Raw genomic sequence first — 57671 nt, forward strand, 5'->3', positions numbered from 1 at the left:
AACCAACGAAACTCAGTATTGTTGGTAAACAACGACGATGCTGGATGAAAACAGCGCATCTTGAGAAGGTGTTGATGGCAGGAATATCTTCAATGGTTAAAAACTAAACACTCATGCGGTTGCCCTGCGGGCTAGAGTGTTCCAAAAATCGGCGTATGCTGGTGTATTCACGTCAGAGGGTTCACAAAAAATACGGTGGTGTTTACCCAGTATTTCACTTTTATGATAATTAACACCATTTAGAAAGTTATCATTGGCATTTAATATGACACCGTCAAGGCTAAACTCAATCACTGCTAAAGAGCGATCTAGCGCCATTAACATATCTTTATATTGACGTGACTGAGAAATAGTATTGGTTAGCTCTGCTGAATATACAGAGTAAACTGTTTGTTTTGTATTTTTATCTAGGCGAGGTTGAAAAATAGTACGGTACCAAACTTCATCATTGTTTTTGTGTTTTAAATGCAGCGCGCCATGCCAGTGTGTGCCTTGGCTTATCGCCGTTAGCATATTCTGGGTATGCTCTTTATCTGATGATTTAGGTGATAAAATATCTTTAATATTTAATGCACTAACTAGTGGCAGATGAGTAACCCAATGATTCATGTAATTTACTATTAGATTCAATGATCTGGCCATGATTATCTAACGCAAAGTAAATCATTTCTTCCTGCAGATCTTTTTCGGTATTATGGTAAATAGCAAGCTCCGCTTCTAGCGTTTCAATTTTGGCTAGGTGTTTTTTGGCCTGAAACAACATTATTTATATCCCTGTTACCGATTAATATCGTCATTAAGTTGATACAAGTTAAGCTCATTGGGTTGAAATGAGTTAAAAGTTTGTGAGCACTCTTTTCCACTGGCATTAAATGACAAAAGCACACCTTAAGCATGGCCTTTGCCAGCCAGACAAGAGTACCAGATTATGACTGTTTTCCTATATTTTTATCATTACTTTGTTTGAAAATTAGGCATCACTATCGCGCTGTACTTGTAAGTTAAGTGGTTAAGCTTGGCGAACAATGCAGTGGTTGCTGATATTAGGTAGTATTGGTTAATACCAAGCAAGATAAAACCCTGATTTTAAGGAGACAGTATGGCTAACGCACGTCAACAAGAGTATCAGCCACCCAAGGTTTGGCAGCAGCCTGCTGCAGACGGTAATACTTGGGCAAGCATTAACCGACCTGTATCTGGCGCAACCCACGAAAAAGCTTTACCTAAAGGCGAGCACCCGTTGCAACTTCACTCTTTAGGTACGCCCAATGGTCAAAAGGTGACCATTATGCTAGAAGAGTTACTGGCACTGGGAGTAACAGAGGCCGAGTACGATGCACACTTGATTAATATTGGTGAGGGTGATCAGTTTTCGAGCGGTTTTGTTGAAGTTAACCCTAACTCAAAGATCCCTGCATTACTGGATTGCTCTTATGCTGTGCCATTAAAGGTGTTTGAGTCGGGCAATATTTTGCTGTATTTGGCTGAGAAGTTTGGTCACTTTTTGCCGACTGACTTGGCTCAACGTACCGAGGTGATGAACTGGCTATTTTGGCTACAGGGATCGGCGCCTTATTTAGGCGGTGGTTTTGGCCATTTTTATCAGTATGCGCCTAAGAAAATAGAGTACGCTATTAACCGCTTTACCATGGAAGCCAAGCGCCAATTAGATGTGCTCGATAAGCAGCTGGCTAATAATCGCTATATTGCCGGTGATGAGTACAGCATTGCAGATATCGCCATTTGGCCCTGGTATGGTTGTGTGGTGCTGGGCGAGACCTATGATGCGGCAGAATTTTTAGATGCCGAGAGCTATGTACATGTACAGCGCTGGGCAAAAGAGATAGCTGCACGGCCTGCGGTACAAAGAGGGCGCATTGTTAATCGCACCGAGAGTCAGGCAGGGCCTGGGCTAGAAAATCGCCACAGCGCTGCTGACATAGATGCCGCGCTGCGCTCGTAATAACTACGAAGATAGTAAGGTGGACAGGCTGAGATAAACCCGTGAGGGGTAAGGTGGACGACACTTAAAACAACAGCAGTTCCTTAATTCCGCATTAATCAGTTTGTTTTATCTCGTCTCCTTCACCCTTCACTCTTTACAATTCTGCTCCGTGGATTCCGTTGCCAATATAGGCATTAGCCATCGAGCTGCCCTAAGACGGTCGAATGAATTCGACCCTACGAAAAGCCAGAGCCACCCTTTGGTCATTGCGAGGAGCGCAGCGACGCGGCAATCCAGGCCCTTCGGGCAGCGATCAGCTTTAAGCCGTCAGCTATCAGACAAACAAAAAACAAAACCGCAGTTTTTTAACGTAAAGCGGTCAGCGTTAGACGTATAGCCTTATTTTGATTTAACTGACAGCTGATAGCTGACGGCTTACCGCTCCCCGAAGGGTTCTCGCCCTTACAAGAAAAAGGTCTTTTTTCAGATCTTATCCCTATTTTTCCGTGGATTTCGTGGGTTCCGTTGCAAATAGGTTTTAGGTTTAGGTTTTAACTTGGCGCGGGGAGCCGGGCGCTGTCTTTAACTGACAGCTTACAGCTCCCCGAAGGGGTGGGTGCTGCGAAGCAGAAAGGTTAGGTTTATGTCTAAAACCTGAGGCTGTTAAGCGCAGCGTTAATTTTTTATGTTATATTACAGCTAGATGTCGCGATATAAATTTATTGCGGCCATCAGGACATTCTAAGACCAAAAGGGATCTGATATGACAGATAAAGACAATAATGATGTGATTGCACCGGATGGTAAGGTCAATCCCATCAATACCGATTATCAGGTAGGGCAAGATAATATTGCGCTACAAATAGGCCCATTTGGGTTGGACATTCATAACCGAGTCTTCATGATCTCGGGCTTGGCGATTGTGGCGTTTGTATTTTTAACGTTAGCGTTTCAAAACCAAGTTGCGCCTTTGTTTGTAGACTTGCGTGCGTGGTTAACCTCGAGCCTAGATTGGTTCTTTTTAAGTGCTGGTAATATTTTTGTATTGGTGTGCTTAGGGTTAATTCTTTCGCCGTTAGGGCGTGTGCGTATTGGTGGTACTAAGGCAACGCCTGATTTTACTTACTTAGGCTGGTTTTCAATGCTGTTTGCCGCAGGCATGGGCATTGGCTTGATGTTTTATGGGGTGTCTGAGCCTTTATCTCATTTTGGTACCTCATTCGCGGGTATTACAGTTGAAGATGGTGTGCGTACCGACTGGGCACCGCTAGGTGGTGCAGTAGGGGATGCCGCAGCGGCCACTAATTTAGGTATGGCGGCTACTATTTATCACTGGGGCTTACACCCTTGGGCGATTTATGCAGTATTAGCGCTGGGCTTGGCCATCTTTTCTTTTAATAAAGGCTTGCCATTAACCGTACGTTCGGTGTTTTATCCGCTGTTGGGTGAGCGGGTATGGGGCTGGCCTGGGCATGTTATTGATACCTTAGCTGTGATTGCCACCATGTTTGGTTTGGCAACCTCGCTAGGTTTTGGTGCCTCGCAAGCCAGTGCCGGTTTAAACTATCTATTTGATATTCCGTTAGGTACCACCACCGAAATTGTACTGGTTATTTTAATTACTGGTATTGCTACTATCTCGGTATTGGCTGGACTAGATGCAGGTGTGAAGCGCTTATCGGAAATTAATATGGCATTGGCGGCCTTGCTGCTTATTTTTGTCATTATAGTGGGCCCGACACTGCTTATCTTCTCTGGATTTTTTACCAATCTGGGGGCTTACTTCCAAAATTTACCCGCGCTAGCTATGCCATTTGAGCGAGAAGATGCCAACTTTACCCAAGGTTGGACGGCTTTCTATTGGGCATGGTGGATCTCTTGGTCACCGTTTGTTGGTATGTTTATTGCCCGCGTTTCTCGTGGCCGTACTGTGCGTGAGTTTTTGGTCTCGGTACTGTTAATTCCGTCTACTGCTTGTGTGTTGTGGATGACCGCCTTTGGTGGCACCGCTATTCATCAGTTTGTGGCCGACAGTTATGAAGCCGTAGTGGGTGCCGATGTGCCTCTACAGCTGTTTATTATGTTAGATGCTTTGCCAATGGCGCAAATTACCTCCTTTATCGGTATTATTTTGGTGGTAGTGTTCTTTGTGACGTCATCTGACTCTGGCTCTTTGGTGATTGATACTATTGCTTCTGGCGGTAAGGTGAACTCACCTAAACCACAGCGGGTATTTTGGTGTGGTTTTGAAGGCTTAGTGGCCATTGCGCTTATGTTAGGTGGCGGCTTGGCGGCATTGCAAGCCATGGCGGTATCAACGGGCTTTCCGTTTGCTATTGTATTAATGGTGTCGTGCGTGTCCTTAATTAAAGGCTTGGCGTCTGAACCCAGATAGCAGGTTAAATAACTAATACGATATGCGAAGGGTGAGGTGTGATGAGTGATGGGGTAACCTAACACCAAGCATTTCACCCTTTTTGTTTTTTCGGATTAGAGACTAAATATTTTTTCGCAACGAAATCCGCGAAAATATAGAGATTAATACTAATTTGTAAAACTAACTGATCAAAAATTTTCGCCACGGAAGCCACGGAAAAATAAAGATCAGATCTGAAAAGAGACTTCTTATTGGTAAGAACCACTGACAGCTGACAGCTTAAGGCTTAAGTCGTTAGCTTTCTTTTTACTTTTATTAAGGCGGGCTGTGCCATGCAGGCTGAACAGTTAGAAATTTTAGGCTTTATTCGTCGCTTTCAGCCTTTTAATGGCTTAGGTGATGAGGTGTTAGAGTCGATTGCCAAGCAAATAGAAGTGGCCTATTACCGTGCCAATACGGTGATTTTAAATTATGGCGACTTGGTGCATGACTTATACCTTATTCGCTCTGGTGCAGTAGAAATGCACAGGCGCAGTGGCGAGCTACATAACCGGTTAAGTGAAGGTCATTTGTTTGGTCAAATGGGCTTACTCATGAATAACAGAGTACGAATGTCGGCCACGGCCCTGGAGGATACCTTGGTGTATTGCTTGCCCGAGTCGGTGTTTAATGAGCTTTATGAGGCTCATGAGTCTTTTGCTGATTATGTAGAGGTTGAAGACAATGCCCGTTTACGCCAAGCCGTATCTCGCCAAGCTGGGGGAGATAAGTTATTAACCTCTACCGTGCGTGAGCTAATTTCACGCGAGCCAGTGAGCATAACCTTGTCTGCGACCGTGTTAGAGGCGGCACAAAAAATGACGGCCGAAGGGGTGTCCTCTATTTTAGTGCTGTGTGATAGCGAGCCCAATGCAGAGCATACAACAGAGTGTGTGGCAGGCATTTTAACAGACAGAGATATACGCGCCCGCGTGCTGGCCGAAGGTCTATCTTGCAATACTGGTGTGGCAGAGGTGATGTCAGAAGACTTGCTGGCGCTAGAAAGTGGTCAGTTTGTATTTGAAGCCATGCTGGTTATGCTGCGCTATAACCTACATCATTTACCAATTTTACATAAAGGCCAGCCGCTTGGGGTGATCGCACTATCGGATGTGATGCGCCATGAGTCTCGCAATAGTTTATTTGTGGTGCGTCATATTTTTGAAGCGCAAACCTTGGCAGAGCTGGTTAACATTGCTGATGATGTAAAGGCCTGCTTTGTACGCATGGTGAATGAAGATGCCAACTCTAAAATGATTGGTACCGCCATGGCCGGTATTGGGCGTAGCTTTAAGCAACGTCTATTAGAGCTTGCCGAACAAGAGCTGGGGCCACCCCCTGTGCCGTATTGCTTTTTGGCTTTGGGGTCTATGGCACGAGATGAGCAATTAATTGTGACCGATCAGGATAATGCCATTATTTTAGATAATCATTATCAAGCAGATAAGCACGGGGCGTATTTTGCCACGCTTGCCAAGCGGGTGAGTGATGGCTTAGCCGCCTGTGGTTATAGTTATTGCACTGGCGATATTATGGCGACCAATGTGCAGTGGCAAAAAACGCGTCAACAATGGGAGGCCTGTTTTAGTGATTGGATAGCCAACCCCAGTGCGCAGACCTTATTAAATAGCTCGATATTTTTTGACCTCGATGGGGTATACGGAAAAATTCAATGGGCCGAGCAGCTGAATGCGTTAATTGCACGACAAGCGCAGCGCAGCCCGCGTTTTTTAGCGAGCATGGCCCGCAATGCCTTAGGCCGCACGCCGCCTCTCGGGTTTTTTAAAGAGTTTGTGATGGAACAAGATGGCAAACACAATAACTCAATTAACCTTAAGCGCCGAGGAACCGCGCCTTTGGCCGATCTGATACGGGTACATGCCTTGGCAATAGGCTCTCAGGCGCACAACTCGTTTGATCGTTTAAATGATGTGATTGAGTCAGATATCTTGCCTAAAGGGCGAGGGCCCGATTTACGTGATGCCATGGAGTTTATTGCTATGGTGCGTATTCGCCATCAGGCGTTAGATATTGAAGCGGGTAATGAGCCTGATAATAATATTGAGCCAGAAAATTTATCGGATTTTGAGCGGCGTAACTTGAAAGATGCGTTTCAAATATTAAGTAACGCACAAAAATTTATGAAGTTTCGTTATTAGCCGGAGCCAAGGCAGATTATGGTTTATTTGCGACCCCAAGATATGCAGCTTGAAGAGCAGGTGCCTGATTGGCCTGCGCTATTTGATAAGCAGGCGCGCAATGCGCGCGATTACCGATTAGAGCGCTTTTATCGAGCCGGTGCCATAAGCGCAGATATGCCGCTAGAAAAAGTGCCTTTTGTCGCTATGGACTTTGAAACCACTGGGTTAAACCAGAAAAAAGATGCCATTGTGAGTATTGGCTTAGTGCCCTTTAATATGCAGCGCATTCGCTGTAAAGATGCAAGACACTGGATAGTAAACCCCCATAAACCCATGGCTGAAGAGGCGGTGGTCATTCATGGTATTACTCATTCAGAAATACAAACCGCACCGGATTTGTTGATAGTGCTAGATGAGCTGTTAGCGGCCTTAGCAGGGGCTGTAGTGGTGGTACATCATAAAGCCATAGAGCGCGGTTTTTTAGCTGCTGCATTGCAGGCGAGGTTAAACGAAGGCATTGTTTTTCCGGTGGTGGATACCATGGAGCTAGAAGCACGCTTACACAGGCATAAACCATTAGGGCTTTGGGCGCGATTACGAGGCAAAAAGCCAGTGTCTATTCGCTTAGCCGATAGTCGCTATCGCTATCATCTACCCTTTTATCAACCCCACCATGCCCTTACCGATGCATTGGCCACTGCAGAGCTATTGCAAGCGCAAATGGCGCATCACTATCAGCCTAACACGCCCATAGGAGAGATTTGGGGATAAGGTATAGTGCCAATCTCAGCTCCATCACTCTTCGCCGTCATTGCGAGGAGTGAAACGACGCGGCAATCCAGGCCCTTCGGGCAGCGATCAGCTTTAAGCCGTCAGCTATCAGACAAACAAAAAACAAACCGACCGCAGAGCGGCCATACGCCTTACGCTGAGCGCGGTACGAAAAACCCAACCCGTTTTACCTTTAACGTAGGAGTGCAGCGATAGACGTTCCGCTCTCTTTTGGAATGGATTGCCACGCTGCGCTCGCAATGACAGCGTAAGGGCGATAGCAGAATTGAGTGTTTGTCGGTTAATTCAACATTCAAAATCCAACATTCAACATTGTTCTCGGGTCATTGCGAGGAGTGAAACGACGCGGCAATCCAGGCCCTTCGGGCAGCGATCAGCTTTAAGCCGTCAGCTATCAGACAAACAAAAAACAAACCGACCGCAGAGCGGCCATACGCCTTACGCTGAGCGCGGTACGAAAAATCCAACCCGTTTTACCTTTAACGTAGGAGTGCAGCGATAGACGTTCCGCTCTCTTTTACAATGGATTGCTTCGTACCTCGCAATGACCGACGCTTTGGAGTTTTCTTTAACTGACAGCTGATAGCTTACGGCTAACAGCTAACAGCTAACAGCTAACAGCTAACAGCTTCCCGAAGGGGGTAGCTCTGAGTCGGGGAGTGAGAGGGTGGGCTCTACCCGACCTTGTGGGCCATGAGTTGGTAAAGACGTGTTGCACTGCTTGCAAGCGGTTATAATCTGTTGCTGCAATGCTTGTGCACTAGGCCAGGCAGTGGGTGACAGCTGGATAACAGGCAGCCCAGCGGCTTGAATGTGTTGTAGTTGCTGAAGTTTGCGCTTATTTTCTTTTTTACTGAGGTTATCTTCAGATAAGATCAGGGCTACCTTCACACTAAAATCATCCGGTGAACAGAGTACAAAGTCTAATGTATCGCCTTGCAGCATCTGCTGTGCGCGTTTGCGTTGAGATTTTTTTAGCTTAGGGTTGGGGTCGAGTAATTCAGTAAGGCTAATGGCGGTAAAAATACGCATCTTTTGGCCGATAGCCTCGTCGAGTAATCTAAGAGCCGTGCTGGCCTCTGGGCTAAAAAGCATTTTCTGCGTATAAAGAGGCTGCGTTTTATCGCGCCATAAGCGGGGTAATAGTTTAATCAGTAGCAGCAGTATAAGTAGCCCGCTAGCACTGAAGATTATCCAGCCAAGGGGCGTGGTGGGCAGCATCTGAGTCATGTTAAAAAGGCCTAAAGAGTGACTAAAGCAGGCATGAGTGTAGCAGAGGGCGCCACCCAAAAGAATATAAGGGGGGACTTGCTGCGACGTGATCCAGCAGCTAGTCACAAAATAATCAGGAATGAGTGAACGATGAATCAAGTTATTATTAATGGCGCCGATGATGCGCCTAATCGAGTGTTGTTTGCTCATGGCGCGGGGGCGGGCATGGAGCATGCTGATATGACTTACTTGGCTGAAAGCTTGGCCGATGAGCATATTCAAGTGATCCGGTTTGAGTTTCCTTATATGCAAAAAACACGTGCCGATGGACGGCGCCGGCCACCAGATCGTGAGCCGATACTACTAGACTACTGGCGAGAAAGGGTGCGTGAGTTTGCGCACCCTCGATTATTTTTAGCGGGTAAGTCGATGGGCGGGCGTATGGCGTCACTTATTATTGACGAGTTAGCTGATGAGTTAAAAACGGATGAATTATCCCCTGCGGGTTTGTTATTATTGGGGTTTCCGTTTACGCCACCCAATAAGCCAGACAAATATCGTGGTGCGCATTTGGCGACACTGCGCGCGCCTACCTTATTGCTACAGGGTGAGCGCGATGCCTTTGGCAATAAAGAGGCAGTGCAGAAGTTTGAGTTGTCGCCCAAGATACACACTCATTGGCTTAAAGATGGGGATCATAGCTTTAAACCGCGTAAAGCTTCGGGCACCACCCTTGATAATAATTTGCGCGAAGTTGTAGCAAAGATGAGGAATTTTATTGTTGCTGGTTAAAAGTTGGTTTTACATCGCGGGCTTATTGGGTTTAACGGGCACCGCATTGGGGGCTTATGGCGCCCATGGTTTGGCCTCAAGTGGTACTTCTGAGTCATTGGTGAGTGCGTTTAATACCGGCGTGCAATATCAGTTTTATCATGCGTTGGCGCTGTTATTAATGGTGCTGGCGTTGCGGGTTAAGTCATTAAAAACGCTGCATCTGGCGGCGGGTTTCTTTACACTAGGCAGCTTGCTCTTTAGTGGCAGTATTTATGCTTTAGTGCTGTTAGGCACTAAGGGTATTGGTTTTGTTACTCCGCTTGGCGGAGTGTGTTTTATGGCGGGGTGGGTCTGCGTGTTGCTGGCCGGTCGCGCCTGGTTGAGGTCTGATTTTTGATGAAACAGTTATTAATATATTGTCGTCCTGGGTTTGAAAAAGAGGCGGCGGCGGAAATTCAGGACCGAGCCGGGCAGTTTGGTAGCCCAGGTTTTGCGCGCACCAAGGACGACAGCGGCTTTGTTATTTATGAATGCTTTTCACCAGACGATGCTGACCTACTGGCCCGTAAGTTGCTGTTTAGAGAGCTTATTTTTGCTCGACAAATGGTGGTCGTTGAGGCAGAAGTAAAAGACTTGCCGCTAGATGATCGCATTAGCCCATTACTTGATGCCGCAGAAGGCATGGAGTTATGCGGTGATCTTAGAGTAGAAACCCCCGATACCAATGACGGTAAAGAGCTGTCGCGCTTTTGTCGCAAGTTTACGGTGCCTATGCGCCAAGCATTGCGTGGTAAGGGGTTATTAACCGATAAAGAAGTGCGCAATAGGCCGATACTGCATTTATTTTTTCTGGCTAATAATCATGCCTTGGTGGGTTATTCATATTCATTTAATAACTCACCTTTTCATATGGGAATACCGCGATTGCGCTTTCCTGCAGACTCGCCTAGCCGCTCTACTTTAAAGTTAGAAGAGGCGTTTCATGTGTTTATTCCTCGAGAAGAGTGGGATCTGCGCTTAACTTCTGGTTTAAATGCGGTAGATTTAGGTGCTGCTCCCGGTGGTTGGACCTATCCGCTTGTTAGCCGTGGCATGATGGTAACGGCGGTGGATAATGGCGCCATGGACACCAAGTTAATGGATACCGGTCAGGTTAAGCATTATCGCGAAGACGTGTTTAGCTGGCGTCCGGCCCGTAAAAATGTCTATTGGTTGGTGTGTGACATGGTAGAAAAACCGGCACGTGTTGCGGCCACCATGGCGGCGTGGTTAATGGATGAAGATTGCCAAGAGGCGATATTTAACCTCAAGCTACCGATGAAAAAGCGCTACGCTGAAGCTGTGCATAATCTGCAGCAATTAAAAGAGAAGCTTGCGGAGTTGGGCGGTTTTCATATACAGGCGAAGCAGCTGTATCACGATCGTGAAGAGATTACCGTGCATGTATACCGGCCCTTTAAAGTGGCAAGGTTAGTACCTAAGGAATAAATAAGCGCCGAGCGCCCGGCGCCAAGTTAAAACCTATTTGCAACGGAAGAACGCGAAACCCACAGAAAAATCATAGGAAATGGGGAGTAGGGACTAGGGAATAGGGATTAAAGCAGCACCGAGCGCCCGATAAACAACGTAGAGGCCGCTTCAGCTGGCCGGTGGCGCGTAGCGGCACTTGTTTAAATCAATATTTTGCTGCGCAGCGCTTTCCCTAAGACAGGAGCCGGCCAAGCGGCTTCTACAAAAGCGAAAGCAGTGTTTGTCTGTTAATTCAACATTCAACATTCAACATTCAACATTCGACATTGTCCAACAGTCCCCCTCACTCCTCACAGGTTTATCTCAGCCAGTCCGCTTTACTGCTGTAAAGGTGCAGTGTCGTGGGCTATAAATAAAAACACCGAGTCGGTAATCGACTCGGTGTTTTTTTGTTTGTCTGATAGCTGACGGCTTAAAGCTGACCGCTTGTTTTCGTTTGTTTTCTTAAAGGTTAGCAATAATTGCTTGGGTAAACTCTGTGGTGGTGGCGGTACCGCCTAAATCGCGAGTGACGCTTTTACCCTCAGCAATGGTTTTGCGTACCGCATTGCGAATTTGCTGGGCTTTATCTTGCATCTCTAAATGCTCAAGCATTTGAATAGACGCCAAAATTACCGAACAGGGGTTGGCAATATTTTGCCCTTCAATATCGGGCGCAGAGCCGTGTACCGCTTCAAAAATAGCCACATCTTGACCAATATTCGCACCAGGAGCCATCCCTAAGCCGCCTATTAAGCCGGCACATAAGTCAGAAATAATATCACCAAATAAATTGGTAGTTACTATGATGTCAAAACGCTCTGGATACATGACTAAGTTCATGCACACCGCGTCCACTATCATTTCGTTGGTTTCAATGTCGGGGTAGCGTTGTGCGACTTCGCGAGCCACGTCTAAAAATAAGCCAGAGGTCGATTTTAGAATATTCGCTTTGTGCACTATGGTGACTTTTTTGCGTCCCTCGGTGCGCGCTAATTTATAAGCAAACTCAGTAATGCGTTCGGCACCTTCGCGGGTAATAATACTCATGGCTTCGGCGTGTGTGTTGTCGTCGGAGCGAGTTTGTCCAGCACCTGAGTACATACCCTGAGTGTTTTCCCGAACGGTAATAATGTCGATATCTTTATAGCGACTTTGGGCGCCTTCAAATGACACCACTGGACGTAAATTGGCGTATAAGTTGAAATGTTTACGTAGTGACACGTTAATAGAGGTAAAACCGCCACCAATAGGGGTGGTCAGTGGGCCTTTTAGAGTGATTTTATTTTTTTCAATTAAGTCTAGGGTTGACTGGGGAAGCAGTTCACTGTGTTTTTCTAGCGCCATCAGACCTGCATCTGCGTAGTCGTAGTGAAAGTTACAACCGGCATGATCCATAATCTTCAGGGCGGCATCGACAATACTTGGGCCGATCCCATCACCTGGGATCACGGTAATACTGCGTTTATTCATGAGCGGCGTTCCGTTATATTTTGAGTAAGTTAAATTGTTATTATCGCGGCTGTTATAGCACTTTGCGACAAAGGATGCTATGAGCGGTTGCTCAAACTGTGATGGCGGATATCTTGTAAGTTAAAACCGAGCTCAATATCATCAACTAGCTTTACTAATTGCCGAGCAAGCAGGGCGTTTTCTTTGTGGCTGATGACGACCTGCTCAGCCTTATCTTGACTGTTAGCGGCCAGTAATTGATCAAGGGAGTGCCAACGTGTGAGTAGAGATTTAGCACGTTTAGGCCCTATGCTAGGAACGCCTTTAATGTGACTGCCAGACACACCGGTAAGTGCCCAATAGTCAACAAGCTGGTGTACCTGTAAGCCAAATTTTTGTTGTGCTAAAGGAGCAGTTAAAGCTGTTTGATTAAAATGATCCCACAGTTGAATATGGGGGTTAAGTAATTGGCAAAAACCTTGATCGGTCGACATTATTACGCTGGATTTACCATGGCGACTTAGGGTCGCGGCTAAAGTGGCAATTAAGTCGTCGGCTTCATCGGTATCAGATAATAATGCGTCTATGCCTAACATCCATAAGTCTTGTTGCAACTGTGGAAGATACTCAGCCAGTGCCGTGGGCATAGGCTTGCGACCCGCTTTATAATCAGGGTACAGATGATGGCGAAATCCAATGGGGGCGCCATCAAAAACCGCCACCACATGGGTTGGCTTAAATTGATGCAACAAACGTTTGGCCGCTTGTGTAACAGCAGCACTGGTAGCAACCAATACTGCTTGTTCGGTTGAATTACGCTGTTCTTGTACCGCATAAAGCCGGCGAATAAGGTTAAGCGCATCAATTATAAGGAGTTGCATTATGAGATGTCTTATTGACCTTGAATACGATAGCAAGGCACATAGGTCGTCCCTGGCAACTTCATGCGCGCTTGTTCAACAAACTGGTGTAATAGTTTGTCCATCATGCGCATAATGTCGGGATCGCCGTCTAATACAAAGGGCCCTTTTTCGGCAATGGCTTTAATGCCACCTTCTTTTACGTTACCGGCCACTATGCCTGAAAAAGCGCGGCGCAAGTTAGCCGCAAGTTGCTGTGGCGGTTGATTGCGGTTTAAATTTAGGCTGGCCATATTCTCGTGATTCGGAATAAAGGGCTGTTGAAACTCAGGCTCTATATGTAACGACCAGTTAAATGAGTAGGCATCGCCAACCGATTTGCGATAATCACGTACCAATGGCATGGCATTTTTGATACGTCTTGCCACTTCAGCCGGTTCATCAATAATAATTTGATACAGTGCTTGTGCATCTGGGCCTAGCGTATTGCCAATAAACTCATCCATGCTGCGAAAGTAATCGGCACTTTCAGGTGGGCCCGTTAAAATAATAGGCATGGGTTGGTTGCGATTTTCTGGGTGCATCATGATGCCGAGAATATAGAGAATTTCTTCTGCGGTGCCGACGCCTCCCGGAAACACAATAATGCCGTGGCCAATGCGCACAAAGGCTTCAAGGCGTTTTTCGATATCGGGTAAAATGACCAGCTCATTAACGATGGGGTTAGGCGGCTCGGCGGCAATAATAGAGGGTTCGGTTAACCCAATATAACGGCTGCCGCTTGCTCTTTGTTTGGCATGACCCACAGCGGCGCCTTTCATGGGGCCTTCCATGGCACCGGGGCCACAGCCGGTACAGATATTCATATCTCTTAGGCCTAACTCATTGCCTACTTCACGGGTATATTGGTACTCAGATGCTGAAATAGAATGTCCACCCCAACAGACGGCTAAGTTTGGCTCAGCACCTGGGTGTACGGTATTGGCATTGCGCAAAATAGAAAAAACAAAGTCGGTTAGGTGTTCGGTTGAGTCGTGATTGAATTGGCTATTATTCTGTAATTTACTGTTTACATAAATAATATCACGCAGCACTGAAAAAAGGTGATCTTGAATACCGCGAATAATTTCGCCATCAACAAAGGCATGACCGGGTGGGTTAAATAACTCTAGCTTTACACCACGCTCACGACGGATAACGTTAATATCAAAGTCGGTATAACGGTCGAGTATTTCTTTAGAGTTATCGGTTTGGCTGCCTGAGTTAAGCACTGCCAATGCGCAGTTGCGAAACAGCTGATAAAGGGCACCCGAGGCCGATTGTTTAAGATTGTCAACTTCAACTTGTGACAGTAAGTTCATGCTGCCAACTGGATTAATATGGGTGATCATAATCACTCCCGTGAAAGATTGTGAAGAGGTTAGTCTATGACTAGCTGATCTCGGCCTGCATGTTTGGCGCGATACAAGGCTTGGTCTGCTCGCTCTATGGCCGAATGAATGCTATCGCCTGTTTTAAACAGGGTGGCCCCTAAAGAGACGGTGATGGTCACGGAGTTTGTTTTGAATCTAAAAGGAATGCTTTTCACTTTTTCTCGTAACTTTTGTAATGGCTTATCTAAGTCTTCTTGACTGATGCCATTAAGGAGAATAATGAACTCTTCACCGCCAAAGCGAGCGATAAAATCAGTTTCTCTTAACGATTTTTTCAGGGTGCGAGCAATTAAGCGTAGTGCCTTATCGCCTGCTAAGTGGCCATATTCGTCGTTAATTTCCTTGAAGTGGTCAATATCAAGTAACACCATGCATAGTGGTTTTTCGTAACGTCGCCACTGTCTATATTCAATATCAAGCCGCTGATCCATTCCGGCTCTATTATGCACTTGGGTTAAACTGTCTATAAAGAGCTTATCATTTTGTGCATTGAGTTGCTGTTTATATTGTTCCGCTTCTTGTTTTAGTGTTTGAAGCTGTTTATCCATCTCACCCATACGTTTAAGTAGCGTTTGTTCGCGCTCCTGTAATCGTTCACTTTGAGATAAAATATGGTTAATACTGCGCATGCGCAGGTGAATGTCCGCTTTTAGTTGGTCATTCGTTTGGTTAAATAAATGTTCGCCTATGGCTCTGAGTTCACCGGCTATATGATTACCGTGGTGGGTGCGAGCTTCAAATAGCGATTGTCCTTCACTACAGGTAATGGAAAAGTGCCGGTGCACTTCTTCTAAGTGCTCATTTAGGTTCGCTAAAAAAAGGGTCGAGTTTCTACGCTCAAACCGGCAACCTTCAATGGTGAGATCAATAAGCTGGATACAAATATGAGGAAGTACATCAGGATCCACTTCTTGCTGTAGTTGTTCGCGTAACCTAGCAAGTTCTGTCGCAATGGGACCTGAAAAGTGTAAGTCATCAATTAATTGCAGTAAGCGGGAGCAGAGTTTGTGCTGGTTTTTTTGTCGCTCATCTTGTTGGGCAATGTTGCTTGCCATGCTATTAGTAAGTGCAACTTGGTAGTAATCAAGTAGTTGTATCAACTGATTTTGATGACTGGCGGCTCCTGAGCTCCAAGCCAACAAAGCTTCATTGGCTTGTGGGGGGCTAAAACCAGACTCGAGTAGCAGTGCTGAAGCTTGCTGCAATTTTTGTTGGTTATCATGTTGCAGTTGTTCTAAACGACCATGGCTGTTGCGCAACCGGTCAAGTTGTTGCGCTAATGCATTAGATAACTGTGCCTGTTGCTCTGGCTGTGTTGCAACAGAAGATGCTTGGTCGCCCGTGACCATTTTGTGCCACTGGCTGGCTAGTCTAACGACCGTTGGTGCGGGAGCCGAGAGCGCACTAGGCTGCTGTAACTCCGTTTGTACCGTTTCGAGTTGGTTAATTACGGAGGCCAGTTCTTTTAACATCTGCTTGTTGTCAAAATTAATCATTTTTCACCATCGCGGTCTAGGCAGGCAAGCTGTTTATGATATCGACATAATTTTGTCTGGAGCCAACGTATGCCAGTCTATGTGTTGTTTTTTATGAGAGCTATTTACTTTAACTAGCCCTTTTAAAATAGCTTCTATACAGCAATGGCGTATATCACCATTAAAAAAAGCGGCCTGTTGGCAGTCTACTGCCACTAGCTCCACCCAAGCTCGGTCTCCGGTTTGACTAGAAATCTGATGTGCAGCAGCCATGGCCAAGTATAAAATATCACCCAAACGCATATCATCAAGCGCGTGAGGGCTTTTAGGTAAAAATGGATGACCGATAATACCAATAGCTAAGCGCTGATCCAATTTAAATGGGCTGGAAAACTCAGCAAACATCTGCTCTAAGCTAGTAATAATATCTTGTAGTGAATTGACTTGACGCTGTGAAATAACATAAATGAACTGTCCTTCTCGTAAGTCATATAGCTGAGCTTGAGGGTGAATGCGGTTTTTTAGATGCATCCCCAGTTGCTTTTGTAGCACAGATGCATGCATCAAGCCTAAACGTTCATTAAGATCGGCCATAAAGGGAACGTGTAGCATCAGGTAATAGGTCTTATCGTTGAATGGCCGTGCTTGACCTTCATCTAAATACCATTGTTCTGAGCGAAGTTGGCTTTTAGCCATCTCTTTAGGAAGCAGCTGCATAAGCTGCCGCCAATTCGGCAGCCCTGTTCTTTGCTCTAGTAAGAGTGAACTTTGTAGTTCGCGATTCTTGTTTTGTAAACGGCGACGACGAGCATAATTATGCCACCAGCCATAAAGCAATAAGGGCGCGAGTAGAGCAAGCCCAGTCGCAAAAAAGCTAACGCGCTTTTTTTCTTGCTGTGTTTGTTCATTTACTTGGCGAAGCTGCGCCATTTCTCTTTCTTGCTGCAGTTGTTTATCACTGTCTTGCACTAAGCTTTGCGTTAGCAAGCGATTGATTCGGCTTACTTTCGCATAATATTTGTGATAAGCCTTGTGGTGTATTAATGCTTGAGTGGCATTATCACTCAGCTCAAATAATTGCGCTAATAACCGGTGAGACTCAATTAAGCGAGGGGTATTTTGCTGTGTTTCTGCCAGCGTTAATGCTTGCTTAAATTGTGCGAGAGCCAATTTATTTTTCTGTTGGGTCATATACAGTTGGCCAAGCTGTAATTGAGTATCAATTTTTCGCAATACATTATTACTACGCTCAAAGCGAGTATGGGCCAACGATAAATAATGCAGTGCTTCTGGATTGATATTTAACACCCGATAGCTATGACCTATTTCTAAATACAGCTGGGCTATATGCTCGCTATCGGCTAGGTTTTTTGCTAAATCTAGGGCGTTAAAAAAGTAGACCAGCGCTAAGCTTGCGTCACGACTGGTGCGGGTAACTTGTCCTAAATTGAGCAGTGAGCTTATTAATAAGTTGGGGTTGCCTAATAGTTCAAATTGACTAGCTGCTAAATTAGCATAATGAATGGCTTGCTCACCGGCGCCGAGCGTTGCATTAATATTAGCGGCTTTCTCTGCGGCCATGGCCTTAAGGTAATATTGTTGGTGTTGGCTCAATAAATTGAGTGTTTCAACATAGTGAGAGAGGGCCAGTTCATCTTGTTGTAGCAGTTGGTAATACTCAGCTAATAAATAATTAGCCCATGCCTGTTGCGCGGGGTGGTTATTTTCTTGGGCTTGCACTCTAATTTGTTCGAATGCTAAGCGAGCATCATCTACTCTATGCTGATGTAATAAGGTGCTGGCTTGTAGCAGTGCCAGCGCATCTTGCACCTTATTTTGACTTTGTTCGGTAACCTGTTTGGCTGCCGTATCTAGCAGCTGCTTGGCAGACTGGGTTTGCTGTTGTGCCAGTGCCAGCTTGGCTTTAATAAGCAAGCTGGTGGTGAGCATGTCCGTTTGCCGATATTCCTCTGCCAGTGCAATGGCGCGGTTAATACTGGCATCGGCAGCTAATATAACTCCTTCGTTCGCTTGGCATAAAGCTTGGAGTTGCCATGCAGCTTGGCTTTGTTCGCGGGTACGATATTGTTTGGCCATTTTTTGATGGTCAAAATCTTGTCGTGGGTTGATCAACTGTGCGGGGTCAATTTGTTTGCGCTGTAAAAAGAATTGAGTGAGGGCTGTGCATTCACTGGGTCGACTCAGCATAAGCTGATGAGCCCGTTGGAGTTCAACGGGCTCGGGTTGGTATGGTGAGAGCACAGGCGCGCCCGCCAAGTGTGAGACCAAAACGGCGACAGACAAGATCACAATAACAAATACCGGTGTAATATGTGAATGACGTACCAGTTTATCATAAGTGTTGCTTTAATGAAGACCTGCTTACGCAGCTTTCAGCGGTCAGTTAAGATAAAAAACAGTCATACGCCTTACGCGATACGCCGCACGTAAAAACTCAGTGCCGTCTTTTGTTGAGGCCTATTGATTCGGCAGGTTTGAGTTTTTTAACTGACCGTTTATAGCTGACGGCTTACCGCTACCCGAAGGGCTGTTACTGTCGCTGTAGGCGAACGTTAGCGGCTTTACCGGCGACATTGCTACGGTAGGGGTTAATGTCTAATCCGCCACGGCGTGTGTAGCGTGCGTAAACGGTCAGCTCTTTAGGCAGGCAGTGCTGCATAATATCCATAAAAATACGCTCTACACATTGTTCATGAAATTCATTGTGTTGGCGAAAAGACACCACATAACGCAGTAATATATCACGATGAATGCGTGGCCCTTGATAGCGGATCATCACGCTGCCCCAATCGGGTTGCCCAGTGACTAAGCAGTTAGATTTAAGTAAATGTGAATGCAGAGTTTCAGTCACTATGTCCGCTTCGTTGCCCTGTGTTGCCTTGCTTAAGAGGTCAGGAATGGGCTGATAGTGATCAATGCTAATATCCTGCCCGTCTATGCAGTCTCCTGGTAAAATGCCAAATTGGTTAGGGGCGGCGTTTAATTCAAAGAGTTTTACTTTAACCGTACCTTGGGCACATAAGCTTAAATCGTGTTTTAGTATGGCTTCTACTTCGTCAATACTGTCGAAACGACTTTGGTTAAAACTGTTTAAATAGAGCTTAAATGACTTAGATTCAATTAAGTGTTGGCTGGTGGCCGCCACCCTGACTTCTCCCATCGCGACTCTGGGCTTGCCTTTATTATTTAACCAAGATAATTCATACAGGTTCCATAAGTCTTCACCGGCAAAGGGTAAATCGTCGGCGTTGAGCTCCCATTCATCTCGGTTTAAATGACGAGGCACCGACTGTAGCTGACTGGCGTCGTATTCACTAACATAACTACTTTGTTTACCCAGCGATAAAGAGTCTAGCGCATTGCTGGCTTGGTATTTTTGCTCTGGTGTCATTTCAAGGTCCAGTTGATAGAATGTGGAGTTTGGGTCGATAGATCCTAGCCTTATTGTGAGACTTTAGTATGCAAGATCAAGTAGAGATAGCGCTGGCTGAGTTGTTTGCCCGTCAGTTACGGATGCGGGGTGTGCCCTTGGTTGAGCATGACGAGACATTTTCATCTCCTGCGGAGTTATTACCCGCACAAGCAGGTACTGTCGGTTGGCAAGCTTGGCAGCGCCCCGAGCCGGGTGACTTTGATAATGTGGCCCATGCGCTTGAGATGCCGGTACATGCAGATATCAGTGCCTTATTTGGGCATTACTATGCCGGCAATATAGAGGCATGTTTTAAAGGATTGTTTTTAACCTTGTTACAGCCTTGGAACGAACAAGACTTTGAACGTTTACAGCAAAACCAAATTGCGCATCAACTAATGATGAAAAAACTAAAACTAGCCGCCAGCTGGTTTTTAGCTACCTGTAAAGACGATCAAAAGCTGGTTACCCTTAATAATGCCACCGGAGAAGTGCAATTAGAGCGCTTAGGCAAAGGCTCTATCGGGGTATTAGCCCCCAATTTAGCCACGTTTTTACAACAATTAGAGCCTTGTTGAATACCATACGCGATACGCCATACGCCATACGAAAAGGCCAAACCGGTGTTTTCTTTAACGTAAAGCGATAAGTTCAGCTATCAGCTATCAGCTATCAGCTTTCAGGTAAAAAAATGGATTGCTTCGTGCCTCGCAATGACAGCGTAAGGGCAAAAGAAATGTTAAGTGTTTGTCGGTTAATTCAACATTCAAAATCCAACATTTAACATTGCTCTTGGGTCATTGCGAGGAGTGCAACGACGCGGCAATCCATTGCACAGACAGTAATAAGCTTGAAGCTAGAAGCCGGAAGTAAAAACAAAAATAAAAATGCCGCAGTGTTTTTGTTTAGTTTACCGCTTCCAGCTCTGAGCTTCCGGCTTTCTCTATGCGGTACGAAAGAACAAAACCAGTGTTTTCTTTAACGTAAAGCGATAAGTTCAGCTATCAGCTATCAGCTATCAGCTTTCAGGTAAAGAAAATGGGTTGTTTTTAAGCTTGGTGCTAGGCGCCGGGCGCTCGGCGCTGTCTTTAAACAGCTGTACGCTTTACGCTAAACGCTATACGAAAAGGCCAAACCGGTGTTTTCTTTAACGTAAAGCGGTCAGCGTTAGACGTATAGCTTTATTTTGATTTAACTGACAGCTTATAGCTGACGGCTCCCCGAAGGGGCTACTCTTTAAAATCCCAAGATAAATTAGAGACTAAACGACAGGGCTCGCATTTAAAGTCAAAAATACCGTGTATAGGCTCACTCACATGCCAAGGCTGCCCGCAACTGGGGCAGGGGCGGTGCTGCTCTGTGGCTAAACTCTCGCCACCTACTCGATATAAATAATAATAAGTTGCAGTGTGAGTTAGCGCTTCAATACGCTTGCACAGCTCTCGCCCTCGTCGACTTAAGCGACTGTTATGATTGCTGATTTCTTCTACGGCGCCGTGTTCAAGAATAGAGCCGTTCATTTGCAGTTGATCACAAGCTTCCCAATCTTCTTGCCACTTTAGTATTTTTTTAAAGTCGCCATTGGCAATGGCCGGGGTTTGATACAAAGGCACTGGCGAAAAATGCTCGCCACAGCGTAAGGGCGAGCAAGAGTGCAAGTAGGTGGTATACAACAACTGCCACTCTCGCGTAGTGCACTCATCCGTGGTGTCTGAATTAAGATCTTGGCCTTTTACGGTCGTCTTTGGGCTGGTGAGCCCAGCTTGATGGAGCTGGGTGATGGCGATTTGTACCAGGCGACTATAATGCCTGGGGTGCAAACTGTCTTGCTCTGGGCAAACCACGCGACAGACTAACCAGCCTGCATGCATGGCGGTGGGAAATTCTCGGCCGACAATTTGGCCATTGTGTCTAAGTGCATCAATAAATTGGCGAATAGCGGGCTCAGTTTGAGCCAGCGAGGTGTCTTGGTAGCAGTCAAAATGCAGTTCGCATACCCACATTAGGTGTGTGGCTCCTGTTTAGTTGTGCTTGATAACTCGGCTTGCGCTTGTTGCTGCTCTAAGCGAGCAACTTTGTGCTCTAAGCGAGCAACTTTGTGCTCTAGGGCAATAATACGCTCAATAAGGGCGCGCTCGGCTGCCTCTTTTGATGCCGATTTCGCCTCTTTAGCGGTGTCTGTCTGCAAGGGTAGGTTTTGTGGATTTTGTTTATAGCGGCTGATAACTGCCAAGAGTGTCGTTAAACTGACCGAGCTATCTAGCCGCGCTTTTACGGTGGCCGTGCTAATGGGTTTGCCTTCGCTTGCTAGGCTATGAATGGCATTAATAATGGCTTGCTCAGGCATTACAGCGTTGGCCTTATCTTAGACTGGTGTTGAGTTGGTCGATAACTTCTGCCCAATCAGAGTCTTCTTGCAAGCCTTCTTCTAAAAAGTTGGCTTGGGCTTCACTCCAAAAGGGCGCTTCTATGAGTTCGACATTAGCAGGAAGCTGATGAGTGGCAATAAAGTCTTTAATTGCTTCATTGCTGGCGTCTAGCCCTAACTGTTCAAATAAATGGTGAAATGGGTGATGTGTGGGCTCCATCATATTAATTTCTCCTTAAGCGATAAATAAAAGAGGTAAGGCCTACTTTTTTACAGACTGACTTTAAGAATAGTTAATGACTATATTGCTTAGCGTTCTGTAAAAAGGCACCACCTTAAAATAAGGTTAACAAGGTTTTACCTTAATGCATACTGGGTGACTCTCGCAACACAGGAATACAAACATCTAATACGGTTAATTGCTGTAACCATAATTTTCCCTCATCTTGTTGCAGGCCATCGTGGCTAAACTCAAAGCGAAATTGGGCGATGAGGCGGCCTTTTTGCCATTGATAGCGATACCGATACACGCTTAATAATTGAAATTGTTGCTGGCGGCAATAACGCTCTAACCAGTGGCGAGCAAATTCACTCTGGCGGCGAATTTGCCAATAACCGGCACCCAGTGCACACAGGGCAAGTATCCCAAGTAACTCGACCATTATCTGACGCCGGTAAATAAGCTGCCTAGCGCACGCTTTAGGTGAGGGGGTAAGTCGTTATTATGCAAGTTGCCTAAAATAAGCGGGCGTAATGCCGGTATCGACACTAATTCGGCAAATAACCCATTAAACAGCTCACTATGCAGTTCGGCTAATTGCGCTAAATAAGTGATTAAGACGGTTTCATCTGCGAGGTCTTGCCATAATCTGGCCGCTAGGCTCAACATCACTGGCTGACTGGGGTTGAGTGCTAATAAGCTAGCCACTTTTTGCTGGCGCTCAGCGCATTTTGGGCTGCCTGCGGTGGCACGCAATAATTGAGCAATACGCTCTTGGTTGGGCGCTGCGTGTTCGAGCTCGCTATTTATGGCATTTAATAAAAGATGAGTTAGCGGCTCGGGTAATGGCTGATGCTCACATTGAGTGAGTAGGGCATCTTTTACCTGAGTGGGCAGGGTTAGCAATTGCGATGCCAGTAATTGGCTTAATTCGGTATTTTGATGCAAACGCGCAGCAAGATCAGCAATGCCTTGTAAGCCCAATTGTTGCCAGTCTTGTTGTTTGGGATCTTGAAGGTACTCGCACACACCATTAAAAAAGGCGGAGGCTGGCAAGTTTAGCGACAAGCCTAAGCGAGCATGAAAGGCGGCTAGCTTGTCGGGTGACGGCTGAAAAGTGAAGGGCGTTTGTGCTAAGCGTTGCTGTTGTTCATCACTGAGCTCGGCGCTTACATCTTGGCCAAGTTGTTCTACTAGGGCGGCTAAAAAGTGCTTAACGGCGCCATTATTAAATAAACCACGCTCATCTAGGGGTAATTTAAGAAACCACACATAAGGCTGCGCTTGCCCTTGTGATTGCCAATAGCACACTGCTAACCAGGCATGGTGCTGCAATGGCCAAGGGTAGGGTCTTTGATTGGCTTCTATGGCGGCAAAGTCGTCATTAGACAGCGGTTGTAGGCGACGGCCCAGATCGTACAGGCGAAACTCTGTGCCCGCCTGCGCTAAAAATTCACTTAAGGTATCTATTTGCATCTATTACTCCTATTGCACTGGGGCTGATTATAGGGAGTCATGGCTCAAGATGGTATACTTGCCGCCTGTTTTAAAGGAGTCAACCTATGTCAGCTGATGCACAGCGCTGCTTGTCTGCAATTGTCGATGAATTAAAGGCGTTATCTTGGTGGCAAACAGAGCCGCCCAGTGCGGCGGCCTTATCCAGTAGCCAGCCGTTTTGTATTGATACCCTCACTTTTGCCCAATGGTTGCAGTTTGTGTTAATTGCCCGCTTACAGGCCATGCTAGAGAGCGGTGCGCCGCTACCTCAGCAAATTTCTGTTTACCCTATGGCCACTGAAAGCTTTAAGTCGGTGGCTGAAAATACGCAGGCGCTAGAAGAAGCCATTGCGCAATTGGATGAATGCTTATCGGGGCTGCCTGTGGTGCGTGAGGCATGAGTGTTGACATTATTTATGAAGATGAACACTTGGTGGCCATTAATAAAGACGCAGGCTTATTAGTGCATCGCAGTTGGCTAGATAAAGGAGAAACCCGCTTTGCCATGCAGCTGACTCGCGATGCCGTGGGGTGTCATGTGTTTCCGGTGCACCGATTAGATAGGCCCACGTCTGGGGTATTATTATTTGCCAAAAGTTCAGCGGTGGCCCGCAGCCTCACCGAGGCTTTTACGGATCATCAGGTTGATAAGCAATACTTAGCCGTGGTGCGCGGTTTTATGCCGGCGCAAGGCACAGTCGATTATGCGCTGAGTTTTCAACCCGACGCCATTGCTGATAAGTTTGCCGATAAAGATAAACCGGCACAAGAGGCCGTTACCCATTGGCAGAGTGAGGCTAACATTGAGTTGCCGTTTGCGGTGTCAAAAAAGCATGCTACCAGTCGCTATAGTTTGGTGACCTTAGTGCCAGAAACGGGACGCAAACATCAATTACGCCGACATATGGCGCATTTGTTTCACCCTATAGTGGGAGACACCAGCCACGGTGATGGCCGACATAATCGATTTTTTCGTGAACAATATGACTGCCATCGCATGATGTTGCATGCGAATCAGTTATCATTTATGCATCCCGTCACCCAAGCACCTTTACAGCTTAATGCAAACTTAGATGCCGACTGGCAACATATAATGACAGAGTTTAATTGGTCGCAGATAGCGGTAAAGCACAATATTGTTAAGGAGTGAGTATGGCAGCTGTTGATATTATAGTAGGCACGGTTTATGGCTCAGCATTTTTAGTCGCTGAAACCTTAGAAGAAGCGCTGGTGAGTGCTGGGCATCAGGTGGAGTTACACGAAGAAGCGGAGCTGGCTGATTTAGATACTAGCCATTTTTGGTTATGGGTCACCTCTACCACTGGGCAGGGGGAATTGCCGCCTAATTTATTACCCTTATTTGAAGAGTTACGGGAAACCTGTCCGCCTATGCCTGAGTTACGTTATGCACAAGTGACCTTAGGTGATAGCAGTTACGATCATTATTGTGGCGCGGGTGCTTTGTTAAAAGCCCAGCTGGATGAGTTACAGGCGGTGGCGGTGACTGATGAGTTACAAGTGGATGCCAGTGAAACGATGGATCCTGAAGAGCCAGCATTAGCCTGGCTAACCGGCTGGATGGATAAAATTTAAAAAATAGCGCCCAGCACCAAGCTTAAAGGTAAAATACTTTTGCAACGGAACCCACGGAAAAATAGAGATAAGATCTGAACAAGACTTTTCTATTGTAAAGTGAAAGACATGCCGTATTGCGGTTGAGCTAGAGCCGACTTAAATATTAAAAAAGCACCGAACCTTTAGGTTCGGTGCTTTTCTATTTTTATCTTACGGCTGACAGCTTTAAGCTATGTTTTAAAGCATTTCTTTGCGCAGTTGTGCCGGGGTTTTAGGTGACAATAAGCCTGGGGCTATGTCAAACACGGTTCTGGCACCGGTTTCGCCATTTTGGGTTAGCTTGTGTACGGCGCGGGCGTAAGCCACTAGTACGCTGGCGGTAAACTCTGGGTTACTGCCAAGCTTAAGAGAAAACTCCAGTACTTGACTGGTGTTATCAGCGCCGCTTTCGCCGCTGCGGATCACAAAGCCACCGTGGGGCATGCTGCTGTGCTCGGCTTCAAAGGTTTGCTGATCAATAAAGTTAACTGTGGTGTCGTAGTCTGCAAAGTAATCAGGCATGGTGACTATGGTGTTGCGCACTGTATCGGCATCGGCACCGTCGGCTAATACAATAAAGCACTCGCGGGTGTGCTTTTCACGAGTTTCTAACTGTGGAAGCTCACCATTGCGCACTCGTGCCATGGCAGATTCTGATGGCAAGGTATATTGCACGCCCGATTTTACACCTTCAATACGGCGTACAGCGTCAGAGTGACCTTGGCTTAGACCTTTACCCCAAAAGGTATAGGTTTCGCCTTGGGGCAAAATGGCTTCGCCAAACAGGCGGTTTAATGAAAATAAGCCCGGATCCCAGCCCACCGATAATAAGGCCAGCTTGCCTGCTTTTTGTGCCGGAGTATCAAGGGCACTAAAGTACTCAGGAATTTTAGCGTGAGTGTCAAAGCTGTCGACAATATTGAACAGGCTAGCTAGATAAGGGCCTTGCTCTGGCAAGTCGGACTTAGAGCCGCCACACAAGATCAGTACGTCAATGTCATTTTGATACTGTTCAATATCATCCATTGAATAGACTGGAACTGTGCTATCGATTAGTGAGACGCTGGCCGGATCTCGGCGGCTAAATACGCCTACTAAACGCATGTCTGGGCTCTTCTTAATAGCAGCTTCTGTGCCGCGACCCAGGTTGCCGTAGCCGGCAATGGCGATTCTTATTTGTGTCATCAGTATGCCTTTTGTTGAGCTGTACTGGCGAACCAGTCAGCATTCGTATGTATTTGCGTCAGTGACAAATGCTACAAATGCAGAGTGAACTCGATGAATATCAGGCAACGATGCGCAGCTAGTTACATTTCCATTGCTAAATAAACGGGAACAGTACGAAAACTGCGCGTCTTGGCCTATCGGCTGCATTTGTAACGGCCAATTAACTTAAACCATTTTTGTCTTGGGATCCACGAAACTCGTGACGGGTGACAATATTTTAATAAAAAAATGGCTATTTTTGCTTAGTAAATAGGCGGTTGATGCGAGCAAGCTTTACTTTTTGCGATTACTTAGGCTTGTCCGTGCTGCGAATGCCCCCAGCCTCAATTACGATATGCCCCTGCTTATATAAGCCGCCAATGGCTTTTTTAAAGGTACCTTTACTGATGCCAAACATGCGAAAAATGGTATCGGGGTCGGTTTTATCATTCACCTGCATGCTGCCACCAGCGCGCACGAGTTTATCGAGCACGGCTTGTGCGGCATCGTCTATTTTGCCAGGGCCGGGTTTAAAGAGTGTTAGATCTATTTTTCCGTCGTCACGCACACGCTTCACATAGCCTTTGGTTTGCAGACCCATAGGCACGCGGCCTGAAATGTCTGAGCGAAATAATAACCCCCAATATTGCCCATCAACCACGGCTTTAAAACCTAACTGGGTATGCTCGGCCACCAGCAAGTCGACTTCGTCTCCGGCTCGATAGCGAGGCAACTCTCTGCTTAAAAAGCGATCTAACTTACTGCTGGCCACCATGCGCCCTTCGTGATCAAGGTAAAGATGAACCACATAATGACGACCTGCTTCCATGGGTTTAGCTTGGTTGCGTTCGGGCACAAAAATATCTTTTTTCATTCCCCAATCAAGAAAGGCACCTAAGCGGTTGGCGGTGACGACTTTAAGCGCTGCAAACTGATGAACTTTTGCTTTAGGGGTGTCTGTGGTGATCACCGGCTCTTGGTCTGAGTCGAGGTAAATAAAAACCGGTATCTCATCGCCTGGCTGACAATGGCTTGGTAACTGGCGACGCGGTAAAAAGGCGTCGCCATATTCTCCGGCATCTAACCAGCCGCCTTTGTCGTCTAATCGTAAAAGGGGAAGGGTATTATTATCGCCAAGCTTGATCATGAGTATTACCAGAGTTACAAAAATACGATTTTAGCCCGAGCGTGCCATAAAGGCTACAGCAGCAACAGGCTTTCGTTACCGAGCTCCAGCGAAATAAAAGTGATAGTAATAAAAAGTTAATCTTTTAAATTCAACTGATTAACCAGTGTGATGCGATAGGCGTAACTGACTTTTTTAGTATTTTTGTTATTGAAAATACTGCTACACTCGCCAAAGTGATCATATAAAGGTGAGCGAATGAGCTGGGGTTGATGGCATTCAGACATTAACTGACCCACCTTGGCTATAGGGAGCATGTTGGCCATGATGAACTCAGAACAAATCACCATTGTTATTATTTTGCTAAGCACAGTGCTGATGTTTCTGTGGGGGCGCTGGCGCCACGATATGGTAGCCGCAGGCGCCTTATTAGCGTGTATATTGACCGGATTGGTGCCGGCTGATATTGCCTTTGATGGCTTTAGTCATCCCGCCGTGGTTACCGTGGCTTGTGTATTAGTGCTAAGTAAAGGCTTACAAAGCTCGGGGGCGGTGGATGTATTAACCCGCAAGTTAATTCCTGCTAATGGGGGCATCACTTTATCCATTGCCGCCTTAACGGCATTGGGCGCTTTGTTATCTGCTTTTATGAATAATGTGGGTGCCTTGGCATTACTGATGCCGGTGGCGGTACAAATGGCGCGCCGTAAGCAAATTGCGACCGGTAAAGTCCTGATGCCTTTGTCGTTTGGCACCATATTAGGTGGCATGAGTACCCTAATTGGTACGCCGCCTAACTTAATTGTATCCAGTTTTCGCCAAGCCAGTGGCGAGGGCATGTTTGGCATGTTTGATTTTACGCCCGTGGGGTTTGTGGTGGCTGCGGTGGGTGTAAGCTTTGTGGTATTAATTGGCTGGCGCTTAGTGCCTGGGCGCAAGCAATCGGGGACGGATCGTTTTGATTCGGGCGCCTATATTACTGAGGCGCGGGTGCCAGAAGGCTGTAAGGCCGAAGGCATGACACTGGGCGATATAGAGAAAGCATTAGTAGAGGCAGATGCACAAGTATTGGGCTTGGTACGCAATGAGGTTAGGGTGACCCCGCCCAGCCCTCGGCGACGGACCCGCGCTGGAGATATTTTAATGCTGGAGGCGGAAGCTGAAACCTTATCGAGTGCCTTAACCAGCTTAGGATTAAAACTAGAAGAAGCCAAAACCACCCGCGATGAAAAAGAGAAAGAAAAAGCCAAAGAGGGTGAGAAGAGTAAAGACAGCAACAAAAGCAAAGAGGGCGCTAAAGAAAAGCGCCACCCCAGCAAAGCGAATGAAACGGCTCAAGTAAAAAAAGCCGAAAAAACCGATAAATCAGATGATAATACAGACTCGTTTGATGAAGTGGTATTGATGGAGCTGGTTATCTTGCCAAGTTCTGGGTTACTGGGGCGTACCGCCGCTGGCATTCAGCTAAGAACCCGTTATGGGGTTAATTTACTGGCGCTTTCTCGACAAGGTAAGCGCTCTTCTAAACGGCTACGAGCTCAAGCTTTTCGAGCCGGTGACTTATTAATGATGCAAGGAGGGCCAGAAGCCATTGCGGAATTTGCCTCTAGCACTGGCTGTGTCCCCTTAGCCGAGCGCGAGCTGCGGATCCCGAATAAACGCATGGCCTTGTTGGCCACTGTGATCATGGCGGTGTCGGTGGGGGCAGCGGCCCTTGGTTTATTACCTGCGGCTGTGTCGTTTGCCGCTGGGGTGTTAATGTCGATGGTGGTGCGCACCGTACCCCCACGCTCTGTATATGGCGCTATCGACTGGCCTGTAATTGTCTTGCTCGGTGCCTTAATCCCAGTGGCACAAGCGATGGAGTCCACTGGTACGGCTGAGCTTATCGCCAATTTGCTATTAAACGGCATTGCTCAGGGGCATGCCACTATTGCCTTGGTGCTGATTTTAGTGGTCACCATGAACCTGTCAGATTTAATGAACAATGCCGCTACCGCCGCTGTTATGTGCCCGATTGCGATTGGTACTGCTAATCAGCTAGGCGTGAGCATAGATCCCTTTTTAATGGCGGTGGCCATTGGCGGCTCTTGTGCGTTTTTAACCCCCATTGGTCATCAGAATAATACACTGATATTAGGCCCCGGCGGCTTTCGCTTTGGCGATTATTGGCGACTCGGGCTACCGTTAGATATTTTGGTGATCTTGGTGACTATCCCCATGTTACTCTGGGTTTGGCCTTTGTGATGTATTGATGTGATGTAATGCTAGGAGTCAAATATGCAGAACGAATTAGACAATATGGTGGTATTAGAAGTTTTTGATAAAATTCGTCGCTTTGGCGAGCCTTATCAAGAAGGCCACCGCTTAGATGGCATTATTGCCAGCAGTGACTTTGATGGTTATACCGTAGTGTTATCCGGCAGCGGCGTCACTTTGCAGCTTAACTTTCACCAAAGTTATGAGTTTGACTACAGCAGTGAAAAGTTAAAAACGCAGTTTATGGATAAAATTGACTATATCCATCGCCACTACAACGATCGCGAATAGCTTAATCAGGTGATTAGGGACTAGGGATTGGTGATTAGGGAATAGAAGGGCCGTCATTGCGAGGAGCGTAGCGACGCGGCAATCCATTTAACAGAGGACAAGGGATAGGTGAATAGGGAATAGTAACTGACAGAAAAGCGCGGTGTTCTAATCACGAATCCCTCATCACCGCTCCCTGCTTTACATTCCTGGATTCGCAATGACCCAAGATCTGGATTTTCTGTAGTTCCACGCTTTAGCTGTGGATTCTGCGAAGCAGAAAGGTTTTTTCGTTAACTGACAGCTGAAAGCTTACCGCTGACAGCTCCCCGAAGGGGCGCCGGGCGCTGGGCGTTGTGTTTATTTAAATCATTCGTACTCGTACGGCGCGGCCTTTTATCTTGCCTTGTTGTAAGTGCTTAAGCGCTTTTTTGGCAACGTCTTTGTGTACGGCCACGTAAGACTGCATTTCTGAAATATCAATTTTACCCACTTCGCTGCCTTTAATGCCGGCACTGCCGGTGAGGGCGCCTAAAATATCGCCGGCGCGAATTTTACTTTTACGACCGCCGGCAATGTTTAACGTAACCATATCAGTTTGAATGGGGGCTATGTTCTCATTCAGCTCGGCCAAGGATCCTTGAACGATAGGCGCACGCTGATATTCTTCAATCATGCTTACCCGATAGGCCTCTTGGGGGCTATAAAGGCTTAATGCCAGCCCTTGTTGACCTGCACGACCGGTACGGCCAACGCGATGCACGTGAGTTTCGGGATCTTGAGTGATATCGTAATTGATAACCGCCGCTAGCTCTTTAATGTCGAGCCCTCGGGCTGCCACGTCTGTGGCCACTAAAATATTGGCGCTGCCGTTGGCGAAGCGAATAAGTACTTGATCGCGCTCGCGCTGTTCAAGGTCGCCATTTAAGGCGAGTGCAGAAAAGCCCAGCTCCGTTAAGTGATCTGCCACTTCTTGGCAAGCACGCTTAGTATTACAAAATACCACGGCTGAGGCAGGGGCATAGTGACCTAACAAGGTGGCCAGTGCTTGCTTGCGCAAGTGGGGTGCCACTTCAAATAACAATTGTACTATGGTGTCGGCTCGCTGCTCGTCGGCGACAAAAACGCGCTCGGGTTGATGCTGCATACCTCGGCTAAGGCCGGCAATACCTTCGGGGTAAGTGGCCGAAAACAGTAATGTTTGGCGAGGCTTAGGCGCATAGTCGACCACCAGTTCGATATCATCGGCAAAGCCCATATCCAACATGCGATCAGCTTCATCTAATACCAGAGTGTTCAGGTCGTCTAATACTAAGCTGCCTTGTTGTAAGTGCTTTAGCATACGCCCAGGCGTACCCACCACAATGTGAGCACCAAATTCAAGAGACGCCGTTTGGGCAGCAGTAGGTGAGCCTCCGCACAGTACCACTAGCTTTACGTTAGCCATGGCACGGGCCAGCTTGCGCAATTCTCGGGCCACTTGATCAGCCAGCTCACGGGTTGGGCACAACACCATGGTTTGCACTGCTAAACGGTTAACATCAAGGTTGGCTAACAAGGCCAAACCAAATGCCACGGTTTTGCCGCTGCCGGTGTTAGCCTGAGCAATGACATCTTTACCTTCTAGCATCAAAGGCAGGCTTTGAGCTTGAATAGGAGTCATGTGGGTGTACTCAAGGCTGGTTAAATTTGCGATCAGCGCAGGGGCCAGAGGCAGGGTAGAAAATTCGGTATGGGTCACGGAAAAACTCTTGATGTTAAAATAAGAAGGGTGCCGTTATGGCGTGGGTACATTATAGCAGAAAAGCGCCAAGCATAGCGCTTGGCGTTCGTTTTAATTATGGATGTTGTTACTTATACCTATCTGGAAAAATAACTGAGCTACTTTTGTTTATATAAAAAGTCGAACAAAGGGTCTACTCCACCGACACGCTGCAGGGCTAATGAAACTCACATTATCAGCCTACTGCGAACATTCACTGGATGTTCGGTTAAGCTGATACTGCTCGTCACGGCGAGTAAACTCGCCCCCTCTGGCTTCAGCACATGACATCCGACCGCCATGGATGGTGGGAGTGCCGAAATAGCAGGAGCATTTTTCGGCCCTGTCATGTGATGGTCGGTGGAGTAGCTCCCTTTATCCTCCTTATGCCGCGAAGCCGTCTGTGAATGGGGTTGGCAGGCAGCTCAGTGCTTCAAGGAAGGTATCCAGCTTCAAATTAGGTCACATTTTTACTTAGATTGGTATTATAAAAATTGTTAATCATAAAAAATTGAGCTGATAAAGTTAATTAAGTTTCCACACTTAACTCTGCAATGACTTTTTCGCGTAATTGTTCTTGCTCTTGCTCGGTTAAGGGCTGATTTTGTTGATTGGTTAGGCTAAAAAAGTCTTCTACTCGCTCGCCCACTGTGGTGATTTTTGCCGCATGCAAGTTAAGCTTTAATTGACTAAAAATATTCCCCACCCGTGCCAATAAGCCCGGGGTATCAAGGGCAACTAGCTCTACTAAGGTGCGTTTAGTGGCACGAGATGGATTCATAAAGTTGACTTGCGTGGTCACACTAAACTCACGATGGCGCCGTGAAGGTGGACGAATGCGAATTTTAGGTGGTGCTGTGTGGGTAAGCACTTCACTTAAGCGTTCGCATAAATCCCCTAGTCGGTCGCCACTTACCGGCTGGCCGTCGGGCTCAAGCACAATAAAGGTATCGAGGGCATAGCCATCTTTAGACGTCATAATTTGGGCGTCGTGAATATTGAGGTTTTTTTGATCTAAGGCGGCTGCCACACGACCAAACAAGTTGGGGGAGTCTGGGCAATAAATAAATAGTTCACTCCCACCGCGCCCTGGTTGCTGGCTAATTTGTACTAAAGGGGCGCTGTTATTACCGTGGGCCATAATGTGACGACTGTGCCAGGCAATTTGCTCTGGGGTATGGCGCAAAAAATAATCGGCGGTAAAGCGCGACCATAATGGTTTTATTTGCTCTTCTGTGGTGTCGAGTCGGGTTAAAATTTGTCGGGCTTGGCGTTGATTTTCTCGTACCCGTAACCGTAAGTCCGGTGGGTTTTCTAGGCCGCGGCGTAGCGCCTTTTGCGTTGAAAAATACAGTTCGCGCAACAAGCTGCCTTTCCAGTCATTCCAAAGATTATCGTTAGTGGCGCAAATATCGGCAACGGTGAGGGTGTAGAGTAAATCAAGGCGTGATTCATCCCGTACTTGCGAGGCAAATTCACTGATCACTTCAGGATCATAAATATCACGCCGTTGAGCCGTTACCGACATTAATAAGTGCTGGCGCACTAGCCAAGACACTAAGCGGGCATCAGACGTATCAAGCTGGTGTAGCTCACAAAAAGCCAGCGCGTCTTCAGCCCCGAGTTCAGAATGATCGCCGCCTCGGCCTTTGGCGATATCATGAAAGAGGGCGGCGATATTTAACAGTTCGGGTTTACGCATTCGGCTACAAATATCAAAGCACAATGGGTGGTTGCGTTGTGCCTCAAGCTGATTAAAACGATAAATATTTTTTAATAAACGATGGGTATGTTCATCTACCGGATAGGCGTGAAACATATCAAATTGCATTTGCCCGACAATTTTACTCCACTGAGGAAGGTAGGCGGCAATAATGCCGTAGCGATGCATTAAGGTCAGCGCTAAGCCACAACCGTGATGATGGCGCATTAGCATCATAAAAACCTGTCTACAGTCGGCGCGTTCACATAAAAAGCCGGGTAATACGCGCCTGGCGTCCCTTAGCTCACGCAGTGTGCTCGAATAAATGCCAGTAATATGAGGGTGCGCGGCAATTTGATAAAACAAGCGTAAAATAGCGGCGGGTTGTTCAATAAAAAGATTGGGTTTTATGGCGTCAATTAAGGTGCCGCGCAGCCGAAACTCAGGCGTTAGTGTAGTCACATCCATAGCGATATGACCCAAAATAGCCTCGTCAAATAACTGTAATAGCATTTCGTTAAGCTCAGCCACGCGGCGTACGGTTTGATAAAACCGTTTCATCATTTGCTCTATCGGCTCGTTACCTTCACCGGCAAAGCCTAAGGCGGTGGCCACGGCGCGTTGCCGGTCAAATAGCAGGCGGTTATCGGGTTTATGAATCGCCATGTGCAGGGCAAAGCGCAGTTTCCATAAAAAGTTTTGGCAATCCAATAACTCTAAGTATTCATCCTGGCTTAAAAAGTCGTGGCTGACCATTTCATGCAAGGTGGTAGCACCAAAGTGACGGCGTGTGACCCAGCTAATGGTTTGAATATCTCGCAAGCCTCCTGGACTATTTTTGATATCCGGCTCCAGCTTATAGCTGGTGTCTTGATAGTGTTGGTGACGCTGGTGTTGTTCGTCTCGTTTAGCCTCAAAAAATGCTTGGCTGGGCCAAAAAGTGTCGGGCTCGGTGGCCTGTGTCAGCTTGGCAAAGGTGTGATAACAACCGGTGATCAGGCGTGCTTCAATCAGGTTGGTGGCAATGGTGAGATCTTGCTGACCTTGTGCAATGCACTCTTCAACACAGCGCACACTGTGGCCGACCTCTAACCGTAAGTCCCAGAGTTGGGTAATAAAATGACTGATGCGCTCATTAATGGCCGTGTGTGGCGAGCCATTATATAAAATTAATAAGTCGATATCAGAGTAGGGGTGTAGCTCGCCCCGGCCATAGCCGCCCACCGCCACCAACGCCAGTTGCGGGTCGTCAGCCAGACCAAAGTGGTGCCATAAGCCGGTTAATAGCTGATCCATATGTTGGGAGCGGATAGCGACCAGCTCCATAATATCGTCGCCGGCTTTAAAGCGTTGTTCTAGCCAGTGTTGTAGCCGTGTTAATATTTCTTTGCATTGAGATAAGGTGAGATCGGCGGGATCAAATTGGGCGGGGGCAAGCAAGCTGGCATGCATAGACTTTATATCCTACTCATTTAAACTTGCACTACGTTAGCATAACTTGGTCTGTTGGCTAACCCTTGGTTTAATGGGCTAATCTTTCTTTTTGACGAACTAGGGATACATGATGGCAGATGTTGAACAGCAAAGGCGTGCATTGCCGCCTTGGGCATTACGGGCGATGGACTCTGGATATTTATTACCGGCATTGTTTGTTGCTTCATTTTTAGAGGCCATCATAGTACCTATTCCATTAGAGTTAATTTTAATTCCTTTATTACTATTACAGCCTAAGCGACGCTGGTTATTAGCGTTAGTTGCCTTGGCGGGATGTTTATGTGGTGCTTTAGTTGGCTATGGGGTAGGAGCTTGGTTATTTGACAGCCTAGGTCAGAGTGCATTGGCGACCTTGGGGGCAGAGCAGGCTTTTGCTGAATTTAAACAAACCTTAGCGGAACAAGGTTTTATGGCAATTGTGGTGGTGGGGATCACGCCTGTACCTTTTCAGGTTGCTATGTTGGCTGCTGGCGCAACTCAGTATCCCATAGTCGGGTATATAGTGGCCACCACTTTGGCCCGCGGTATTCGTTATTTTGGGTTGGCTATGTTAGTTGCCTTGTTTGGTCAGCAAGCGCTGTCGTTATTTAAACGCTACGGTAAACGCCTTAGTGGTAGTCTGTTATTCATTGCTGTGCTGGGGTATGGCTTATATTGGTGGTTAACTAAATAAAGGCGCGAGTGCGCCTTTATGAGCATAGCCTGATATTGTTAATATTATTATTCGGCTATGGGACTAATACTTATAGCATGGTGGCCTTTCGGGCCTTGCTCAATTTTATAACGTACTAACTGGCCCGCTTTCAAGGTTTTATATCCGTCCATCTCAATGGTAGAAAAATGTGCAAAAACATCGTCTCCACCTTCTTGTGGGCAGATAAAGCCAAATCCCTTAGCATTATTAAACCACTTCACCGTACCGGTTATCATCACTTACTTATCCCTTATTGTCGAACATATTAAATAGTCTTACTTTATCCGTTTAGACACCCAGACTATTATTTATATTAATCCTCTACTTTAATTAAACAAAGAAATGAGTCAAGCCTTTGTTTTTGTCAGGCCAGCAAAGGTACTACAGTATTGACAGCACCGCTGTAGGGGGTAGGGTTAGAGGTAGGACACATGAGCGCTATCCTGATATCCTTAGTGTTAGCACAGTAACAACACAAGATAAAAAGATAAGGCGCACAGAAGTCGAAAAAGAGACGGCTAGATGTAGCGAGATCAGGAACAGTGACTTAGAGTAGGTGTATGAGTAACCAAGAACAGCATCTTGATGGTGAGCAGTTAAAAGAGGTGGAAAAAATTGCGCTGCAACCGCCTCCTATGTACAAGGTTATCTTGAATAATGACGATTATACCCCCATGGACTTTGTAGTGGAGGTGTTACAAACCTTTTTTGCTATGGACGAGGACACAGCATCACAGGTGATGATGGCTGTACATTACCAAGGTAAAGGAATTTGCGGCCTGTTTACTGCAGAAATTGCAGAAACTAAGGTTGCACAAGTAAATAACTATGCTCGACTACATGAGCACCCGCTATTATGTAGTATGGAGCAAGCATAAGTTAAGACCCGCCGCAACGGGACACCGAAGTTTTTAGGGGAGGTGCCTATGTTGAACAAAGATCTTGAGAGCACGCTAAATGAGGCGTTTAACGAAGCTCGCCGTGCTCGCCACGAGTTCATGACGGTGGAGCACCTGCTACTCGCGTTGTTGAATAACCCTGCCGCTACAGAAGCACTGGTTGCTTGTGGTGGTGATCTTGAGCAGTTAAGCAAAGAAATTAAACTGTTTATTGAGCAAACCACACCCCTGTTGCCCGCAGGAGATGATGAAGCTGAAACTCAGCCTACCTTGGGTTTTCAGCGCGTGCTGCAGCGTGCTGTATTTCATGTACAGTCTTCAGGCAATGCAGAGGTCACCGGCGCTAACGTATTAGTGGCCATTTTTAGTGAGCAAGAATCGCAAGCGGCATATTTACTGAAGAAAATCCCAATTAGTCGCTTAGACGTGGTTAACTTTTTGTCTCATGGGGTGCGTAAAGACGCCGAGCAAGAAGAGTCTTCAGCTACTCAGCAAGAAGAGAGTGGTGACGAAACCTTACAGGGTCAAACGGAAGGCTTTGTGATCAACCTTAATCAAAAGGTGAAAGAAGGCAGTATCGACCCTTTGATTGGTCGCGAGCATGAAGTGAACCGTGCGATTCAAGTGCTGTGCCGTCGTCGTAAGAATAATCCCTTATTGGTCGGTGAAGCCGGGGTCGGTAAAACCGCCATTGCTGAGGGCTTGGCATATCGCATTGTGAATGAAGATGTGCCAGAGATAATGGCCGATAATATTATCTACTCGCTAGATATGGGCGCCTTATTGGCGGGCACCAAATATCGAGGTGACTTTGAAAAACGCTTTAAAGCTTTGCTTAAACAGCTTGAAAAGCAAAAGGGCGCGATTCTCTTTATTGATGAGATCCACACCATTATAGGTGCCGGTGCAGCCTCTGGCGGTCAGTTAGACGCGGCAAACCTGTTAAAGCCCATGCTGTCTAGTGGGCAAATTCGCTGTGCTGGCTCAACTACCTACCAAGAATACAGCCAAATTTTTGAGAAAGATCGCGCGCTGGCTCGACGCTTTCAGAAAATTGATATTGCAGAGCCCTCAGTGGCCGAGACCGCTAAAATATTAATGGGTCTTAAAAGCCGGTATGAAGCTCACCACGATGTGCGCTATACCGCACCGGCTATTAAGGCCGCTGCTGAATTGTCTGCTAAATACATTAATGACCGTCAGTTGCCAGATAAAGCCATTGATGTGATTGATGAGGCTGGCGCAAAAATTCGTATGATGCCGCCTTCTAAGCGCAAAAAAACTATAGGGGTCGGGGATATTGAAGCCATTATCTCTAAAATTGCGCGCATTCCAGAGAAATCCGTGTCTAGCTCAGATAAAGATGCGCTTAAAACTATGGAATCTAAGCTAAAAATGGTGGTGTTCGGTCAAGATAAATCCATTGAAGTGTTAACCGATGCCATTCGTTTAAGCCGCTCTGGTTTGGGCAACGAAAACCGACCTATTGGCTCTTTCTTGTTTGCCGGCCCCACAGGGGTAGGTAAAACCGAGGTCACTCAGCAATTAGCGCGGGTACTGGGCATAGAGCTGGTGCGTTTTGATATGTCTGAGTATATGGAGTCTCATACGGTATCGCGCTTAATTGGTGCACCACCTGGCTATGTGGGGTTCGATCAAGGCGGTTTGCTAACCGATGCTGTTATTAAACAGCCTCATTGTGTGGTGCTATTGGATGAAATAGAAAAAGCGCACCCAGATGTGTTTAATTTGTTATTACAGGTGATGGATAACGGTACCCTCACCGATAACAATGGGCGCAAGGCGGATTTTCGTAACGTGATTTTAGTGATGACCACCAATGCTGGGGTGCAAGAAACAGTACGCCAGTCGATTGGTTTTCAGCAACAAGATCATAGCCCAGACGCCATGGTTGAAATTAACCGGACCTTTTCACCTGAGTTTCGCAACCGTTTAGACCATATTATTTGGTTTAATAACTTAGAGATGGAGGTGATCCATCGTGTGGTAGATAAGTTTATTGCGGAGTTGCAAGCGCAGTTAGATGCGAAAGGCGTGTCAATGGAGGTCAGTGAGCCAGCTCGGCATTGGTTAGCTGAACAAGGCTATGATAAATCGATGGGCGCGCGCCCTATGGGCCGAGTAATTCAAGAGCAGCTGAAAAAGCCGCTGGCCAACGAGTTGTTATTTGGTGAGTTGGTAAGTGGTGGCTCGGTTAAGGTGACATTAAAAGCAGACAAGCTGCATTTTGATTATCAGTCAGAAGCCTCGTTAGCGCACTAATAGCGTGTTAATCAATCATTAATAACTTGCCCGGCTTGTAATCAAGCTGGGCATTTTTATGTCTGAAATATAGCGCCGAGCGCCCGGCGCCCCTTCGGGGAGCTATCAGCGGTCAGTTAAATCAAAATAAGGCTATACGCCTAACGCTGTACGTCATACGTTAAAGAAGGCACCGGTTTGGCTTTTTCGTATAGCGGTCGGCGTAACGCGTACTAAACACCCGTGTGTAGGAGCGAATTCATTAGACCAAAAGAGCGCGGTACGTTTTACGCTGACCGCCTTACGTCAAAGCCCCCCCAGACTGACTGGTCTTTGGTGCTTGGCGCCGGGCGCTACCCTTTTTGTGCGAATAAATTCGCCCCTACGAAAAGCCAGAGCGACGTCCTTTGGTCATTGCGAGGAGTGCAACGACGCGGCAATCCATCTAACAAGCAGCCGTACGCTTTACGCTGAGCGCCTGACGAAAAAAACAAAATCGTAGTTTTTCTTTAACGTAAAGTGGTCAGCGTTAGATGTAGCGCTTTCTTTCGAAATGGATTGCCGCGCTACGCTCGCAAAGACGAAATAAGGGCCGCATAACAATGTAGTACAAAACCTTGACGCCCAACAGAGTATCTACAAAAGATAAGAGCAGAAAACACGGGTTGTTCGTACCGCGTACGGCTGTTTAAAAGCCCTTCGGGGAGCTATCAGCGGTCAGCTTTCAGCTGTCAGTTAAAGAAAAAGCCTTTCTGCTTCACAGAATCCACAGCTAAAGCGTGGAACTACAGAAAACCCAGAGGGTCATTGCGAGGTACGAAGCAATCCAGGAATGTAAAGCAGGGAGCGGTGATGAGGGATTCGTGATTAGAACACCGCGCTTGTCTGTCAGTTACTATTCCCTATTCCCTATTCCCTATTCCCTATTCACCTATCCCTTGTCCCCTGTTAAATGGATTGCCGCGTCGCTACACTCCTCGCAATGACGGCCCCTCTATTCCCTACTCACCAATCCCTAATCACCTGATTAAGCTATACGTCTAACGCTGTACGTCATACGTTAAAGAAGGCACCGGTTTGGCTTTTTCGTATAGCGCTCGGCGTAACGCGTATGGCGGTCTGAAGACAGCGCTCTATTTAACGAAAAGCACCCAGCAAAAAAGAGCAATGGCGGTTGCTATTGCTGCTTTTTTGCTGGGTGACTGGCGTGCGTATTAACGCGCGCGGAAGACGATGCGGCCTTTCGACAAATCGTAAGGGGTCAGCTGCACGGTCACTTTATCGCCGGTTAGGATGCGAATGTAGTTTTTACGCATTTTTCCAGAGATGTGAGCCGTTACCACGTGGCCATTTTCTAGTTCAACGCGGAACATGGTGTTCGGAAGGGTATCCAAAATGGTCCCTTGCATTTCAATATTGTCTTCTTTAGCCATTGAATCCTCTTGTTAGCGCAGGCAATAAAAGCGGCAGCGATCATGCCGTATTTCGCCTTAAGTGTAAAGTTTTGCCCAGTTTATCATCGCCTTTTTCATTGCCAATGCTTAGCGATAAATCGTTGGTGAGGGCGGAAGTGTTGTTTATAGTTCATTTTTTGGCATTCATCTACCTGATATCCAAGATAAAGCCATTTTTTGTTTTGTTCTTTGGCCATGATCACTTGGCTCAAAATGGCAAAAGTCCCCAATGAACGATCAGCCAGTGTGGGTTCGTAGAAGGTATACATGGCACTTAAAGATTGTTCAAGCGCATCTGTAACGGCTACTCCAATGAGTTGTTGTTCGAGCCAAAACTCAATAAAAAGAGCGGGTAACCAAGGGCAGATTAAAAAATGATCGTATTGCTCGCGATTTGCCGGATACATGCTGCCGTCTTGATGGCGCTGATTAATATAACGACGGTATAACTCAAAGTATGCGGGCTTTTTTTGATGACTCTGAGTGATCTGTATATCTCGATTAAGTCGTAATATGCGTTTTTGGCTACGGCTTGGGGTAAAAGCGGCCACGTCGACGCGCAAAGACTGACAGGCGCTACAGCCTTGGCAATGGGGGCGGTAAATATCGCCACCGCTGCGACGAAAGCCTGCACTCAGTAACTCTTCATATCCTTGTGGAGTGAGCCGATCTTTATCGAGCAAAACAAGTAATTGCTCTTGCTGCCCCCTTAGGTAGCTGCAGTTATGCTTAGGCGTTAGACCCACGTTAAGATTTACTTCTCGCATAATATTAATTCACCTGGTTGCCAGCACTTGGGGGTAAGCTGCTCTTGTTGGCATTGTTTAAGTGTATACAGAAAACGCGTACGGGGCCATGTGGTAACGCCTAGGCTCATTAAGTGCGGATTCGGTAACTGACAATCAATTAATTGGCCACCAACGCGCTTAAAATGCTGGCATAGAGCGAGCATAGCAAGCTTAGAGCCGTTATCTACTTGATGAAACATAGACTCACCGCAAAATATGCTGCCTAAATTAATACCATATAAGCCGGCCACTAAGCGCTCTTCTTGCCAAACTTCCACCGAGTGAGCATGACCTTGCTGGTGCAATTGGCAATAGGCTTGTTCAATCTCTTGGGTAATCCAGGTGCCTTCTTTGTACTCTCTTAACGAGCGACAAGCATGAATAACCTGCTCAAAGGCGGTATTAATGGTGACTTGATAGCGGTTTTGCCGAGCTAGTTTTGCCAAACTGCGGCTAACGTGTAGCTTATCTGGCTCAATAACAGCACGGGGGTTAGGCGACCACCATAGTATGGGTTGATCTTGCTCAAACCAGGGAAATATCCCCATTTGATAAGCTAGCAGTAATCGCTGTGGGCTTAAGTCGCCCCCCACGGCCAATAAGCCTTCTGGGTCTTGTAATGCTTTAGCGGGCGGCGGAAACCTGAGTGTATGATCAAGTAAGGTCAGCATAATCAGTTATATCGCCCTTTTCGTTTCACTAGACTACTAGACTAAAGGTGAATATTAACATTGATTGAATGAATAATTAATCAGCATATAATCAAAGAGATAATAAACAGTATTATAAATATGGGAGAGGAAGATGCCACATCGAGCGCACTTGTTCTCGTTGCGTATTGGTTATGCGCTGCGGGAGAGTTGCTTTAAAGAGCGTTACGGCCGCCAACGGTTAATAAAAGATGTGCTGGCGGGGATCACGGTTGGCATTATCGCTATTCCTCTTGCTATGGCGTTGGCGATTGCCAGCGGCGTGGCGCCACAATATGGCTTATATACCGCCATTATTGGTGGTTTTATTATTGCCCTTACTGGGGGCTCTCGCTTTAGTATTTCAGGGCCCACCGCAGCTTTTGTGGTGATTTTATATCCTATTGCTCAGCAATATGGTTTGGGGGGTCTGTTACTCGCAAGCGTTATGTCGGGAATATTGCTAATTGGTATGGCCTTAGTACGCTTGGGGCGCTTAATTGAATATATTCCCGAGTCGGTTACCTTAGGTTTTACTGGTGGTATTGGGGTGGTGATTGCCACCTTACAAATTAAAGATTTTTTAGGGTTAGAGTTAACCCATCTGCCCGAGCATTATGTGGGCAAAGTCGCGGCGCTGGCGAGTGCTGTGCCTGATCTTTACTGGCCAAGTGTGCTGATTGCCTTATTAACCTTAGCCATTATGCTGAGTTGGCCTAAATTAAAGACGGGAGTGCCTGCGCATTTACCGGCAGTATTAATAGCCAGTACCCTTACTTGGTTACTGAATGCTCAAGGCACAGATATTGCCACCATTAGCAGTCAGTTTAGCTATTTATTACCCGATGGCAGCACAGGCCAAGGCATACCACCTGTGTTACCCGAGTGGGTATGGCCTTGGCTACAGCCTGGCCCTAATGGGGGGGAACTGACGCTGGACTGGTCATTGTTTAGCGCTTTATTGCCGGCGGCCTTTGCCATTGCCATGCTGGGTGCCATTGAGTCTTTATTATGTGCTGTGGTGCTGGATGGCATGACGGGGAAACGTCACAGTGCCAATAGTGAGTTATTAGGCCAAGGTATTGGTAATATTATTACGCCATTTTTTGGTGGTATTACTGCTACCGCCGCAATTGCCCGCTCGGCTGCTAACGTAAAAGCAGGGGCCGAGTCGCCGGTATCAGGCATGGTGCATGCGCTGGTTGTGTTGGCCGCCTTAGTTTTGCTGGCGCCATTATTGGCTTATTTGCCCATGCCCGCTATGGCGGCATTATTAATGGTTGTCGCTTGGAATATGAGTGAAGCCCATAAGGCGGTGAAGTTACTTAAAACCGCTCCTGTGGGGGATATACTGGTATTTTTAACCTGTTTCTCGCTGACTATTTTATTTGATATGGTGCTGGCCATTACCACGGGGATTTTAGTGGCGGCAGTGTTATTTGTACGTGATATTGCAGAAATGACAAAAGTTTCTGATATATCAGGCAGTCAACGATTACAAAGTACGCCTCTGCCTAAAGGCTGGTCGGTGTTTAAAATTAATGGACCTTTGTTTTTTGCTGCCGCCGATCGGGCATTTAGTGAATTATCGAGTTGGTGTAAGCAGCAAGAAGGGGTGATTTTATATATGGATGCCGTGTCTATTTTGGATGCGGGGGGGCAGTCGGCATTAAGCCGCTTTATCGAGCAGTGCCAGCAAAAAAACATAGAGGTGGTAGTGGCAGATTTACAACTTCAGCCGCAGAGAACCTTGGCTCGTGCCAATATGGCCCCGATTGACAATGAGCTCTCGTTTTATCCGACGCTACAAGCGGCATTAGAGCAAGTGAGCAGTCGCGCACGCTAGGCGCTACATAGCTGCGAAGATTGTCGGTGTGGGCGAGTCTATGGTTGCCAGTTAGATAAAAAAACGGCGCTGTTTTGAACAGCGCCGTTTTACTGCTCGTTTTCAGCTTATTTTAAGCCGTCTAAATAACGCTCGGCATCTAAGGCGGCCATACAACCGGTACCCGCTGAGGTAATGGCTTGGCGGTACGTGTGGTCCATCACGTCACCGGCGGCAAATACGCCTTCAATGCTGGTTTGGGTAGCATTACCTTGCAAACCCGACTGCACCTTAATATAGCCATTATCCATGTCGAGCTGGTCAACAAACATGCTGGTGTTGGGTTGGTGACCAATGGCAACAAAAACGCCCATTAACGCCAACTCTTCGGTGGCATCGCTTTGGGTATCTTTTAAGCGTACACCGGTCACGCCCATATCATCACCCAGCACTTCTTCTAATGTGCGATGAGTGTGCAGCACAATATTACCATTGTTGACCTTGTCCATTAGGCGGTCGAGTAATATTTTCTCGGAGCGAAACTCGTCACGTCTGTGTACTAGGTGCACTTCGCTGGCAATGTTTGACAGATATAAGGCTTCTTCAACGGCGGTATTACCGCCGCCAATAACGGCCACTTTTTGGTTACGATAGAAAAAACCGTCACAGGTGGCACAAGCTGATACGCCGCGCCCTTGAAAGGCTTCTTCAGACGGTAAACCTAAGTATTTAGCAGAGGCACCGGTGGCGATGATCAGGGCGTCACAGCTGTATTGACCGCTATCGCCACTAAGACGGAAAGGGCGTTGTGTTAGATCAACACTGTTTATGTGATCAAACAAAATCTCGGTTTCAAAACGCTCGGCGTGGGCTTGCATGCGCTCCATTAAGGCCGGGCCTGTTAGCCCTTCGGCATCCCCTGGCCAGTTTTCTACGTCTGTGGTGGTGGTTAACTGACCACCTTGTTGAATTCCCGTCACTAATACAGGGTTAAGATTAGCGCGCGCCGCATAAACGGCGGCTGTGTATCCCGCAGGACCTGATCCTAGAATTAGCAGTTTGGCGTGTTTTGCTTCGCTCATTAATGGCTCCAACCTTGACAGTAGGCAGATAAAAGTGAGCCTGATTGTAGGGGATAGCCAGTTGGTAATAAAGCCCAACAACAAGATGAGCTTGCCTTTGGCTGAGTAAAAGCTGGCCAGGTAAGCCGTTTGCTGGCACTAACAGAATATGGCAAAGATCAGCCTTCTCGCCAGCTCAAAAAGTGGAGATTATGCAGATGAAGTGTAATAGTTGCTATTTGTGTCTGCCGTGTTAAACACTGCAAGTTGTCTCTTTTGCGGCGTAAATGCCCAGTAATAGAGCTCAAAATTATATATAATGATGCATTAGTATCAATATCAAACGGATATGCTATCGGTTTGTATGTGGGCGTGTTAAGGTGTGTACAATAAAGCTGTATAGATAATCGATTTTTGTGTGTATTTATTTGCTTTCTGCTGTTAGCACTATGGCGAGGCAAAGCGAAAGTATGTATTTAGTCTAATATCGCTATTGCACTTGCATATGTTTTTATGCCATATAGGTTTAATATTCACAGTGGAAAGTATCGATAATGAGTCAAAGGATGGATGAAGTGTTGGATATGAATAGCAGACCAAGCAAAGACCTAGATCGAATTGATCGTAATATACTCAATGAATTGCAGCAAGACGGCCGAGTTTCCAACGTAGAGTTATCAAAGCGGGTGGGACTGAGTCCGACTCCTTGCTTAGAGCGGGTACGTCGCTTAGAGCGCCAAGGGTATATTGAAGGCTATACTGCTATTCTTAACCCTCAGTTTTTGGATGCATCACTGCTGGTATTTGTTGAGATTACGCTCAATCGCGGTACCCCAGATGTATTTGATGAGTTTAATGATGCGGTGCAACAACTAGAAGAAATTCAAGAGTGCCATTTAGTGTCAGGTGATTTCGACTATTTGCTAAAAACGCGGGTGGCCGATATGTCCGCTTATCGTAAGCTGCTTGGCGAAACCTTATTACGCCTACCGGGTGTGAATGACACTCGTACTTACGTGGTTATGGAAGAGGTGAAGCAGAGCAATCGTCTGGTAATAAATACCCGTTAGGCTGTGCTAATGGCTCCGGCTCTGGTATTTTTATACTGAGCGTGAGTACCTTATTCTTATTTTAGCGAGCGGCTCCGGCCGCTCGTTTGTCGTTTGAGTCTTAGGCGACTTCTTTTGTCGCAGTTTAGGCGCTGCTATGTATTCATGGCTACAAATATTATTACATCACTTCATTTAATAAGTAAGGAGCGGGCGTTTGGCGGAGAAAAAGCTGTTTACTCCCATGTCTGGTTTACAGCGTCTGTTTGAAGCCGGACTGATCACCATTATTTTGGTGGCCGTGTTTATGATGCTGTCATTGGTGTCTTATCACCCCTCAGATCCGGGCTGGTCACAAACTGCGTGGGGAGGCGACATTCGCAATGCTGCCGGGCCTGCAGGCGCTTGGCTGGCAGACATTTTACTGTTTGTGTTTGGCTTTTCTGCTTATTTAATGCCGTTATTAATGGTGTTAGTCGGCTGGGGGGCCTTGTGGCGGCCACGTGCCTTAAATGATATTTGTTACCTAACGCTAAGCCTGCGCATTATTGGCTTTTTAATGCTATTGCTGAGCTTACAAGGGCTCGCCAGCATGAATGTGGGGAACATTTATTATTTCTCATCCGGTGGCCTTATCGGTGACATGCTGGTTTCTGCTCTAGAGCCGATAGTGGGTACGTTAGGCAGTACACTTCTATTATTGTGTGCCTTTGCCACCGGTGTCACCTTTATGACTGGCTGGTCTTGGTTATTGATAGTGGAGCGCTTAGGAGCGGGGGCGTTAACTGCCCCTAGCTGGATTGGCAGCTTGCCTCAACGTCTTGCTAACTGGCAGATGAAGACGTTCTCGCCTAATGAACAAGAGCGAGCTCCTGCATTAGCCAGTGCGAACACTCAACAAGCACAAGCAGCAGAAACAGACGTACCTGAAACTGGATTCTCGGGCTGGCGTCGATTTAAAGACCGTTTAACTCGGTCCAATGATGATGAGCCTGTGGCTGCCCTTGGGTCCAATGCCTCCACCTTGAGTGAGGAAGAAGACCCCTTATTAGCCCCACTGCCAGAGCAAAGTGAGCAAAGACCTAAATTACAAAAGAAACAACCGCCTCCTCGCAAGGCTGCTCCTGCACGTAAAGAGCCAACAATAGGAGCAGTAGAGGAGGCTGATGCCCCCATCACCAGCATCGATGATGCTAATGACTGGGCAATGGGTGAAGCAGAAGAGGATCTTGATTTGCCTTGGTTGAAAGAAGACGCTGAGGAGGCCAATACCTCGACTGCTGCGCCACAAGCCCCAGCGCCGGCTCGGCCCGCGCCTCGTAAAGGTCAGCTATTACCTATGCCTTCAGTTGAGTTATTAGACCCACCTAAGCCGCGCCAACATACGGTTAGTGAAGAAGAGTTAGACCGTATTGCCCGTTTAGTGGAAGCCAAATTAGCTGATTATAATGTGCAAGCTAATGTGGTGGGTGTGTATCCGGGGCCGGTGATCACCCGCTTTGAGCTAGATCTAGCACCGGGTATTAAAGTGAGCAAAATCAGCCGACTCGATCGTGACTTAGCCCGCTCTTTATCGGCCATTAGTGTACGCGTGGTTGAGGTGATCCCAGGTAAGCCCTACATTGGCTTAGAGCTGCCTAATACTCGCCGCGATACGGTATATTTGCGTGAAGTGATGGACAGCCCAGCCTTTGAAGAGAGTAAGCATCCGCTTACGATGGTGTTGGGGCAAGACATTGCTGGTGAGCCTGTGATTGTAAATTTGGGCAAAATGCCTCACGTATTAGTGGCGGGTACCACGGGCTCGGGTAAATCAGTGGGCGTGAACGTGATGATCTTGTCCATGCTGTATAAGGCGACACCTGAAGAAGTGCGCTTTATTATGATTGACCCGAAAATGCTGGAATTATCGGTATATGAGGGTATTCCGCACTTGCTGACTGAAGTAGTGACCGACATGAAAGATGCCGCTAATGCCCTGCGCTGGTGTGTTGGCGAAATGGAGCGGCGTTATAAGTTATTGTCTGCGGTGGGGGTGCGTAACCTGCAAGGCTATAACACCAAAATACAGGAAGCCATGGATGCCGGTGACCCAATACGCGATCCGCTGTGGGACCCTACTCAGTCAATGGATACCGCGCCACCTGCGTTAGAAAAACTGCCGAATATTGTGGTGGTGATTGATGAATTTGCCGATATGATGATGATTGTGGGTAAAAAAGTTGAAGAGCTGATTGCGCGTATTGCACAAAAAGCCCGAGCAGCAGGTATTCACCTTATTTTGGCCACGCAACGCCCGTCGGTAGATGTGATTACCGGCTTAATTAAAGCCAATATTCCCACTCGTATGTCGTTTCAGGTCTCCAGTAAAATTGACTCTCGCACCATTTTAGACCAACAAGGGGCCGAGTCACTACTGGGGATGGGGGACATGTTATATGTGCCCGCTGGCGAAAGTGCGCCCACTCGAGTACACGGGGCTTTTGTTGATGATCATGAAGTACACAAAGTAGTGGCAGCTTGGAAAGAGCGCGGCGAGCCCGATTATATCGAAGATATACTCAGTGGCGATGTAGGCGCCGAGGGGCTGTTACCCGGCGAGGTCCCTGAAGGCGGCGACCAAGAAAATGACGCTTTATACGATGAAGCGGTCGCTTTTGTCGTAGAGACGCGTCGAGGCTCTATCTCTGGGGTGCAACGTCAGCTTAAAGTAGGGTACAACCGCGCCGCTCGACTTATAGAGCAAATGGAAAGACAAGGCATTGTCAGTGAGCCAATGGGCAGCGGCCAACGTGAAGTCTTAGCACCTCCACCCGTTAGGGAGCGAAATTAAATGAAAAAAGCAGCCGCACTAAGTATTTTATTATGGTCAGTGAGTGCCACGGCACTCGCTGATGCACGGGCTGAACTACAGCAAAAATTGTCTTCTTTTAAGCAGTTTTCTGCTGAATTTAGTCAACAAGTGTTTGATGAACTTGGTGAGCCGATGCAAAACGCCACTGGTACTATGGCACTGGCGCGCCCGGATCGTTTTCGATGGCATACGCTTACGCCCGATGAAAGTGACATTGTGTCTGATGGGCAAAGTGTGTGGATGTATGACCCTTTTGTCGAGCAGGTTAGTATAGCGCCGCTAGAAGAAGCCATTCAAAATACGCCGTTTTTGCTGATTGCAGGGGACGATGATTCGCGGTGGCAGCACTACGAAGTGGCGCAAAAGGGCGATGCCTATGTGGTGACCAGTAAAGATCCCAGCGAGTTAATCAGTCAATTTAGCCTGAGCTTTGATGATAACAACCGTATTCAGCGTTTTAGTGTGTTGGAGTCGGGCGGCCAGCGCAGTGAATTTACACTCAACAATGTCAATACCGCGCCTAAAGTTAACGCCAGCAGCTTCACCTTTACGCCACCCGCAGGCGTGATGATAGATGATCAACGGTAAAAGAAAGCGGTCAGCGATAAGCTGTAAGCTATCAGAAAAAAAACGGTGCCAAACCAAACATAAAATAGGGCAGAGGGCAGGTCTCAACTCACGTCTGATGGTCTACGTAAGATGTGCATTCAGTCTTCCCAGCCACATCGGAATTATCTAGAGGGTAGCTCACCTACAGCTCCGGTGATAAGGAGGGGGCTGCTGGAATAGCCTCAGCAGACCGTCACATAACAGGGATGTTATGTGTTGAGCGTTACAAGGAGGTACTTGAAGCGTGTCTGGGGAGCTTACCCAGTTGCCTCTGAACTCTAATCTGAAGCTGCTCTGCTTCGTATAGATCGTGGAGATGAAATGACATGAGCACCTTGAGTCTCGACTTTGAACAAGATGACTTTCGGCCACTGGCTGCCCGTATGCGGCCACAGCAGTTAGGTCAATATCTAGGGCAAGCACATATTTTAGGGCCCGATAAACCGCTGCGCCGAGCGCTTGAAGCGGGGCACTGTCATTCTATGATCTTGTGGGGGCCACCCGGCACCGGCAAGACCACGTTGGCGGAGCTGATTGGTCAGTATTGTGACGCGCAAATAGAGCGCGTATCGGCGGTCACTTCGGGTGTGAAAGAGATTCGAGCGGCCATAGAACGTGCGCGCGAGCATAAGCTTGCGGGGCGACGTACCATTTTATTTGTAGACGAAGTACACCGCTTTAACAAGTCTCAGCAAGACGCCTTTTTACCTCATATAGAAGATGGCACAGTAACTTTTATTGGTGCCACAACCGAAAACCCCTCTTTTGAGCTGAACAACGCCTTATTATCTCGAGCGCGGGTGTATTTACTTAAATGCCTAGATACGCAAGATATTGAGCAGATGATAAGCCAAGCGTTGAACGATGAGCGAGGCTTGGCAGGACACAATATCGAGCTGGCCGAGGGAGTACAACGAGCCTTGGCTGAGTTAGTGGATGGCGATGGTCGCAAAGCCCTCAACTACCTTGAATTGCTGGCTGATATGGCCGAGGTGCAGGGCGATGTACGTCATATTAATTTGCCCCTGTTGGCTGAGGTAACCGGTGAGCGGCTAGCGCGATTTGATAATCAAGGCGATATTTATTATGACCTGATTTCGGCTATTCATAAGTCGATTCGCGGCTCTAATCCCGATGCCGGTTTATATTGGTATGCTCGCATGATCAGTGCGGGCTGCGATCCTTTGTATATTGCTCGGCGTTTATTAGCCATTGCCTCAGAAGATATAGGGTTAGCGGATCCGAAAGCCATGGATGTGGCCTTAACCGCGTGGGACTGTTTTACCCGTGTAGGGCCGGCGGAAGGGGAGCGCGCTATTGCGCAAGCCATTGTTTATTTGGCCTGTGCCCCAAAAAGTAACGCCTTATATACCGCCTGGAACACCGCCTTAAAAGAAGCCCGCGAACTCCCCGATTACGACGTGCCCATGCATTTGCGTAATGCGCCCACTAAGCTGATGAAAGAGATGGGGCATGGCCACGAATACCGTTATGCCCATCATGAGCCGGGCGCTTATGCGGCGGGCGAAACTTATTTACCCGAGGCTTTGGCTGGGCGGCGTTATTATCAGCCAAATGAGCGAGGTTTTGAGCAAAAAGTAAAAGCCAAGCTTGCATATTTGGACAATCTTGACCAAGAAGCTAAAAAATCATAACCAATCACAGGCCGCTTGGTTGGCTCTAGGTCGGGCGGCTGTTAAACTTGTCATTCATTTACTGACTTCAACTGTGCGTGCTGCACGCAGGCACACTAGTGCATTTAATAAGGTAACTCATGCTGGATTCTAAATACTTGCGCGGCGATATTGCCGACACAGCGGCCAAGCTTGCCAGCCGCGGTTTTACACTCGACATCACTTTATTTAACCGCCTTGAAGAGCAGCGCAAGTCGTTACAGTCCCGCACTCAAGAATTACAAGCAGAGCGTAATGCCCGCTCTAAAGCCATTGGTATGGCGGCGCGTAATGGTGAAGATATTGCACCGCTTAAAGCCGCAGTCTCACAAATTAATGATGAGTTAGATGGTTGTAAAGCAGAGCTAGATACCTTGCTTAACGACATTGAAGCCTTTAGCGCGGCCATTCCAAACTTGCCTCATGAATCTGTGCCAGTGGGCAAAAATGAAGACGATAACCAATTAGTGCGTGATTGGGGGGAGCCAACGGCGTTTGATTTTGAGCCTAAAGATCATGTGGCTTTAGGTGAAGCGCTAGCAGGCCTTGATTTTAAAGGTGCAGTAAAAGTCTCAGGTTCACGCTTTGTGATCATGCAAGGACAAATTGCGCGTATGCACCGTGCATTAGCACAATATATGCTAGATTTGCATACTCTTGAGCACGGTTACACCGAATGCTATGTCCCGTATTTGGTGAACAGTGACAGCTTGTATGGCACCGGTCAATTGCCGAAATTTTCTGCCGACTTATTTCATACCGCCATTGAGGGCGAAGGTGACGAAGCCGGTAAAACTCGTGGCTTTTCGTTGATCCCCACCGCTGAAGTGCCATTAACCAATATCGGGCGTGACGAAATTTTTGACGCCGCTAATTTGCCAATGAAACTGACTGCGCACTCGCCTTGTTTTCGCTCAGAAGCAGGCTCTTACGGCCGTGATACCCGCGGCTTAGTGCGTATGCACCAGTTTGATAAAGTTGAAATGGTGCAGCTAGTTCACCCTGATACTTCGTGGGACACCTTAGAGGAAATGGTGGGGCATGCCGAAAAAGTACTGCAAGGATTAAAGCTGCCGTATCGTGTGATGGCGCTATGCACCGGTGATATGGGTTTTGGCGCAGCTAAAACCTACGATCTAGAAGTCTGGTTGCCCGCACAAGATACGTACCGTGAAATTTCATCGGTATCGAACTGTGGTGATTTTCAGGCGCGCCGTATGCAAGCCCGAGTGCGCGGTGGTGACGGTAAGCCACAATTGCTGCATACCTTAAATGGCTCAGGCTTGGCAGTAGGGCGCACCTTAGTAGCAGTGTTAGAAAACTATCAGCTAGCAGATGGTCGCATTGCCGTGCCAGAGATCTTGCAGCCTTATATGGGTGGCCAAACCGTTATTGGTTAAGGTTTAACGCTCCCCCATAAAAGCCATCTCTGTAGGCAATAAAGCCGCAGTTCAGCAACTTAAGGTTGCCGAGCTGCGGCTTTTTACGTAGAGCACAGCGCTGTCAGCTTGACCCTCTTAACAAGGAGGCGGCTATTAGCCTCATAGTATGACTTTTTTACGGCCGATCATTTCGCTACTTTTCTTGATAGCAGTCAAATTAATTACAACCAATTAACATATCAGTATCATATGTTGTTGATGTCCCTTTCTCTCTATGTATAATCCACCGCTAAATATTAATAAAGCAGCATATTTGTTGGTTTGTTTTTTGTTCGTTGGATTTATAGGCTGTTTTTCAGGCTGGTTTTATTACTATTCGAGCCATAGCGTCAGCACTATGGCGTGTTTTCAGGGAGAAAGAAGATGACCTCACCTTCAACACAGCGTCAGGCCAAAGGTTTTGAGCCGGCTGGGAAGAGAAAAGCCTTTACGCGTTTTTTAGATGCCGTGGAGTGGCTGGGTAACTTGTTACCGCACCCCATTACATTATTTGCGCTGTTTTGTATCGCCATTTTAATTGCCTCTGGTATAGCAGGCTATTTTGAGTTGAGCGTAATCGACCCTAGGCCAGAAGGAGCCAAAGGGCGCGCCAGTGATGGCATGATCCAGGTTGTTAGCTTACTTAATGGTGAAGGCTTAGCGCGCATTGTGGGCAATTTGGTCAGTAATTTTACCGGCTTTGCTCCGCTTGGCACAGTGCTCGTGGCCTTGCTCGGGGTCGGGATTGCCGAACATTCAGGCTTGTTATCTGCGGCGATGCGCGCCTTGGTGATGAATGCGTCGCAGCGTATGGTGACCATTACCGTGGTATTTGCCGGTATTGTTTCTAATACGGCATCTGAGCTGGGATATGTAGTGTTGATCCCGCTGGCTGCCATGATTTTTCATTCGTTAGGGCGACACCCATTAGCAGGGCTTGCCGCCGCTTTTGCGGGGGTTTCTGGTGGCTATAGCGCTAACTTATTACTGGGTACTGTTGATCCGTTATTGTCTGGTATTACGCAAACGGCAGCACAGATTATTGATGCCGAATACATAGTGGGCCCAGAGGTAAACTGGTACTTTATGTTTGTGAGTACCTTTGTGATCGCGGGGTTAGGCGCCTTAGTGACCGAAAAAATAGTGGAGCCTAAATTAGGACCTTACAATGTGGAAGAGGCCGAAGACGACATTGACACCCAACATATGGGCGCTGTCACCGCTAATGAAAAGCGAGCGTTAAAAGGAGCAGGTTTAGCGGCGTTAGTGGTATGTGCTTTGTTGGCGCTCACCATAGTGCCGGAAAACGGTGTGTTACGTCACCCTGTTACCGGTGATATTGCCGGCTCGCCTTTTTTAAAGGGCATAGTGGCGTTTATTTTTGTGTTTTTTGCCATTCCCGGTTTTGTATATGGCCGTATGATGCGCACCATGAAAAGCGATCGTGATGTGATTGATGCCATGTCAAAAAGCATGAGCTCGATGGGCATGTACATTGTATTAGTATTTTTTGCGGCTCAGTTTGTGGCGTTTTTTAGCTGGACTAACTTTGGCACAGTGATTGCGGTACAAGGCGCAACCTTTTTACAAAATATAGGCTTAACCGGCCCCATGCTGATGATTTGCTTTATCGTATTGTGTGGCTTTATTAACCTAATGCTAGGCTCGGCCTCGGCACAATGGGCGGTAACGGCACCTATTTTTGTGCCTATGCTCATGCTGGTCGGCTATTCGCCAGAAGTGGTTCAGGCGGCGTATCGCATCGGGGATTCAACCACCAATATTATTACGCCCATGATGAGTTATTTTGGTCTGATCATGGCGGTAGCGGTGCGCTATAAGAAAGACTTAGGCATTGGTACCTTAATGGCTATTATGCTGCCTTATTCGTTGGTGTTTTTATTAGGGTGGAGCCTATTGTTCTTTGTGTGGGTGTTTGTGTTCGGCCTGCCAGTTGGGCCGGGCGCTGCTACTTTTTATGAGGTGATGTCTTCTTCATAAAGCATGCTTGGCACAAAAAGAGTGCTCATTATAAAAAGGGGAATGTGGGAGGCTACATTCCCCTTTTTTGTGTTGTAAAAGTAGTTTTATGTTGAATGAAGTTTATCCGTTTTTCTTTCGCCTTTTGGCTGCTTACTTTGGTAGAATACGCGACATTAATCAGGTGCTCGGCAGTTAATGATGGTTTGGATAGACTATGTAATTTTAGGCATAATTGCGCTTTCGGCCATTATTAGCCTAGTAAGAGGCTTTGTAAAAGAAGCAATGTCACTGGTAACTTGGTTTGCTGCTTTTTTTGTTGCCAGCCAATTTTATGCCGATTTAAGCACTTTGCTTGATATTTCAGATCCCCTTATACGCGATGGTGCCGCCATTGCCATTCTTTTTGTGTTAACCCTGATCTTGGGTGCGCTCGTCAATTACATCATAGGTGAACTCGTCGTTAAAACGGGGCTTTCAGGTACGGATCGCGTACTGGGTGTCTGTTTTGGTGCTGTGCGCGGTGTATTGATCGTGGCAGCTCTTATCTTTTTTATCGATACCATGACCGGCTTTTCGCAAAGTCTGTGGTGGCAACAGTCTCGGTTAATTCCGGAATTCGGTATTATTATCCAGTGGTTCTTCAGCCTGGTGCAAAATTCATCCAGCTTTTTACCCCCCAAGCCATAATGAATTGAGGAAATTAGGACATGTGTGGGATTGTCGGAATTTTAGGTACGACTCCAGTAAATCAGGCGCTATATGATGGCCTAACCGTGTTACAACATAGAGGCCAAGATGCAGCGGGCATTGTTACCATAGACGGTAATACTTTGCGCCAACGTAAAGCAAATGGCTTAGTACGTGATGTGTTTGAAGAGCGCCACATGGAGCGCTTGATTGGTAATGTGGGCATTGGTCATGTGCGTTATCCAACCGCAGGTAGCAGCAGTGTTGCACAAGCCCAGCCATTTTATGTCAACTCCCCCTTTGGCATAGCGCTGGCGCACAATGGTAATTTAACCAATGCGCGCGAGCTTAAAGAAGAGCAGTTTCGCGTAGCCCGTCGGCACATTAACACCAGCTCTGATTCAGAAATTCTACTGAACGTATTTGCTCACGAATTAGATCAGCAAACACAAACTCTGCGCCTCGAGCCGAGTCATGTGTTTGCTGCTATTAGCAAAGTTCATGAGCAAGTGAAGGGCGCTTATGCCACAGTGGCAGCCATTATTGGCCACGGTATGCTGGCATTTCGTGACCCTAATGGGATACGTCCGCTGGTGTTAGGCAAGCGCGATTGTGAAACCGGTGGCACTGAGTATATGGTGGCCTCAGAAAGTGTGGCGCTTAATGCAGTAGGCTTTGAGTTGATCCGAGATATTGCCCCCGGAGAAGCCGTATATATTACCGAGCAAGGTGAACTCTTTACTGAACAATGCGCTGCTGAGCCTCAGCATCAACCCTGTATTTTTGAATATGTTTACTTTGCACGACCCGATTCTTTTATTGATAAGGTGTCTGTGTACGGCGCACGCGCGCAAATGGGACAAAAGCTGGGAGATAAAATCGCCCGCGAGTGGGAAGACTTTGATATTGATGTAGTGATCCCTATTCCTGAGACCTCGTGTGATATCGCACTAGAAATCGCCCATAATCTTGATTTACCTTATCGACAAGGTTTCGTTAAAAACCGCTATATTGGCCGTACTTTTATTATGCCTGGGCAAGTACAGCGCGAGCAGTCGGTGCGCCGTAAGCTTAATGCGATTCCTTCTGAATTTGCCGGTAAAAATGTACTACTGGTTGATGATTCTATTGTTCGTGGCACCACCTCTGAGCAAATTATAAAAATGGCGCGCGAAGCGGGCGCCAAAAAAGTCTATTTTGCCTCCGCTGCACCAGAAATTCGTTTCCCTAATGTGTATGGCATTGATATGCCCTCGGTCAATGAGCTGATCGCATATGGGCGAGAAGTGGATGAAATTTGCCAGCTTATTGGTGCCGATGGTCTTATTTACCAAGAGCTATCAGACTTAGAGAGTGCAGTGCGTCACTTTAACCCAGACTTACGCCGCTTTGAAACCTCAGTGTTTACGGGAGAGTACGTGACACAAGATGTGAACCAAGCGTATTTAGATGAACTAAATGCCCTGCGTAACGACGGTGCCAAATTAAACGATTGCAGTGATAATAGCCACTTAGGCATTTATAACGAAGGTCAATCTTAAAACGTACTACTAGATGATAAAAAGGGGCTAAGGCCCCTTTTTTATTGCATTAATGATGATGTTCAACCGTACTCTTTATAGTAAGTCGCATTCAAAGCCAAATAGAATACAGTGATAGACTTGTGTAGTATGGTGATTTTATCCAGATAAATAATTGACGTTATAGCAAATTGCCCCTTAACCCATATTAGAGATGCCACTATCCCTTTATGCTGATCTCCATTATAGAACAGGCCATATTAATACTGGCTTCAGGCTGGTTATTGGCAATGAATATACGCCTAGTCCAACCTTATCCTAGGTTATTGCCCCTTACTTCAGGATTTTGGTTGGGCATGATTGCGATTGCCTGCATTACTATGCCATTCACTATTGGGCCGGGTGTGTTACTGGATGTGGCCGATGCGGTCATTTTTGTTGCGGGATTGCTCAGTGGGCTACTTACCGGTGGGTTAGCCTTTATTTTGGCCGCGAGTGTTTATATTTGGATAAATGATGCGAGCGCCTTAGTTAGTATTGTGAGTATGGCGCTGGCATTATCTTTAGGTTTAATATGTCGGTATGCGCTTTTACAAGGGCGACTCTCTCTTAATATTAAATACTTATTGCCGCTTTCCATCTTGCTGCATTGCATGAGTATGAGCTTACTTTATCTGACGGTAGAGCCGCAATTACAAGCGCACTTATTATCTATGATGCTGCCTTTTATGGTCGTGGCGGTGCCGCTAACCTTAATGCTAATCTTTATTTTAAAAGATGCGCATGACCGCCAACAAGAGCAACAAACACTGGCAAGCAGTCAGGCGCGTTTACTCGCGATTACCAGCGCACTCCCCGATATGATGAGTGTGATTGACGAGCAGGGCGAGTATATAGAGGTGACGGCAGGCAACATCATCTTTGAGCAAGAAGATCACAGAGCGGTAGGTAAAAATGTGCAAGATGTCTATCCCGCAGAGCACGCTCAACGTTTGCAAGCCTTTATTAAAGACACCATAGCCCAACAAGCAGTTAATCATATGGTATTTGAATTAGAGGTTGATAATGAACTGCGTACTTTTGAGAGTGTGGCTCAAGTCGTAAAAGCAGATATTGACGAACGTGATGCCGTGGTTATTCTAAGCCGTGATATCAGTGAGCGCATTAAAGATGAGACAGACTTACGCATAGCTGCGGTGGCATTCGAGAGCTTTCAAAGTCTCTTGGTGACAGATAAAAACAA

The 57671-nt window shown here is 47.0% G+C and carries 50 protein-coding genes (1 of these 50 running past the window's edge); 26 read left to right on the forward strand and 24 right to left on the reverse strand.

Going from position 1 to position 57671, the window contains the following annotated elements; genetic code table 11:
* Positions 1–111: 111 nt before the first annotated feature.
* On the reverse strand, positions 112–609 hold the full coding sequence (locus tag J3U76_RS13255; RefSeq protein WP_243454262.1) for a PAS domain-containing protein: 498 nt from the start codon (positions 607–609) through the stop codon (positions 112–114).
* Positions 575–763, reverse strand: a complete 189-nt coding sequence (locus J3U76_RS13260) for a hypothetical protein (RefSeq protein WP_208006517.1) — start codon at positions 761–763, stop codon at positions 575–577. The genes J3U76_RS13255 and J3U76_RS13260 overlap by 35 nt, the downstream gene beginning before the upstream one ends.
* 336 nt (positions 764–1099) lie before the next feature.
* Between J3U76_RS13260 and yghU the strand changes: the two genes are divergently transcribed.
* From yghU to J3U76_RS13280, 4 genes are all read left to right on the forward strand, one after another.
* The gene (gene yghU, locus J3U76_RS13265) at positions 1100–1963 is read left to right on the forward strand and encodes a glutathione-dependent disulfide-bond oxidoreductase (RefSeq protein ID WP_208006454.1); all 864 of its coding nucleotides are present in this window, start codon (positions 1100–1102) and stop codon (positions 1961–1963) included.
* A 745-nt stretch (positions 1964–2708) separates the two neighbouring features.
* Positions 2709–4340 (forward strand): BCCT family transporter, encoded by a 1632-nt coding sequence (locus J3U76_RS13270; protein ID WP_208006455.1) that lies wholly within the window; start codon positions 2709–2711, stop codon positions 4338–4340.
* A gap of 314 nt (positions 4341–4654) precedes the next feature.
* Entirely contained in the window at positions 4655–6520 is a 1866-nt protein-coding gene (locus J3U76_RS13275; RefSeq protein WP_208006456.1) for a DUF294 nucleotidyltransferase-like domain-containing protein, read from the forward strand.
* Positions 6521–6538: 18 nt separating this feature from the next.
* On the forward strand, positions 6539–7273 hold the full coding sequence (locus J3U76_RS13280) for a 3'-5' exonuclease (RefSeq protein ID WP_208006457.1): 735 nt from the start codon (positions 6539–6541) through the stop codon (positions 7271–7273).
* A gap of 642 nt (positions 7274–7915) precedes the next feature.
* On the opposite strand, the gene J3U76_RS13285 is transcribed toward J3U76_RS13280, so the two are convergent.
* Positions 7916–8524 carry a DUF2726 domain-containing protein gene (locus tag J3U76_RS13285; protein WP_208006458.1) on the reverse strand — a complete coding sequence of 203 codons (609 nt, stop codon included), beginning with the start codon at positions 8522–8524 and terminating at the stop codon, positions 7916–7918.
* A gap of 132 nt (positions 8525–8656) precedes the next feature.
* Between J3U76_RS13285 and J3U76_RS13290 the strand changes: the two genes are divergently transcribed.
* From J3U76_RS13290 to rlmM, 3 genes are read left to right on the forward strand one after another with little or no spacing between them, the layout of a single operon-like run.
* Positions 8657–9298, forward strand: a complete 642-nt coding sequence (locus J3U76_RS13290) for an alpha/beta family hydrolase (protein WP_208006459.1) — start codon at positions 8657–8659, stop codon at positions 9296–9298.
* Entirely contained in the window at positions 9285–9677 is a 393-nt protein-coding gene (locus J3U76_RS13295; RefSeq protein ID WP_424022314.1) for a DUF423 domain-containing protein, read from the forward strand. The genes J3U76_RS13290 and J3U76_RS13295 overlap by 14 nt, the downstream gene beginning before the upstream one ends.
* The gene (rlmM, locus tag J3U76_RS13300; RefSeq protein ID WP_208006460.1) at positions 9677–10768 is read left to right on the forward strand and encodes a 23S rRNA (cytidine(2498)-2'-O)-methyltransferase RlmM; all 1092 of its coding nucleotides are present in this window, start codon (positions 9677–9679) and stop codon (positions 10766–10768) included. The genes J3U76_RS13295 and rlmM overlap by 1 nt, the downstream gene beginning before the upstream one ends.
* A 486-nt stretch (positions 10769–11254) precedes the next feature.
* On the opposite strand, the gene J3U76_RS13305 is transcribed toward rlmM, so the two are convergent.
* The 6 genes from J3U76_RS13305 to queF form a co-directional block, all read right to left on the reverse strand.
* Complete coding sequence (locus J3U76_RS13305; protein ID WP_208006461.1) at positions 11255–12262, reverse strand: isocitrate dehydrogenase; 1008 nt, start codon at positions 12260–12262, stop codon at positions 11255–11257.
* Positions 12263–12339: 77 nt separating this feature from the next.
* Complete coding sequence (gene xni / locus J3U76_RS13310; protein WP_208006509.1) at positions 12340–13125, reverse strand: flap endonuclease Xni; 786 nt, start codon at positions 13123–13125, stop codon at positions 12340–12342.
* Positions 13126–13133: 8 nt separating this feature from the next.
* Entirely contained in the window at positions 13134–14492 is a 1359-nt protein-coding gene (gene ppnN, locus J3U76_RS13315; RefSeq protein ID WP_208006462.1) for a nucleotide 5'-monophosphate nucleosidase PpnN, read from the reverse strand.
* A 29-nt stretch (positions 14493–14521) separates the two neighbouring features.
* Entirely contained in the window at positions 14522–16030 is a 1509-nt protein-coding gene (locus J3U76_RS13320) for a GGDEF domain-containing protein (protein WP_208006463.1), read from the reverse strand.
* Positions 16031–16063: 33 nt separating this feature from the next.
* Positions 16064–18217, reverse strand: coding sequence for a nucleotidyl cyclase domain-containing protein (locus tag J3U76_RS13325; RefSeq protein ID WP_243454264.1), 2154 nt, complete (start codon positions 18215–18217; stop codon positions 16064–16066).
* A 343-nt stretch (positions 18218–18560) separates the two neighbouring features.
* Positions 18561–19421 carry an NADPH-dependent 7-cyano-7-deazaguanine reductase QueF gene (gene queF / locus J3U76_RS13330; RefSeq protein WP_208006465.1) on the reverse strand — a complete coding sequence of 287 codons (861 nt, stop codon included), beginning with the start codon at positions 19419–19421 and terminating at the stop codon, positions 18561–18563.
* Positions 19422–19489: 68 nt separating this feature from the next.
* Here queF and syd point away from each other — a divergent pair, with 68 nt between their 5' ends.
* Entirely contained in the window at positions 19490–20020 is a 531-nt protein-coding gene (gene syd / locus J3U76_RS13335) for a SecY-interacting protein (protein ID WP_208006466.1), read from the forward strand.
* A gap of 651 nt (positions 20021–20671) precedes the next feature.
* Here syd and J3U76_RS13340 read toward each other — a convergent pair.
* The 5 genes from J3U76_RS13340 to J3U76_RS13360 all read right to left on the reverse strand — a co-directional run bounded on the left by J3U76_RS13340 (position 20672) and on the right by J3U76_RS13360 (position 23506).
* Positions 20672–21445: a Zn-ribbon-containing protein gene (locus tag J3U76_RS13340; protein ID WP_208006467.1), complete on the reverse strand. Its 774-nt coding sequence runs from the start codon at positions 21443–21445 to the stop codon at positions 20672–20674.
* Positions 21445–21789, reverse strand: a complete 345-nt coding sequence (locus J3U76_RS13345) for a hypothetical protein (RefSeq protein ID WP_208006468.1) — start codon at positions 21787–21789, stop codon at positions 21445–21447. The genes J3U76_RS13340 and J3U76_RS13345 overlap by 1 nt, the downstream gene beginning before the upstream one ends.
* 13 nt (positions 21790–21802) lie before the next feature.
* Positions 21803–22033, reverse strand: coding sequence for a DUF2789 domain-containing protein (locus J3U76_RS13350; RefSeq protein ID WP_481130287.1), 231 nt, complete (start codon positions 22031–22033; stop codon positions 21803–21805).
* 139 nt (positions 22034–22172) lie between these two features.
* Complete coding sequence (locus J3U76_RS13355) at positions 22173–22472, reverse strand: DUF3301 domain-containing protein (RefSeq protein WP_208006469.1); 300 nt, start codon at positions 22470–22472, stop codon at positions 22173–22175.
* Positions 22472–23506, reverse strand: coding sequence for a DUF3549 family protein (locus tag J3U76_RS13360; protein ID WP_208006470.1), 1035 nt, complete (start codon positions 23504–23506; stop codon positions 22472–22474). The genes J3U76_RS13355 and J3U76_RS13360 overlap by 1 nt, the downstream gene beginning before the upstream one ends.
* Positions 23507–23592: 86 nt before the next feature.
* On the opposite strand from J3U76_RS13360, the gene J3U76_RS13365 reads away from it, so the two are divergent.
* From J3U76_RS13365 to J3U76_RS13375, 3 genes are read left to right on the forward strand one after another with little or no spacing between them, the layout of a single operon-like run.
* Positions 23593–23928: a YqcC family protein gene (locus tag J3U76_RS13365; protein WP_208006471.1), complete on the forward strand. Its 336-nt coding sequence runs from the start codon at positions 23593–23595 to the stop codon at positions 23926–23928.
* Positions 23925–24677, forward strand: coding sequence for a tRNA pseudouridine(65) synthase TruC (gene truC, locus J3U76_RS13370; RefSeq protein ID WP_208006472.1), 753 nt, complete (start codon positions 23925–23927; stop codon positions 24675–24677). The genes J3U76_RS13365 and truC overlap by 4 nt, the downstream gene beginning before the upstream one ends.
* Before the next feature lie 2 nt (positions 24678–24679).
* Positions 24680–25120, forward strand: a complete 441-nt coding sequence (locus J3U76_RS13375; protein WP_208006473.1) for a flavodoxin — start codon at positions 24680–24682, stop codon at positions 25118–25120.
* A gap of 219 nt (positions 25121–25339) precedes the next feature.
* On the opposite strand, the gene J3U76_RS13380 is transcribed toward J3U76_RS13375, so the two are convergent.
* The 3 genes from J3U76_RS13380 to J3U76_RS13390 all read right to left on the reverse strand — a co-directional run bounded on the left by J3U76_RS13380 (position 25340) and on the right by J3U76_RS13390 (position 27799).
* Entirely contained in the window at positions 25340–26326 is a 987-nt protein-coding gene (locus tag J3U76_RS13380) for a diaminopimelate dehydrogenase (RefSeq protein ID WP_208006474.1), read from the reverse strand.
* Positions 26327–26654: 328 nt separating this feature from the next.
* The gene (locus tag J3U76_RS13385) at positions 26655–27494 is read right to left on the reverse strand and encodes a CvfB family protein (RefSeq protein WP_208006475.1); all 840 of its coding nucleotides are present in this window, start codon (positions 27492–27494) and stop codon (positions 26655–26657) included.
* A 116-nt stretch (positions 27495–27610) separates the two neighbouring features.
* Positions 27611–27799 carry a hypothetical protein gene (locus J3U76_RS13390; protein WP_208006476.1) on the reverse strand — a complete coding sequence of 63 codons (189 nt, stop codon included), beginning with the start codon at positions 27797–27799 and terminating at the stop codon, positions 27611–27613.
* Here J3U76_RS13390 and J3U76_RS13395 point away from each other — a divergent pair.
* Complete coding sequence (locus J3U76_RS13395) at positions 27798–29720, forward strand: SLC13 family permease (protein ID WP_243454265.1); 1923 nt, start codon at positions 27798–27800, stop codon at positions 29718–29720. The two genes, J3U76_RS13390 and J3U76_RS13395, sit on opposite strands and share 2 nt — an antisense overlap.
* A 33-nt stretch (positions 29721–29753) precedes the next feature.
* A complete protein-coding gene (locus tag J3U76_RS13400; RefSeq protein WP_208006477.1) occupies positions 29754–30023 on the forward strand; it encodes a DUF3081 family protein in 270 nt (89 codons plus the stop codon).
* Between the two features lie 343 nt (positions 30024–30366).
* On the opposite strand, the gene dbpA is transcribed toward J3U76_RS13400, so the two are convergent.
* Together dbpA and glnD are read right to left on the reverse strand one after the other, a co-directional pair.
* Positions 30367–31743, reverse strand: a complete 1377-nt coding sequence (gene dbpA, locus J3U76_RS13405; protein WP_208006478.1) for an ATP-dependent RNA helicase DbpA — start codon at positions 31741–31743, stop codon at positions 30367–30369.
* 550 nt (positions 31744–32293) lie between these two features.
* Positions 32294–34918 carry a bifunctional uridylyltransferase/uridylyl-removing protein GlnD gene (gene glnD, locus J3U76_RS13410; RefSeq protein ID WP_208006479.1) on the reverse strand — a complete coding sequence of 875 codons (2625 nt, stop codon included), beginning with the start codon at positions 34916–34918 and terminating at the stop codon, positions 32294–32296.
* A 112-nt stretch (positions 34919–35030) separates the two neighbouring features.
* Here glnD and J3U76_RS13415 point away from each other — a divergent pair, with 112 nt between their 5' ends.
* A complete protein-coding gene (locus J3U76_RS13415; protein WP_208006480.1) occupies positions 35031–35633 on the forward strand; it encodes a YqaA family protein in 603 nt (200 codons plus the stop codon).
* 47 nt (positions 35634–35680) lie between these two features.
* On the opposite strand, the gene cspD is transcribed toward J3U76_RS13415, so the two are convergent.
* The gene (gene cspD / locus J3U76_RS13420) at positions 35681–35890 is read right to left on the reverse strand and encodes a cold shock domain-containing protein CspD (RefSeq protein ID WP_208006512.1); all 210 of its coding nucleotides are present in this window, start codon (positions 35888–35890) and stop codon (positions 35681–35683) included.
* Between the two features lie 324 nt (positions 35891–36214).
* On the opposite strand from cspD, the gene clpS reads away from it, so the two are divergent.
* On the forward strand, positions 36215–36532 hold the full coding sequence (gene clpS, locus J3U76_RS13425) for an ATP-dependent Clp protease adapter ClpS (RefSeq protein ID WP_208006481.1): 318 nt from the start codon (positions 36215–36217) through the stop codon (positions 36530–36532).
* Between the two features lie 48 nt (positions 36533–36580).
* Positions 36581–38836, forward strand: a complete 2256-nt coding sequence (gene clpA / locus J3U76_RS13430) for an ATP-dependent Clp protease ATP-binding subunit ClpA (RefSeq protein WP_208006482.1) — start codon at positions 36581–36583, stop codon at positions 38834–38836.
* A 1193-nt stretch (positions 38837–40029) separates the two neighbouring features.
* Here clpA and infA read toward each other — a convergent pair.
* The 3 genes from infA to aat form a co-directional block, all read right to left on the reverse strand.
* The gene (gene infA / locus J3U76_RS13435; RefSeq protein ID WP_208006483.1) at positions 40030–40248 is read right to left on the reverse strand and encodes a translation initiation factor IF-1; all 219 of its coding nucleotides are present in this window, start codon (positions 40246–40248) and stop codon (positions 40030–40032) included.
* 95 nt (positions 40249–40343) lie between these two features.
* Complete coding sequence (locus tag J3U76_RS13440) at positions 40344–41039, reverse strand: arginyltransferase (RefSeq protein ID WP_208006513.1); 696 nt, start codon at positions 41037–41039, stop codon at positions 40344–40346.
* Positions 41024–41728: a leucyl/phenylalanyl-tRNA--protein transferase gene (gene aat / locus J3U76_RS13445; RefSeq protein ID WP_208006484.1), complete on the reverse strand. Its 705-nt coding sequence runs from the start codon at positions 41726–41728 to the stop codon at positions 41024–41026. Before aat ends, J3U76_RS13440 begins: the two co-directional genes overlap by 16 nt.
* A gap of 133 nt (positions 41729–41861) precedes the next feature.
* Here aat and dauA point away from each other — a divergent pair, with 133 nt between their 5' ends.
* Complete coding sequence (dauA, locus tag J3U76_RS13450) at positions 41862–43592, forward strand: C4-dicarboxylic acid transporter DauA (RefSeq protein WP_208006485.1); 1731 nt, start codon at positions 41862–41864, stop codon at positions 43590–43592.
* 107 nt (positions 43593–43699) lie between these two features.
* Here the strand turns inward: dauA and trxB are convergent, their stop codons facing one another.
* Complete coding sequence (gene trxB / locus J3U76_RS13455; RefSeq protein WP_208006486.1) at positions 43700–44653, reverse strand: thioredoxin-disulfide reductase; 954 nt, start codon at positions 44651–44653, stop codon at positions 43700–43702.
* A gap of 533 nt (positions 44654–45186) precedes the next feature.
* Between trxB and lrp the strand changes: the two genes are divergently transcribed.
* The 9 genes from lrp to J3U76_RS13500 form a co-directional block, all read left to right on the forward strand.
* Entirely contained in the window at positions 45187–45702 is a 516-nt protein-coding gene (lrp, locus tag J3U76_RS13460; protein WP_481130288.1) for a leucine-responsive transcriptional regulator Lrp, read from the forward strand.
* A gap of 196 nt (positions 45703–45898) precedes the next feature.
* Positions 45899–48514: a DNA translocase FtsK gene (locus J3U76_RS13465; RefSeq protein WP_279382294.1), complete on the forward strand. Its 2616-nt coding sequence runs from the start codon at positions 45899–45901 to the stop codon at positions 48512–48514.
* Complete coding sequence (lolA, locus tag J3U76_RS13470) at positions 48515–49123, forward strand: outer membrane lipoprotein periplasmic chaperone LolA (protein WP_208006487.1); 609 nt, start codon at positions 48515–48517, stop codon at positions 49121–49123.
* A 347-nt stretch (positions 49124–49470) separates the two neighbouring features.
* Positions 49471–50799: a replication-associated recombination protein A gene (locus tag J3U76_RS13475; RefSeq protein ID WP_208006488.1), complete on the forward strand. Its 1329-nt coding sequence runs from the start codon at positions 49471–49473 to the stop codon at positions 50797–50799.
* A gap of 119 nt (positions 50800–50918) precedes the next feature.
* Positions 50919–52217: a serine--tRNA ligase gene (gene serS, locus J3U76_RS13480; protein ID WP_208006489.1), complete on the forward strand. Its 1299-nt coding sequence runs from the start codon at positions 50919–50921 to the stop codon at positions 52215–52217.
* Between the two features lie 405 nt (positions 52218–52622).
* A complete protein-coding gene (locus tag J3U76_RS13485) occupies positions 52623–54239 on the forward strand; it encodes an AbgT family transporter (protein WP_208006490.1) in 1617 nt (538 codons plus the stop codon).
* 180 nt (positions 54240–54419) lie between these two features.
* The gene (locus J3U76_RS13490; protein ID WP_208006516.1) at positions 54420–54908 is read left to right on the forward strand and encodes a CvpA family protein; all 489 of its coding nucleotides are present in this window, start codon (positions 54420–54422) and stop codon (positions 54906–54908) included.
* A gap of 20 nt (positions 54909–54928) precedes the next feature.
* A complete protein-coding gene (purF, locus tag J3U76_RS13495; RefSeq protein WP_208006491.1) occupies positions 54929–56449 on the forward strand; it encodes an amidophosphoribosyltransferase in 1521 nt (506 codons plus the stop codon).
* 209 nt (positions 56450–56658) lie between these two features.
* Positions 56659–57671, forward strand: the beginning of a protein-coding gene (locus tag J3U76_RS13500) for a putative bifunctional diguanylate cyclase/phosphodiesterase (protein WP_208006492.1). Its footprint extends 1621 nt past the window's final position; 1013 of the gene's 2634 nt are visible here — the first part of the coding sequence; its start codon is at positions 56659–56661; its stop codon lies off the right edge, out of view.

Source organism: Oceanisphaera pacifica, from assembly GCF_017498065.1.
Classification (GTDB): Bacteria; Pseudomonadota; Gammaproteobacteria; order Enterobacterales; family Aeromonadaceae; genus Oceanimonas; species Oceanimonas pacifica.

Coding starts and splice junctions, on each gene's coding strand:
- J3U76_RS13385 (WP_208006475.1), bottom strand. CDS start 27,494: ATGATCAAGCTTGGCGATAATAATACCCTTCCCCTTTTACGATTAGAC.
- queF (WP_208006465.1), bottom strand. CDS start 19,421: ATGACACCAGAGCAAAAATACCAAGCCAGCAATGCGCTAGACTCTTTA.
- J3U76_RS13270 (WP_208006455.1), top strand. CDS start 2,709: ATGACAGATAAAGACAATAATGATGTGATTGCACCGGATGGTAAGGTC.
- J3U76_RS13380 (WP_208006474.1), bottom strand. CDS start 26,326: ATGACACAAATAAGAATCGCCATTGCCGGCTACGGCAACCTGGGTCGC.
- J3U76_RS13285 (WP_208006458.1), bottom strand. CDS start 8,524: ATGACTCAGATGCTGCCCACCACGCCCCTTGGCTGGATAATCTTCAGT.
- J3U76_RS13350 (WP_481130287.1), bottom strand. CDS start 22,033: ATGATGGAGCCCACACATCACCCATTTCACCATTTATTTGAACAGTTA.
- lrp (WP_481130288.1), top strand. CDS start 45,187: ATGAGTCAAAGGATGGATGAAGTGTTGGATATGAATAGCAGACCAAGC.
- J3U76_RS13395 (WP_243454265.1), top strand. CDS start 27,798: ATGATGAACTCAGAACAAATCACCATTGTTATTATTTTGCTAAGCACA.
- J3U76_RS13400 (WP_208006477.1), top strand. CDS start 29,754: ATGCAGAACGAATTAGACAATATGGTGGTATTAGAAGTTTTTGATAAA.
- lolA (WP_208006487.1), top strand. CDS start 48,515: ATGAAAAAAGCAGCCGCACTAAGTATTTTATTATGGTCAGTGAGTGCC.
- J3U76_RS13305 (WP_208006461.1), bottom strand. CDS start 12,262: ATGAATAAACGCAGTATTACCGTGATCCCAGGTGATGGGATCGGCCCA.
- trxB (WP_208006486.1), bottom strand. CDS start 44,653: ATGAGCGAAGCAAAACACGCCAAACTGCTAATTCTAGGATCAGGTCCT.
- J3U76_RS13485 (WP_208006490.1), top strand. CDS start 52,623: ATGACCTCACCTTCAACACAGCGTCAGGCCAAAGGTTTTGAGCCGGCT.
- syd (WP_208006466.1), top strand. CDS start 19,490: ATGCAAGATCAAGTAGAGATAGCGCTGGCTGAGTTGTTTGCCCGTCAG.
- J3U76_RS13320 (WP_208006463.1), bottom strand. CDS start 16,030: ATGATTAATTTTGACAACAAGCAGATGTTAAAAGAACTGGCCTCCGTA.
- J3U76_RS13275 (WP_208006456.1), top strand. CDS start 4,655: ATGCAGGCTGAACAGTTAGAAATTTTAGGCTTTATTCGTCGCTTTCAG.
- J3U76_RS13375 (WP_208006473.1), top strand. CDS start 24,680: ATGGCAGCTGTTGATATTATAGTAGGCACGGTTTATGGCTCAGCATTT.
- J3U76_RS13345 (WP_208006468.1), bottom strand. CDS start 21,789: ATGCCTGAGCAAGCCATTATTAATGCCATTCATAGCCTAGCAAGCGAA.
- J3U76_RS13415 (WP_208006480.1), top strand. CDS start 35,031: ATGGCAGATGTTGAACAGCAAAGGCGTGCATTGCCGCCTTGGGCATTA.
- aat (WP_208006484.1), bottom strand. CDS start 41,728: ATGCTGACCTTACTTGATCATACACTCAGGTTTCCGCCGCCCGCTAAA.
- dauA (WP_208006485.1), top strand. CDS start 41,862: ATGCCACATCGAGCGCACTTGTTCTCGTTGCGTATTGGTTATGCGCTG.
- J3U76_RS13490 (WP_208006516.1), top strand. CDS start 54,420: ATGGTTTGGATAGACTATGTAATTTTAGGCATAATTGCGCTTTCGGCC.
- J3U76_RS13360 (WP_208006470.1), bottom strand. CDS start 23,506: ATGCAAATAGATACCTTAAGTGAATTTTTAGCGCAGGCGGGCACAGAG.
- infA (WP_208006483.1), bottom strand. CDS start 40,248: ATGGCTAAAGAAGACAATATTGAAATGCAAGGGACCATTTTGGATACC.
- serS (WP_208006489.1), top strand. CDS start 50,919: ATGCTGGATTCTAAATACTTGCGCGGCGATATTGCCGACACAGCGGCC.
- J3U76_RS13390 (WP_208006476.1), bottom strand. CDS start 27,799: ATGGCCAACATGCTCCCTATAGCCAAGGTGGGTCAGTTAATGTCTGAA.
- J3U76_RS13280 (WP_208006457.1), top strand. CDS start 6,539: ATGGTTTATTTGCGACCCCAAGATATGCAGCTTGAAGAGCAGGTGCCT.
- purF (WP_208006491.1), top strand. CDS start 54,929: ATGTGTGGGATTGTCGGAATTTTAGGTACGACTCCAGTAAATCAGGCG.
- J3U76_RS13475 (WP_208006488.1), top strand. CDS start 49,471: ATGAGCACCTTGAGTCTCGACTTTGAACAAGATGACTTTCGGCCACTG.
- J3U76_RS13255 (WP_243454262.1), bottom strand. CDS start 609: ATGAATCATTGGGTTACTCATCTGCCACTAGTTAGTGCATTAAATATT.
- J3U76_RS13260 (WP_208006517.1), bottom strand. CDS start 763: ATGTTGTTTCAGGCCAAAAAACACCTAGCCAAAATTGAAACGCTAGAA.
- J3U76_RS13355 (WP_208006469.1), bottom strand. CDS start 22,472: ATGGTCGAGTTACTTGGGATACTTGCCCTGTGTGCACTGGGTGCCGGT.
- J3U76_RS13340 (WP_208006467.1), bottom strand. CDS start 21,445: ATGTGGGTATGCGAACTGCATTTTGACTGCTACCAAGACACCTCGCTG.
- clpA (WP_208006482.1), top strand. CDS start 36,581: ATGTTGAACAAAGATCTTGAGAGCACGCTAAATGAGGCGTTTAACGAA.
- clpS (WP_208006481.1), top strand. CDS start 36,215: ATGAGTAACCAAGAACAGCATCTTGATGGTGAGCAGTTAAAAGAGGTG.
- cspD (WP_208006512.1), bottom strand. CDS start 35,890: ATGATAACCGGTACGGTGAAGTGGTTTAATAATGCTAAGGGATTTGGC.
- J3U76_RS13290 (WP_208006459.1), top strand. CDS start 8,657: ATGAATCAAGTTATTATTAATGGCGCCGATGATGCGCCTAATCGAGTG.
- glnD (WP_208006479.1), bottom strand. CDS start 34,918: ATGCATGCCAGCTTGCTTGCCCCCGCCCAATTTGATCCCGCCGATCTC.
- rlmM (WP_208006460.1), top strand. CDS start 9,677: ATGAAACAGTTATTAATATATTGTCGTCCTGGGTTTGAAAAAGAGGCG.
- J3U76_RS13325 (WP_243454264.1), bottom strand. CDS start 18,217: ATGCTGAGTCGACCCAGTGAATGCACAGCCCTCACTCAATTCTTTTTA.
- ppnN (WP_208006462.1), bottom strand. CDS start 14,492: ATGATCACCCATATTAATCCAGTTGGCAGCATGAACTTACTGTCACAA.
- yghU (WP_208006454.1), top strand. CDS start 1,100: ATGGCTAACGCACGTCAACAAGAGTATCAGCCACCCAAGGTTTGGCAG.
- J3U76_RS13365 (WP_208006471.1), top strand. CDS start 23,593: ATGTCAGCTGATGCACAGCGCTGCTTGTCTGCAATTGTCGATGAATTA.
- truC (WP_208006472.1), top strand. CDS start 23,925: ATGAGTGTTGACATTATTTATGAAGATGAACACTTGGTGGCCATTAAT.